Source organism: Thermodesulfobacteriota bacterium (assembly GCA_026415035.1).
Classification (GTDB): domain Bacteria; phylum Desulfobacterota; class BSN033; order BSN033; family UBA1163; genus RBG-16-49-23.
On the sequence record JAOAHX010000005.1, the window covers coordinates 56,505 to 114,175 of the forward strand.

General features: G+C 57.0%; 54 protein-coding genes (2 of these 54 cut by a window edge). 32 read left to right on the plus strand and 22 right to left on the minus strand.

Features of this window, described 5'->3' with window-relative positions; genetic code table 11:
• The 13 genes from N3G78_04750 to ftsH all read right to left on the minus strand — a co-directional run.
• A protein-coding gene (locus N3G78_04750; protein MCX8117227.1) for a cbb3-type cytochrome c oxidase subunit I crosses the window boundary here: on the minus strand, positions 1–971 show its 5' portion. 400 nt of this gene lie to the left of the window's left edge; the window shows 971 of its 1,371 coding nt (coding positions 1–971); the start codon lies at positions 969–971; the stop codon falls past the left edge of the window.
• A 13-nt stretch (positions 972–984) separates the two neighbouring features.
• Positions 985–1,653, minus strand: a complete 669-nt coding sequence (locus tag N3G78_04755; GenBank protein MCX8117228.1) for a cytochrome c — start codon at positions 1,651–1,653, stop codon at positions 985–987.
• Between the two features lie 395 nt (positions 1,654–2,048).
• The gene (locus N3G78_04760; GenBank protein ID MCX8117229.1) at positions 2,049–2,735 is read right to left on the minus strand and encodes a helix-hairpin-helix domain-containing protein; all 687 of its coding nucleotides are present in this window, start codon (positions 2,733–2,735) and stop codon (positions 2,049–2,051) included.
• The gene (gene cimA, locus N3G78_04765; GenBank protein ID MCX8117230.1) at positions 2,728–4,308 is read right to left on the minus strand and encodes a citramalate synthase; all 1,581 of its coding nucleotides are present in this window, start codon (positions 4,306–4,308) and stop codon (positions 2,728–2,730) included. Before cimA ends, N3G78_04760 begins: the two co-directional genes overlap by 8 nt.
• A 148-nt stretch (positions 4,309–4,456) precedes the next feature.
• Positions 4,457–5,695 (minus strand): aspartate kinase, encoded by a 1,239-nt coding sequence (locus tag N3G78_04770; protein MCX8117231.1) that lies wholly within the window; start codon positions 5,693–5,695, stop codon positions 4,457–4,459.
• 67 nt (positions 5,696–5,762) lie between these two features.
• Positions 5,763–6,263: a tRNA (adenosine(37)-N6)-threonylcarbamoyltransferase complex ATPase subunit type 1 TsaE gene (tsaE, locus tag N3G78_04775; protein ID MCX8117232.1), complete on the minus strand. Its 501-nt coding sequence runs from the start codon at positions 6,261–6,263 to the stop codon at positions 5,763–5,765.
• 96 nt (positions 6,264–6,359) lie between these two features.
• The gene (locus N3G78_04780; GenBank protein ID MCX8117233.1) at positions 6,360–6,833 is read right to left on the minus strand and encodes a bifunctional nuclease family protein; all 474 of its coding nucleotides are present in this window, start codon (positions 6,831–6,833) and stop codon (positions 6,360–6,362) included.
• Positions 6,834–6,874: 41 nt separating this feature from the next.
• Positions 6,875–8,008: a Vms1/Ankzf1 family peptidyl-tRNA hydrolase gene (locus tag N3G78_04785; GenBank protein MCX8117234.1), complete on the minus strand. Its 1,134-nt coding sequence runs from the start codon at positions 8,006–8,008 to the stop codon at positions 6,875–6,877.
• Positions 8,009–8,061: 53 nt separating this feature from the next.
• Positions 8,062–9,612 (minus strand): NAD(P)H-hydrate dehydratase, encoded by a 1,551-nt coding sequence (locus N3G78_04790; GenBank protein ID MCX8117235.1) that lies wholly within the window; start codon positions 9,610–9,612, stop codon positions 8,062–8,064.
• Entirely contained in the window at positions 9,609–9,995 is a 387-nt protein-coding gene (gene acpS, locus N3G78_04795) for a holo-ACP synthase (GenBank protein MCX8117236.1), read from the minus strand. The genes N3G78_04790 and acpS overlap by 4 nt, the downstream gene beginning before the upstream one ends.
• A gap of 22 nt (positions 9,996–10,017) precedes the next feature.
• Positions 10,018–10,797, minus strand: coding sequence for a pyridoxine 5'-phosphate synthase (locus tag N3G78_04800; GenBank protein MCX8117237.1), 780 nt, complete (start codon positions 10,795–10,797; stop codon positions 10,018–10,020).
• 51 nt (positions 10,798–10,848) lie between these two features.
• A complete protein-coding gene (gene folP / locus N3G78_04805; GenBank protein MCX8117238.1) occupies positions 10,849–12,051 on the minus strand; it encodes a dihydropteroate synthase in 1,203 nt (400 codons plus the stop codon).
• A gap of 102 nt (positions 12,052–12,153) precedes the next feature.
• Complete coding sequence (ftsH, locus tag N3G78_04810) at positions 12,154–13,947, minus strand: ATP-dependent zinc metalloprotease FtsH (GenBank protein MCX8117239.1); 1,794 nt, start codon at positions 13,945–13,947, stop codon at positions 12,154–12,156.
• 266 nt (positions 13,948–14,213) lie between these two features.
• On the opposite strand from ftsH, the gene N3G78_04815 reads away from it, so the two are divergent.
• From N3G78_04815 to N3G78_04870, 12 genes are all read left to right on the plus strand, one after another.
• Positions 14,214–14,906, plus strand: a complete 693-nt coding sequence (locus N3G78_04815; protein ID MCX8117240.1) for a Crp/Fnr family transcriptional regulator — start codon at positions 14,214–14,216, stop codon at positions 14,904–14,906.
• A 393-nt stretch (positions 14,907–15,299) separates the two neighbouring features.
• Positions 15,300–15,452: a hypothetical protein gene (locus N3G78_04820; GenBank protein ID MCX8117241.1), complete on the plus strand. Its 153-nt coding sequence runs from the start codon at positions 15,300–15,302 to the stop codon at positions 15,450–15,452.
• Between the two features lie 146 nt (positions 15,453–15,598).
• Positions 15,599–16,513, plus strand: coding sequence for a prenyltransferase (locus N3G78_04825; protein MCX8117242.1), 915 nt, complete (start codon positions 15,599–15,601; stop codon positions 16,511–16,513).
• A 22-nt stretch (positions 16,514–16,535) separates the two neighbouring features.
• Positions 16,536–17,675: a hypothetical protein gene (locus tag N3G78_04830; protein ID MCX8117243.1), complete on the plus strand. Its 1,140-nt coding sequence runs from the start codon at positions 16,536–16,538 to the stop codon at positions 17,673–17,675.
• A 53-nt stretch (positions 17,676–17,728) separates the two neighbouring features.
• Positions 17,729–18,784 (plus strand): DUF748 domain-containing protein, encoded by a 1,056-nt coding sequence (locus N3G78_04835; GenBank protein ID MCX8117244.1) that lies wholly within the window; start codon positions 17,729–17,731, stop codon positions 18,782–18,784.
• Positions 18,785–18,820: 36 nt separating this feature from the next.
• Entirely contained in the window at positions 18,821–20,146 is a 1,326-nt protein-coding gene (locus N3G78_04840) for a beta-ketoacyl-[acyl-carrier-protein] synthase family protein (protein ID MCX8117245.1), read from the plus strand.
• Positions 20,147–20,231: 85 nt separating this feature from the next.
• A complete protein-coding gene (locus N3G78_04845; protein ID MCX8117246.1) occupies positions 20,232–22,064 on the plus strand; it encodes a GAF domain-containing sensor histidine kinase in 1,833 nt (610 codons plus the stop codon).
• A 30-nt stretch (positions 22,065–22,094) separates the two neighbouring features.
• Positions 22,095–23,237 carry a threonine synthase gene (gene thrC / locus N3G78_04850; GenBank protein MCX8117247.1) on the plus strand — a complete coding sequence of 381 codons (1,143 nt, stop codon included), beginning with the start codon at positions 22,095–22,097 and terminating at the stop codon, positions 23,235–23,237.
• A gap of 125 nt (positions 23,238–23,362) precedes the next feature.
• Positions 23,363–24,580 (plus strand): NEW3 domain-containing protein, encoded by a 1,218-nt coding sequence (locus N3G78_04855; protein ID MCX8117248.1) that lies wholly within the window; start codon positions 23,363–23,365, stop codon positions 24,578–24,580.
• Between the two features lie 13 nt (positions 24,581–24,593).
• Positions 24,594–25,334: an ABC transporter ATP-binding protein gene (locus N3G78_04860; GenBank protein MCX8117249.1), complete on the plus strand. Its 741-nt coding sequence runs from the start codon at positions 24,594–24,596 to the stop codon at positions 25,332–25,334.
• 1 nt (position 25,335) lies between these two features.
• Positions 25,336–26,301 (plus strand): ABC transporter permease, encoded by a 966-nt coding sequence (locus N3G78_04865; protein ID MCX8117250.1) that lies wholly within the window; start codon positions 25,336–25,338, stop codon positions 26,299–26,301.
• A 49-nt stretch (positions 26,302–26,350) separates the two neighbouring features.
• Positions 26,351–27,703, plus strand: coding sequence for an MFS transporter (locus N3G78_04870; protein ID MCX8117251.1), 1,353 nt, complete (start codon positions 26,351–26,353; stop codon positions 27,701–27,703).
• A gap of 61 nt (positions 27,704–27,764) precedes the next feature.
• On the opposite strand, the gene N3G78_04875 is transcribed toward N3G78_04870, so the two are convergent.
• Both N3G78_04875 and N3G78_04880 read right to left on the minus strand, forming a co-directional pair.
• A complete protein-coding gene (locus N3G78_04875) occupies positions 27,765–28,532 on the minus strand; it encodes a 4Fe-4S binding protein (GenBank protein MCX8117252.1) in 768 nt (255 codons plus the stop codon).
• Between the two features lie 130 nt (positions 28,533–28,662).
• Positions 28,663–29,004 carry a DUF4870 domain-containing protein gene (locus tag N3G78_04880; GenBank protein MCX8117253.1) on the minus strand — a complete coding sequence of 114 codons (342 nt, stop codon included), beginning with the start codon at positions 29,002–29,004 and terminating at the stop codon, positions 28,663–28,665.
• Between the two features lie 114 nt (positions 29,005–29,118).
• On the opposite strand from N3G78_04880, the gene N3G78_04885 reads away from it, so the two are divergent.
• From N3G78_04885 to amrB, 7 genes are all read left to right on the plus strand, one after another.
• On the plus strand, positions 29,119–30,009 hold the full coding sequence (locus tag N3G78_04885; protein ID MCX8117254.1) for a DMT family transporter: 891 nt from the start codon (positions 29,119–29,121) through the stop codon (positions 30,007–30,009).
• A 9-nt stretch (positions 30,010–30,018) separates the two neighbouring features.
• Positions 30,019–31,782, plus strand: a complete 1,764-nt coding sequence (locus tag N3G78_04890; GenBank protein MCX8117255.1) for an ABC transporter ATP-binding protein/permease — start codon at positions 30,019–30,021, stop codon at positions 31,780–31,782.
• 67 nt (positions 31,783–31,849) lie between these two features.
• Entirely contained in the window at positions 31,850–34,000 is a 2,151-nt protein-coding gene (locus N3G78_04895) for an ABC transporter ATP-binding protein/permease (GenBank protein MCX8117256.1), read from the plus strand.
• A 35-nt stretch (positions 34,001–34,035) separates the two neighbouring features.
• Positions 34,036–34,242 carry a hypothetical protein gene (locus N3G78_04900; GenBank protein ID MCX8117257.1) on the plus strand — a complete coding sequence of 69 codons (207 nt, stop codon included), beginning with the start codon at positions 34,036–34,038 and terminating at the stop codon, positions 34,240–34,242.
• Positions 34,243–34,485 carry a hypothetical protein gene (locus N3G78_04905; protein ID MCX8117258.1) on the plus strand — a complete coding sequence of 81 codons (243 nt, stop codon included), beginning with the start codon at positions 34,243–34,245 and terminating at the stop codon, positions 34,483–34,485.
• Positions 34,486–34,580: 95 nt separating this feature from the next.
• Entirely contained in the window at positions 34,581–37,004 is a 2,424-nt protein-coding gene (gene lon / locus N3G78_04910) for an endopeptidase La (GenBank protein ID MCX8117259.1), read from the plus strand.
• A gap of 51 nt (positions 37,005–37,055) precedes the next feature.
• Positions 37,056–38,249, plus strand: a complete 1,194-nt coding sequence (gene amrB, locus N3G78_04915; protein ID MCX8117260.1) for an AmmeMemoRadiSam system protein B — start codon at positions 37,056–37,058, stop codon at positions 38,247–38,249.
• Between the two features lie 59 nt (positions 38,250–38,308).
• On the opposite strand, the gene N3G78_04920 is transcribed toward amrB, so the two are convergent.
• The 5 genes from N3G78_04920 to N3G78_04940 all read right to left on the minus strand — a co-directional run bounded on the left by N3G78_04920 (position 38,309) and on the right by N3G78_04940 (position 42,709).
• Entirely contained in the window at positions 38,309–38,548 is a 240-nt protein-coding gene (locus N3G78_04920) for a hypothetical protein (GenBank protein MCX8117261.1), read from the minus strand.
• A gap of 75 nt (positions 38,549–38,623) precedes the next feature.
• Positions 38,624–39,322 carry a transglutaminase-like domain-containing protein gene (locus N3G78_04925; protein MCX8117262.1) on the minus strand — a complete coding sequence of 233 codons (699 nt, stop codon included), beginning with the start codon at positions 39,320–39,322 and terminating at the stop codon, positions 38,624–38,626.
• 43 nt (positions 39,323–39,365) lie between these two features.
• The gene (locus N3G78_04930) at positions 39,366–40,160 is read right to left on the minus strand and encodes an energy-coupling factor transporter transmembrane protein EcfT (protein ID MCX8117263.1); all 795 of its coding nucleotides are present in this window, start codon (positions 40,158–40,160) and stop codon (positions 39,366–39,368) included.
• A gap of 65 nt (positions 40,161–40,225) precedes the next feature.
• On the minus strand, positions 40,226–41,932 hold the full coding sequence (locus N3G78_04935) for an energy-coupling factor transporter ATPase (protein MCX8117264.1): 1,707 nt from the start codon (positions 41,930–41,932) through the stop codon (positions 40,226–40,228).
• Between the two features lie 30 nt (positions 41,933–41,962).
• Positions 41,963–42,709, minus strand: coding sequence for a QueT transporter family protein (locus tag N3G78_04940; protein MCX8117265.1), 747 nt, complete (start codon positions 42,707–42,709; stop codon positions 41,963–41,965).
• A gap of 156 nt (positions 42,710–42,865) precedes the next feature.
• Here N3G78_04940 and N3G78_04945 point away from each other — a divergent pair, with 156 nt between their 5' ends.
• From N3G78_04945 to N3G78_04960, 4 genes are all read left to right on the plus strand, one after another.
• The gene (locus tag N3G78_04945) at positions 42,866–43,291 is read left to right on the plus strand and encodes a secondary thiamine-phosphate synthase enzyme YjbQ (GenBank protein MCX8117266.1); all 426 of its coding nucleotides are present in this window, start codon (positions 42,866–42,868) and stop codon (positions 43,289–43,291) included.
• A 20-nt stretch (positions 43,292–43,311) separates the two neighbouring features.
• Positions 43,312–44,082, plus strand: a complete 771-nt coding sequence (locus tag N3G78_04950) for a metallophosphoesterase (GenBank protein MCX8117267.1) — start codon at positions 43,312–43,314, stop codon at positions 44,080–44,082.
• Between the two features lie 99 nt (positions 44,083–44,181).
• On the plus strand, positions 44,182–44,829 hold the full coding sequence (locus N3G78_04955) for an HAD family hydrolase (protein ID MCX8117268.1): 648 nt from the start codon (positions 44,182–44,184) through the stop codon (positions 44,827–44,829).
• A gap of 85 nt (positions 44,830–44,914) precedes the next feature.
• A complete protein-coding gene (locus N3G78_04960) occupies positions 44,915–46,315 on the plus strand; it encodes a sigma-54 dependent transcriptional regulator (protein ID MCX8117269.1) in 1,401 nt (466 codons plus the stop codon).
• Between the two features lie 126 nt (positions 46,316–46,441).
• Here the strand turns inward: N3G78_04960 and N3G78_04965 are convergent, their stop codons facing one another.
• Complete coding sequence (locus N3G78_04965; protein MCX8117270.1) at positions 46,442–46,597, minus strand: hypothetical protein; 156 nt, start codon at positions 46,595–46,597, stop codon at positions 46,442–46,444.
• 324 nt (positions 46,598–46,921) lie between these two features.
• Here N3G78_04965 and N3G78_04970 point away from each other — a divergent pair, with 324 nt between their 5' ends.
• The 7 genes from N3G78_04970 (at position 46,922) to N3G78_05000 (ending at position 54,830) form a co-directional block, all read left to right on the plus strand.
• On the plus strand, positions 46,922–47,167 hold the full coding sequence (locus N3G78_04970; GenBank protein MCX8117271.1) for a hypothetical protein: 246 nt from the start codon (positions 46,922–46,924) through the stop codon (positions 47,165–47,167).
• Between the two features lie 105 nt (positions 47,168–47,272).
• Positions 47,273–47,701 carry a response regulator gene (locus N3G78_04975; GenBank protein MCX8117272.1) on the plus strand — a complete coding sequence of 143 codons (429 nt, stop codon included), beginning with the start codon at positions 47,273–47,275 and terminating at the stop codon, positions 47,699–47,701.
• Positions 47,698–48,747: a hypothetical protein gene (locus N3G78_04980; GenBank protein ID MCX8117273.1), complete on the plus strand. Its 1,050-nt coding sequence runs from the start codon at positions 47,698–47,700 to the stop codon at positions 48,745–48,747. The genes N3G78_04975 and N3G78_04980 overlap by 4 nt, the downstream gene beginning before the upstream one ends.
• A gap of 12 nt (positions 48,748–48,759) precedes the next feature.
• A complete protein-coding gene (locus N3G78_04985) occupies positions 48,760–49,587 on the plus strand; it encodes a cytochrome b/b6 domain-containing protein (GenBank protein ID MCX8117274.1) in 828 nt (275 codons plus the stop codon).
• Between the two features lie 441 nt (positions 49,588–50,028).
• The gene (locus tag N3G78_04990) at positions 50,029–51,447 is read left to right on the plus strand and encodes a M48 family metalloprotease (protein ID MCX8117275.1); all 1,419 of its coding nucleotides are present in this window, start codon (positions 50,029–50,031) and stop codon (positions 51,445–51,447) included.
• Positions 51,448–51,493: 46 nt separating this feature from the next.
• Positions 51,494–52,024 carry a DUF2284 domain-containing protein gene (locus N3G78_04995; protein MCX8117276.1) on the plus strand — a complete coding sequence of 177 codons (531 nt, stop codon included), beginning with the start codon at positions 51,494–51,496 and terminating at the stop codon, positions 52,022–52,024.
• Positions 52,025–52,130: 106 nt separating this feature from the next.
• Positions 52,131–54,830, plus strand: coding sequence for a GAF domain-containing protein (locus N3G78_05000; protein MCX8117277.1), 2,700 nt, complete (start codon positions 52,131–52,133; stop codon positions 54,828–54,830).
• Between the two features lie 2 nt (positions 54,831–54,832).
• Here N3G78_05000 and N3G78_05005 read toward each other — a convergent pair whose 3' ends face one another.
• Positions 54,833–55,738: a CopD family protein gene (locus tag N3G78_05005; protein MCX8117278.1), complete on the minus strand. Its 906-nt coding sequence runs from the start codon at positions 55,736–55,738 to the stop codon at positions 54,833–54,835.
• 143 nt (positions 55,739–55,881) lie between these two features.
• On the opposite strand from N3G78_05005, the gene secD reads away from it, so the two are divergent.
• Entirely contained in the window at positions 55,882–57,480 is a 1,599-nt protein-coding gene (secD, locus tag N3G78_05010; protein ID MCX8117279.1) for a protein translocase subunit SecD, read from the plus strand.
• Positions 57,481–57,524: 44 nt separating this feature from the next.
• Positions 57,525–57,671, plus strand: partial view of a protein translocase subunit SecF gene (secF, locus tag N3G78_05015; protein ID MCX8117280.1) — the beginning only. It continues 765 nt past the right edge of the window; 147 of the gene's 912 nt are visible here — the first part of the coding sequence; its start codon is at positions 57,525–57,527; the stop codon falls past the right edge of the window.

Here is a 57,671-nt window from a genome sequence, read left to right on the forward strand (position 1 = left end):
AAGGTGTGAAAAACGCCCCAGAGGCCCGCGCCCACAAAGTTGAAGAAGACATGGGAGACGGTATAAAAGAGGCCCACCCTGTTATCCACCGGTTTGGCTGCCAGTTTCGTCGTCCGGAAGGCGTCCCAGACCATCAACACAAGGGGAACCGGCTCCAGGGCGCTGAAGATCCCGCCAATCCAGAGCCAGTAAGGAGGCGTCCCGATCCAGTAATAATGGTGTCCGAGGCCCAAGATCCCCGTGAACATGACGAGCCCGACCTCAATATACATCCATTTCGCCAGCAGGGTCCGATCGGCCCCGAGGAGTTTGTGAAGGCTGAAGGCCAGGAAGGCCGCGGCGATGAGTTCCCATGCCCCCTCCACCCATAAATGGATCACCCACCACCACCAGAATTGGTCCATGATCATGTTTTTCGTGTAAAAGACGCCGGGGAGATACATGAGGGCCAAGAAGAGATTTCCCGCCAAGAGGACCCCTTGGACATCAGTAAACCGCTTCGTCTTCAAGACCGTCATGGCGTTGTTGAAGAGGAAGAGGAGGACCGAGATGACGATCAGAATATCCGCCCATCTGGGGGCCTCGACATATTCCCGGCCTTCGTTGAGGAGAAGGGTTCCGAAGACCGTGATGTTGGCCTGGGGATAGAAACCCATCACAATATAACCGACCACGACCAGCCCCACAGTCAGGATGGTGGCCCAAAATTGGAACTTGGCCAGGGGGATGCTCCAGAGTTCAGTCTCGGATTCCTCGACGATGACATAGTAAGAGGCCCCCATGAAGCCTAACAGGAGCCAGACTACGAGGGCGTTGATGTGAAGGGTTCGAACGGTGTTGAAATTGAGGAAGAAGAAATCGGGCCAGACAAACTGGAGGGCGGCGATGATGCCGACGAGGACCTGAACCAGGAAGAGGAGAACGGCAGAGATGAAGAAATTGTTGGCGATTTTATGGCTCTCGTATTCCATGGTCATCCTCCTTTTACTGAAGGGTCAAGAGGTAATCGGTCAGTTCTTTCAATTCTTGTTCGCTCAGGTGGGCGAAGCTCGGCATGGCCGAACCCGCTTTTACCGAGGCGGGATTTTTGAGATACTGGGTCAACGGCTCAGCCTTCCATTTGGGTCCGACCCGGGTGAGATCGGGCCCTGCAGTCCCACCGATCCCTGCGATCATATGGCAGGCGGCGCAGTTCTGCTTCTGATAGATAAGCTGACCAGGAGTTGACTCCACCCGCGCCACCGCAGCGGCCAAGACCGGTTTCGGAGGCCATTTATTGGTGTCCACCTGGGAGGTCCACTCCAGGAGGGCGATCAGATGGTCCGCCTCTTTTTCGGTAAGCCCTAATTTGGGCATGGCCGCTTTCGGGTTGATGGCGCGGGGGTCCAGGATGAACTTTTTTAAAAAATCTTTGGGTTTTCGTTTGGCCACAGTGGTCATATCCGGGGCAAAATAGGAACCGTTGCCCATGATCGTATGGCACCCGATGCAGTCATATTTGTGCCAGACCTTTTTCCCCGCATCGATCTCGGCGGTGATGGCCGGTGCCCGTTTTGGAACCTGGATCAGGGTGTCGATCGTGAGGACCACCAAAACGAGAAAGAAAAAGAGGCTCCCAAAGATGAAGAAATTCTTGGCCGCTTTCCTGCTCATATAGACCTCCTTAGGAATGGATAAAAGGGTAGGGCATTCCGCCTTGATTTCAAAAATCCCCCGAGTCGACATAAAAATCCTTGACTTAAGTCAAAAAGGACCACGAGGGTTCTTTTAAGGGTCGGGGGATCGTATTGTGGGTGAAGGAGCGCGATGAATTTGACTTCGTGATTCTCAACGACGAGTCGATGACCGGGAGAGGATTCAGTGAGTCAGGGATATCCGAAATAGGGAGCGGCCCTATGGGTCGGGAAACGGTGGCACGGCAGGAAGATCGGGAGGTTAAGGTTTCCCTTCCGCCTAAGGCCGATACCTTTCCGGTGTGGGAGGGGAGAGGGTTGGATTTGGGAGATTGAGAACGGTTCCTAAGGGCGGTCCTTCGGTTTTAGGATGAGTTATCGAAGGTCAACCGTCAGGTAGGGTTTCAGGTTAATCCACTTTTTCTCGCCGATGCCCTTCACCTCTTTCAACTCCTCGACCGAACGAAATCCCCTTCTTCTCTCCCGGTAGGCGACGATCTCCCGGGCCAGGGACTCCCCGATCCCCGGAAGGAGGCAGAGGTCTTCGGCCGTGGCCCGGTTCAGGTCGAGGGGGAGGCGATACAAGAGAAGTTTTCTGGCCTCCATCCTTCCGATCTCGATCCTGATCGTCCTTCCACTCTTGGCCGCGCCTTCATCCGGAGACAACGAAGGGGAAGGACGAACCGTCACGAGGGTTCCTGATTCCAAAAGGAGCGACGATGAATCCTCATCCAACCAGGCGGGTTCTTTCAACCCCCTTGCCACCTGGATCACTTCCTTGAGCCGGGGAGGGCTGGAAAAGGTGTAGATCCCGGGTCGGTGGACCTCCCCTTCCACTTCAACGACGATCTCGTTCCGATCCTGTTCGGAGGGGAGAAGGGAGGAAGGGTGAAACTTGATATAGAAGAGGCCGAGAAGAAAGGAGGCCAGCCCGAAGAGGATCCACTGATCGGTAAGGGAAAGGGATTTCCTTATGGGCAGATGACGCCAGAGGGGAGGCTGGTCATAGGAGGTTAGGAGGGTTCGAATTCTGAGAAGGGCCTTTCGAAAAAGCCTACCCATTTTCCTCTTTGAGGAGTTTGTAGTCGATGGAATCGACCAGGGCCTGCCAGCTGGCTTCGATGATGTTCTCCGAGACCCCGACCGTCCCCCATTTGGACTCCTGATCACCCGATTCGATCAAGACCCTCGTCCGCGCAGCCGTCCCGTCCTTTGAAGAAAGGATCCGGACTTTAAAGTCGAGAAGCTTCACGTCTTTCAATTCGGGGTAGAACTTCTCAAGGGCCTTTCGCAGGGCATTGTCCAGGGCGTTGACCGGCCCGTTTCCCACCGCCGCCGTATGTTCGATCCTCTCTCCCACCCGGACTCGAATGGTGGCCTCGGAGAAGGGGGGCCTTCCCTCCTCTCTCTTCTCGACGATCACCCGGAACCCGAGGAGCTCAAAGAACTTTTTGTGCCTTCCAAGCCCCTTCTTCATCAAGATCTCGAAGGATCCTTCGGCCCCTTCAAATTGGAAGCCTTCGTGTTCGAGCCGTTTGAGATCGTCCAGGATGGTCCGGACATTGGGATCTTTGCTTTCAAGATCGATCCCGAATTCCGCTGCCTTGTAGAGGATGTTCGATTCTCCGGAGAGGTCGGAGATGAGGACGCGCTGACGATTTCCCACCTTTTCGGGAACGACATGTTCGTAAGTGAGGGGACTCCTCCGGATGGCGCTCACATGGACCCCGCCTTTGTGGGCGAAGGCGCTGTCTCCCACATAGGGCAGGTACTTGGGATGGGGGAGGTTGGCCAGCTCGGAAACGAAACGGGAGACCTCGGTGATCTTCCGAAGCTGCTCATCGGTGATACACTCCATCCCCATCTTCAACTTGAGATTGGGGATGATGGAACAGAGGTTGGCATTCCCGCAGCGTTCGCCATATCCGTTGATCGTTCCCTGGACCTGGCGGATCCCTTCCTGCACAGCGAGGATGGAGTTGGCCACGGCCAGTTCCGAATCGTTATGGACGTGGATCCCCAAAGGGACCGTGATCACCCGGTTCACCTCTCGGATGGCCCTTTGGAGTTCGTCAGGGAGGGTGCCTCCGTTGGTGTCACAGAGGACGATCCAATCGGCTCCCGCCTCCTGGGCGGCCTTCAGGACGGAAAGCGCATAGGAGGGGTTCCTTTTGAATCCGTCGAAAAAATGCTCGGCATCGAATATCACCTCGGGGACGATCCTTTTCAGAAAGCGGACCGACTGGGAGACGATCTCGAGATTCTGCTCGAGGCCGATGTTCAAGGCGTCGAGGACGTGCATGTCCCAGGCCTTTCCGAAGATGGTCACGACCTCCGTGCCCGCTTCGATGAGGGCCTTCAAATTGGCATCATCCTCCGGTGCCACCCCGGCCCTGCAGGTGCTTCCGAAGGCGACCACCTTGGCTCCCGACAGGGGGACCGAACGGATCTCCTTGAAAAACTGGAGGTCTTTCGGATTCGAGCCGGGCCAGCCCCCTTCGATATAATGGACTCCCAGTTCGTCCAGTTTCTGGGCGATCCGGATTTTATCCTCCACGGAGAAGGCGATGTCCTCCGCCTGAGAGCCGTCCCGAAGGGTGGTGTCGTAGATTTTGATCGAGCCTCGCTTTTCCAAAAATCTTCCCCTTTCCTTCGTCCCTTCCCTGTCCCCCCTTTTCACGGCAGAAGGGATTGTTTGGGATCCCCTGTCTTCTTTCCTTCTTGAGGGACCCCTCCCGGATGAGGTGAAACGGGGCCTGAGGAGGTTGGGATTCGGTCCCGGGTTATTTTTCCTCCGTCACGGTAGGTTTGTCCAGTTCAAAGGCGTCGTGAAGGGCCCGGACGGCGAGCTCCGTATATTTGGAATCGATGATGCAGGAGATTTTGATCTCCGAGGTCGAGATCATCTGGATGTTGATCCCTTCCTTGGCCAGGGCGGCGAACATCTGGGCAGCGACGTTGGAGTGGCTTCGCATCCCCACGCCCACGATGGAGACCTTGGCGATGTTCTCATCGGAGAGGACCTCCTTTCCGCCGATCTCCTTGACGCTCTCTTTGACGATCTGAAGGGCCTTGGCAAAGTCCGTTTTGGGAACGGTGAAGGCCACATCGGCGCAGCCCCGTTCGGTGCTGGAGGTCTGGATGATCATGTCGACCACGATGTTGGCCTCGGCGATGGGTTTGAAGAGTTTGGCCGCCACGCCCGGGACATCCGGGACGCGCATGACCTCGATTTTGGCCTCGTTCTTGTTGTAGGTCACTCCGGATACCACGACCCTTTCCATCTCCGCCTCCTCTTTGCAGACGATCGTGCCTGGATTGTCGTTGAAGGACGATCTGACATGAATGGGCACCTCATATTTTTTGGCGAACTCCACCGATCGGATCTGGAGCACCTTTGCGCCCAGGCTCGCCATCTCGAGCATCTCGTCGTAAGAGATCTTGGAAAGCTTTCGGGCCTTGGAGCAGATATTGGGATCGGTCGTATAGACGCCATCCACATCGGTGTAGATCTCGCAGATATCGGCCCGAAGCGCTGCGGCCACGGCCACGGCGGTCGTATCCGAGCCTCCCCGGCCCAAGGTGGTGATGTTCTCCGATTCGTCCACGCCCTGAAACCCCGCCACCACGACGATTCTTCCCTGCCTCAGATCTTCCAAGATCCTCTCCGATTCGATCCCGGTGATGCGGGCTTTTCCGAAGGCGCTGTCCGTGGCGATCTTGATCTGAAATCCGAGGTAGGACTTCGCATCGAAGCCCATGGCCTTGAGGGTAATGGCCAGCAGGGCGATCGAGACCTGTTCTCCTGTGGAGATCAGGACATCGAGCTCCCTCTCATCCGGTTGAGGGGTGATCTGTTGGGCCAGACGGATCAGCCGGTCTGTCTCTCCGGCCATGGCTGAGACGACGACGACCACCTCGTGGCCCTGCTGTTTGGTCCGGATGACTCGTTCCGCCACGTTCCGGATCCGGTCGAGATCTCCGACGGACGTCCCGCCATATTTTTGAACGACCAATGCCATAGCACCTTCCCTCCCTTTAAAAGTTCAGCCTCAAGGCTTCGGAGTTCATCCTAGGGAACCCAGACCTTTATTCGAGAGAGGGTTCCAAACTCCCCCGGGCGATTTGGGAACTCAGGGTTTGGACCAACCCTTCATACCTCTTCCCCTGGGGGATGATCTCGATGAGCCGGGTTTTTGGACCGGCATATTGAATATGGATCTCCAGCCGTTCCTTGGGGAGGAGAAAACAGGCCCTTTCTGCCCATTCGATGGCCGTGATGCCCTGCCCCTCCATATAATCCTCCACCCCCAGGGCCAAGAGGTCCTCCTCCCCCAACCGGAAGAAATCCATATGGTAGAAAGGGATGGGCCCTGAATATTCGTGGATCAGGGTGAAGGACGGGCTGGAGACATAGACCGATTTTTTGACCCCTGCGCCCTCTGCAAGCCCTTTGATCATCAGGGTCTTTCCCGCTCCCAATTCTCCACTCAAGGCGACCACATCTCCCGGTCGCAAGAGACGTCCGATCTGCCTCCCGAGCCGGAGGGTCTCTGAGGGGTTTCGGGAGCGAACGACCACTTTATCCATTCAAAGGAGGTCTCGTTCCTAAACATCGAATCCGAAAGCGATGGCTTCGGCGCTGCCGCTCTTCGCCTTGAGAGGCTCGACCTCCTGAAGGCCGAATCAGGCCTTATATTTGAAGTCCTCTGGGTTGAGGCGTTCGAGCCATTCCTTCAATTGATCGCCCTCTTTTTCGAAGTCGATCGTCCGGGCCTTCTCGATCACCTCTTCGGCCACGAAGATCGGGGCCTCTCCGGCAAGGGCGATGGCGATGGCATCGCTGGGTCTGGAGTCGATCAGGATCTCCTCGCCTTTCCGGAGGAGATGGATCACCGCGTAGTAGGTGTTCTCCTTCAGGTCGTTGACCACGATCTTGATCACCCGGGAGTCGAGGGTTTTGAGGACGTTATGGATTAAATCATGGGTCATGGGCCGATGGGATTGGACCTTCTTCAATTTCATGGCGATCGCGTTCGCCTCGAAAGGGCCGATCCAGATGGGCAACCCGGTCTTTTCCTCAAGGTCCATCAAGAGGACGACGAACCCGTTCGATGTCGAATCAAAGGTCAGGAATTTCACCTTCATCTCGATTAACATACGGGATCTCCTTTCATCCCCCTTTCAGAGGAGATGAACCCTCAGCGAAACCTCAACGAGGCGGCGACGTGTTCGTGTTCCTTAAGCAGCGGGTTGCCTTCCGCCCACTTGACCTCACCGTCCTGACGAAAAACGAACCGGACCATCTCCTCGCCCAAGTCGACCCCTTTGGCCTCTTCTTTGCACAGGGGGCAGACGAAAGTTGTGGAAGAAGGATCTTGGAGGAAGAGGGTCCCGCACCGGAGGCAATGTCCTCCGGGCAAGTGGAAGGCCGCGGAGAGATAGAGGGTCTGGACCCGGCCCTGGTTTATTGCCTCCAAGACACCGTTGAGACCGAAGACCGCCCGGCCTCCCTGGTAGGCCTTCTCCCGGAGCTCCTCCACCTCCTGGAAGACCTTCTCCTTCTCCCGCTGGAAGAGACGTTCGTAGATCCGTCTCAAGATGGTGGACCGCTCCTCCGAAAAGTCCAGGGGGAAGGCATCGGTGATATGCTGTCTGACCCGTTCCGGGAGAAACCCCCTAAAATGGGCCAGGGTCCGATCCTGGCCGATGAGGACCACCCGCTTCCACTTCCCGGTGTCGAAGAGATTGGTTAACTGTTCGGCGACCTCCTTATGGTGTTTATTCCGATGCTCTTGGATGTGACGCTGGTATCTCAGCTGGGCCCATCCCCCCTGGTCGTGCCAGCCTGGGACATAGTTCTCGATCGTGGATTCCGATACCAGCCCTTCGAGGGAGATCTCGAAGAGCCTGGCCGAATCGGTCTCCACCATGACGGCGAGGGTGTCCTGATATTGGGAGGCAAGCCTCACGAGGGGCCTGAGGACGGGGAGCCTGTCGAGATAGAACTCATTGTCAAAGGGCATGAAGGAAGGGTAGACGAGAAAGATATCGGACCCCCTCGACGAGAAGAGGGCCATCCCGTCGATCGCCTCATCATAAGAACGCCGGATCAACCCTTCGACGAACTTCTCGACCCTGGCCAGGTCCTCCTCGAATGCCAAAAGCCCCTCTTTCCCCTTGAGGAGTTCCTTTCCCCTCTTGAGTTGATTTTTGATGAAGAGACGGGTCCGTTCTCGTTGCTGTTCGGAATCCCACCGGGTGTTCAGATAGAGGGAGACAAAGGGAGAAGGCCCCTCTTCGATCCGGGCCAATTTGCGGATTTCGTTTTTCATCTCCATAGGAACCCCGCACCCGAAATCAATCCTAACAGACTTTCCATAGGGAATCAAACCCTTCCTTGGAGGAGGTCGGGGATCTTTCGAATGAGGTCGGTGGCCACGAGAGACTTCTCCCCTAACTCCTGGGCCACCTGGTCTCCGGCTAAACCGTGAAGGTAAACCGATGCCTGAAGGGAGAAGAGGGTGTCATATCCCTGGCAGAGGAGCCCGCCGATCATCCCGGCCAAGACATCGCCCGTTCCGCCGGTGGCCAGGCCCGCATTGCCTGTCGGGTTGATGTAGATTTCTCCCTTGGGAGTGCCGATCAATGTGCGGAACCCTTTGAGGACGAGGTAGCTGTGGGTGGACTGCGAATAATTTCGACAGACCTCCAGGCGTTTCTCCTGAACCTCTTTCCCCGTGGATTGAATCAACCTGGCCATCTCTCCCGGATGGGGGGTCAGGATGAGGGATCGGTTGGGAAGGGGGAGGAACTTGGGTTGGGTGGCGATGGCATTCAACCCATCGGCATCGATCACCAAGGGCAGGGAGATCGCTTTGATGAGCTTCAGGACGAGAGCCTGGGTCTCTTTGAATGTCCCGATGCCAGGCCCGATCACCACCGCCTTCTTGTTTTCACAGAGTTTGAGGATGGGATGGAATGCCCTCTGGCTGAGGGTCTGTTTGGGGGTTTCGGGCATCGGTTCGGTCATGACCTCAGTCAGTTTCGTTTCCATGATGGGATTCAAGCTCTTCGGGATGGCAAGCGTGACCAGACCCGCGCCCATCCTGAGGGCCGCCTCGCAGACCATCGCCGCCGCGCCGGTCTTGCCCACCGACCCTGCGATCACCAAAAGGTGGCCGTAATCGCCCTTATGGGTATCCGGACGTCTTGGTATGGAGAGGACCTCGAAGATCTTCTTCCCCTCCAGGAGGTGGGTGGAGAGGTTTTCTTCCTCCACCAGCCTTTTGGGGAAACCGATGTCGATCACCTTCAGGGTGCCGACATATTCTGTCCCGGGGGAGAGGAGGAGCCCCACCTTCGGCAGTCCGAAGGTGACTGTAAGCGTTGCCCGGACCGCTGTTCCCAACGGCCTTCCGGTGTTGGCGTTCAAACCGGAGGGGACGTCGACCGCCACGATGGGGACTCTTTGACTGTTGAGATGATCGATCACCTCCCGGTAATATCCTCTGACCTCGGCATCGAGGCCTGTCCCGAAAATGGCATCGACCAAGAGGTCGGCATATTCGACGTCCCGTCTCACCTTCTGGTACTCTTTTGAAGAGGGGGCAGGATAGATCTCACCTCCCATCCGGTGGAGGATGGTGTAATTCGTCTCCGCATCCCCCCGGAGGGACTTGGGATCGGCGAGGAGGATCACTTTGACCGCGATCCCCCGATGGACCAAATGCCTGGCGATGACGAACCCATCCCCTCCGTTATTTCCCTTTCCCGCGATGATCACCACCCGCTTTTTCTGGATCTCGGGAAAGGCGTCGAGAATCGCCTCTGTTGCGCCCCTTCCGGCATTCTCCATGAGGAGGATGCCTGGGATCCGGTAGGTTTCGATGGCCTTACGATCGAGTTCCTGCATCTGTTCGGCGGTTGCCACTTTCATCGTTCTCTTCCCTCTAACAAGACCTGGGCCACGGCAAAGGGGCGGTCGTGGGAAAGGGTGAGGTGGGTCCTTTCAACCCGACAGGCATGGAGGATCTCCTTCGCTTTCCCGTGCAGGAGGAGAAAGGGCCTGCCGGAGGGATCGTTCTCCACCTCGATCTCCCTCCAATGGATCCCATGGCGAAGCCCTGAGCCGAGGGCTTTGAGGAAGGCCTCCTTTGCGGCAAACCGGGTTGCGAAGCATTCTGCCGAGTGGGCCCTTCGTTGACACCGATCGATCTCCCGGCCCGTGTAAACCCTCTCCAGGAACCGGTCCCCCCAGCGAAGCAAGACCCTCTCGATCCGTTCAATGTTGACGATGTCGAGGCCTGTTCCGATGATCATCGATATCCACACCGTCTTGGATTCAACGCGGGGAGATGGACCCCGATGGGGGTCGGAACCGTTTCCCCGACTCCGAACCCGTCAGCCCTTCGCGAATGAGGGCGATCATCTCCTTGACGGCCCGTTCCAGCCCCACCAAGACCGCCCGGGCAATGATGCTGTGGCCGATGTTGAGCTCCTCGATCTCCTGGATCTCGGCGATTCTCCGCACATTCGTATAGTTGAGGCCATGGCCTGCAGCGATCCGAAGGTTTTTTTGGGAGGCCACGGCGACGGCATCGAGGATCTTTTTGAGCTCCCGATCGGCCTGGGCCGAATGGGTGGCCTCGCAATAATGGCCGGTGTGGATCTCGATGGCGTCTGCCCCGACCTCTTCACAAGCCCTGATCTGATCGGGGTCCGGGTCGACGAAGAGGCTGACGGTGATCCTTCCTTTTTTCAATCGCTGGATCGTCCTCTTAAGGTCCTTGGAGTGTTTGATGACATCGAGCCCTCCCTCTGTGGTCAGCTCTTCCCTCCGCTCCGGGACGAGGGTCACAAGGTCGGGACGGACCGAAAGGGCGATCCGGACCATCTCCTCGGTGGCGGCCATCTCGAGGTTGAGCTGGGTCTGGATGGTCTCCCTCAGCAGGCGAAGGTCCCGGTCTTGGATGTGCCGCCTGTCCTCCCGCAGATGGCAGACGATGCCATCCGCTCCAGCCAGCTCCACGAGCATGGCCGCTGCCACGGGATCGGGGTAGGCCACTCCCCTGGCCTGTCTCACCGTTGCCACGTGATCGATGTTCACCCCCAGTCTCTTCATAGGTCTCGCCTCCTCTTTCAGCGTTTCCCCCCGTTTACCGATGGTTTCTTCTCACTCCGTTGCCCTTCGGATGGCATCCACGATCACAAGGGTCCTCTTCGCTTCGCGGACATCATGGGCTCGGAGGATGTGTGCGCCCTTCATCGCCCCGATGGCGATGCTCGCCAGGGTGCCTTCGAGGCGTTGATCCGGCGGCGCATCGAGGAGTTTTCCGATGAAGCTCTTCCTCGAGGGTCCGAGCAGAATGGGTTTTCCGAGGATTCGCAGCTCCGGAAGGGATTGGATGAGGAGAAGGTTGTGCTCAAGATTCTTCCCGAAGCCGATGCCGGGATCGACGATGATCTGTTCGGGATCGACGCCAACCGACTCCGCCTTGCGAATGGCCTCTCTAAGAGAGCGGAGGATCTCGGACCAGAGGGAGTGATAATGGACCTCCTTCTGCATCGTCTCCGGCCTTCCCCGGATATGCATCAAAACGATCGGGATTCCTTCCTTTGCCGCCACCTTCGCCAGATCGGGATCGAAGCTCAGGCCACTGATGTCATTGATGATCTCCGCTCCTGCCTCGATGGCCCTCCGGGCCACCTCCGATTTGTAGGTGTCGATGGAGATGGGAACGGGAATCTCCTTGGCTAGCCGTTCGATAACCGGCAACACCCGGCGGAGTTCCTCGTCGGAATCGAGCGGCCGGGAACCCGGTCGGGTCGATTCTCCCCCGATGTCGAGGATATCGGCCCCCTCCTCCACCAACCGGAGCCCGTGGGCGATCGCCTTTTCACGATCGAAATAGAGGCCCCCGTCCGAAAAAGAATCGGGGGTCACGTTCAAGATTCCCATGAGGAGGGTTTTTTCTCCGAGGTGAAAGGTTTTCTTCCGACAGCGGAGGACGAAACGATCTTTCGTCACATTGACAAGGGTCTCTCTCAGGGTTTGGGCAAGCCCTTGGAGATGGGGATAGGCCTCCAATTTGACAATCAGTTTCTCGATCTGTCGGTGCGTCCCCATCAACAGCCCATCCAGGGATGGGCCGTTGCAGTCGAGGGCCCTTTTGTCCACCGCCATGTCTCCGCCGAGGCAGAGCATCTCCTGCTTGAGGAGGTTGGCGGTGCGGGGATCGATCCCTTCGATTTTGAAGTTGAAGTGGAGGGCCTTCCCCCTCATCCGCTCGATCCCAGTCGGATCGGCTCCCACCTTCTCGATCTGGCGGACGGCCTCTTCGAGATTGAAGATCGGGAGGGATCGGACGAGTATCATCCTTTGCGAACCATCGCCTCTCTCCCCCTGACAAGGGGCATCGATCGGGAAGGGGGCTTGCGAAGGGCAGGGATCTTTCCCTGCCCAAGGGTCCTCAAGGGTTCATACCGCTTCCCCACGGATGATCCGGTCGATCTGGGTTCCATCGAGGACCTCTTTTTCAAGAAGGGTATTGGCCAGGCGATGGAGCAACTCGATATTGGACTGGAGGATCTCCTTGGCCCTTTGGTAACTCTGCATGACGATCGCCCTGACCTCGGCATCGATCAATTGGGCGGTCTCTTCGCTGTAGTCCCGGTGCTGCGTGATCTCCCGGCCGAGGAAGATCTGCTCCTCCCTCTGTCCGAAAGAGAGAGGGCCGAGTTTTTCGCTCATCCCCCACTCACAGACCATCTTTCTGGCCAGCTCGGTGGAGCGTTCGATATCGTTTCCGGCGCCTGTGGTGAGCCGATTTAAGACCAACTCCTCGGCAGCCCTTCCTCCCATCATCACGGCGATGTTGTTGAGGAGATAATCCTTGGGATAGGTATGCTTCTCGTCGATGGGGAGCTGCTGGGTGATCCCGAGGGCCCTGCCCCTCGGGATGATGGTGACTTTGTGGATGGGATCGGTTCCCGGAATCATCTTGGCCACCAGGGTATGGCCCGCCTCGTGGATGGCGGTGATTCTCCTTTCCTCATAGGGGATGATCATCGATTTTCTTTCCACGCCCATCAGGACCTTGTCCTTGGCCTGTTCGAAGTCGGACATGTCCACTCTTTCTTTTCCGAGGCGTGCCGCCAACAGGGCCGCTTCGTTGACAAGGTTCTCGAGATCGGCACCGGTGAACCCCGGGGTCCCTCGGGCAAGGAGGGAGAGATCGACATCGTCGGCGAGCGGGGTCCGTTTGGTATGGACTTTCAGAATCTCTTCCCTTCCTTTCACGTCCGGAACCGGGACCACCACCTGCCGGTCAAATCTCCCCGGTCGGAGGAGGGCCGGATCGAGCACGTCCGGCCGGTTGGTGGCCGCGATCAGGATGACCCCTTCGTTCGATTCGAAGCCGTCCATCTCCACGAGCAACTGGTTGAGGGTCTGCTCCCGTTCGTCATGGCCTCCGCCCAGTCCGGCACCCCTGTGTCTTCCCACCGCATCGATCTCATCGATGAAGATGATGCAGGGCGCATTCCTCTTGCCCTGGAGGAAGAGATCCCGAACCCTTGAGGCGCCCACCCCCACGAACATCTCCACGAAGTCTGAGCCACTGATGCTGAAGAAGGGGACGTCGGCCTCGCCCGCAATGGCCCTCGCCAGGAGGGTCTTTCCCGTGCCCGGAGCCCCGATGAGAAGGACCCCTTTGGGGATCCTTCCGCCCAGCTTCGTAAATCGCTTCGGATCCCTCAGGAAGGCGATGATCTCTTCGAGCTCATCCTTGGCCTCATCAATGCCCGCCACGTCGTCGAAGGTCACTTTATGCTGGTCCTTGGTGAGGATCTTTGGCTTGCTCTTCCCGAAGGAGAAGGCCTTTCCCCCGCCAATCTGCATCTGTCTCATAAAGAAGAGCCAGACCCCGATGAGGATCAACATCGGAAACCAAGAGATGAGCAGGTTCTGCCAGAGTGGGGTCTCCTCTTCCTTTTTCGCTCGGATGGTGATCCTCTTCTCTCTCAAGATCTTGATCATTTCCGGATCCTCTGGGGCATAGGTTCTGTAGCGCTTTCCCTCGAGGTCCTTCCAGGTGATGCTTCTTCCTTTCGTCTCCACATCGAGGACGCGGTTGCCCTCGACGGCGTTGATAAAGTCGCTGTAACTCTTTTCGATTTCGGTCAGGCGGGGTTTGGTGAAGAGATTGAAGAGGAGGATCATGATGATGAGGATGATCGCCCAGAAGAGAAGGTTTTTTAAGAGGGAATTCAATCTCTTCTCCTCCTTGGAGTTCCGCTTCAGACTAACACAAATCCTCTGTCAATTCAATATGGTGAACAGTCTTATGCCCCAATGACGAGGAAGGGAGGTGAGGGCGAGGGGCATTAAAATTTTTCTTTGAAAACAAAATGTTGGATGAAATTTGGGGACGGGCTCTTCGGTCGGTCTCCTCCCCGCGCCTTGCAACTTACGAAGAAACCCTATAAATTAAATCGGGTTCTTGAACAGGGATCTTTTTCCTTAGCCCAGGAGGGAGCATGGCGGTCGATCTTTTGAAGAAGTGCCCTCTCTTTGCTGGATTGACGGATGAGGGATTGCAGAAGGTCAGGGGCATTGCGGTCTTTAAGCGATCAAAAAAAAAGGAAATTCTCTTTGCAGAAGGTGAGGAGGCTAAGGGATTTTATGTCGTCCTCCGCGGAAGGGTGAAGGTTTATAAAATTTCTCCAGAGGGGAAGGAGCAGATCCTTCATGTCGTCCAAGCCCCGGACTCTTTTGCCGAAGCCGCCCTCTTTCAGGAAGGGACTTACCCTGCCTTTGCCGAATCGATGGAGGAATGTCAGCTCCTTTTTATTCCCAAGCGGGATTTCCTTCAGATGATCCAGGAGAATCCGCAGCTCAGCATCAATATGATCGTCTCCCTCTCCCAATATCTCAGGCGATTTGCCTCCCTCATCGAGGAGCTCTCGCTCAAGGAGGTCTCCTCCCGTTTAGCCAAATATCTCCTCGACCTCTCGGTTAAGGGGATGAGGGAAGGGAAGGCCCCTAACGAGGTGGAGCTCGATCTTACCAAGACCCAACTTGCCCTGAAGCTCGGCACGATCAGTGAAACCCTTTCGAGAACCTTTTCGAAACTGAAGGCAAAAGGGGTGATCGGAGTCGAAAAGAACCGAATTCGTATCCTGAAAAGGGATGTCCTCGAAGAGATCTCCTCTGGTTTGAGGGTATATTAGCCTTCCTTTCATAACCCCCTAAAAATCGGCACATAAATGGACAAAATGGCAAATCTCATTTCTCTATAATTTCAATAAATTGTTAGTTGGGCCGACCCTTTCAGACATTTTATACCATTCCCGAGTGGCAAAGCTCCGAGGGCCAATAAAATTTCTCATTTTTTTCAAATGGTTATGAATTTTGTGGGGAAAATGTTGGGTTGGGCATGGTTGTTGCTTTTGAGTAGGCCAATCCCATTTGATCCGAGAGGTGAGAGATGAATCCAATCTTTTTCGAATTAGCCTCTGCCAATTTTGTAACAATCTGCATCCTTCTTTTAGGGGCCATCGGAGTAATCCGCATTGCCAAGACTTACCTGGAAGCCTAAGAAGAGGATCGAGAAGGAGGGCGCGATGGAAGCCAATCACGTAGTTACGCTTCCGAGGATCAAAGAGGAACCGCAGAGGATCGAGATCAACCCCAAAAGGGTGGCCGAATGGACGTTGATCTTCACCAATGCCTTCTATATCGCCTATTTTTTCGGTCGATTGTTGAAGATCATCTAATTGGTAATCGGGCTCATCGAGGGCTTCAATCCCCAGCCTCCTTTAACCCCTAACCTGGAGGGCGGCCTTCTTCGTTGGAAGAGGGTCGCCCTTCCTTTTTTTATTCCCCAGTTGAATTTTGAGGACGTTTATTCTAATTGTTAATCATGAGGGGGACCTCCTTTTTCACCGCCTGGTGGAGACTTTCGAGAATCCCGTTCCTCTCGGTCGGGGTCTTTCCATTGATTTTGGGCTTTGCCCTTGCCCGGCGCTCAGGATATGAGGCCCCGCTGGGGCTCTATCTGCTTTCCATCGTTGCCACCGTCCTCATCATGTGGATGACTTACTATTTGGGGGAGTGGAATGATCTGGGGGGAGATCGGATCAACCGAACCTTCAACCGATTTTCGGGTGGGTCGAGGGTCCTCGTCGAAGGGGTCCTCCCTCCCTGGATTTCGCTTCTCTTCGGGTACCTCTGCCTCGGGGGGAGTATCCTCCTCGGTCTCTATCTCCGCTGGAGATATCAAACAGGTCCTTGGACGCTTCTTCTGGGAGGGGTCGGCATTTTTTCGGGATTTTTCTATTCCGGAAAGCCCCTTCGGTTCGCCTATCGTGGATTGGGGGAGGTTCTTATCGGGTTCTGTTACGGTTGGCTTCCGATTGCCACCGGATTCTACCTCTGCGCAGGATTTATCAGCGACCGAGTCTTCTGGCTCTCCCTCCCTATTGGACTGACGGTCTTCAATGTGATTTTGATCAACGAGTTCCCTGACGAAGAGGCCGATCGCCACATCGGGAAGAGAAACCTGGTCGTTCGATTCGGCAAGGAGAGGATGGGTGACCTCTATATGGCCCTCTCCATCTTGGCGGGACTCTTCTTCATCAAGATGGTGAGGATTTCAGGAAAAGGCCCATGGCTTTGGGCCCTTATCGCCTTTCCTGGGCTTCTCATCCTCTACAATCTTTGGATGGTCTGGAAGGAGGCCTATCGAGAACCGAAGAGGTTGGAATCCCTCTGCCGAAATACCCTCGCGGTCAATCTCTCGATGACGCTCATTCTCACGCTTCTCCAGGGGCTATAGCCACTGGGATGGGGAGACGATCTTGGAAGAACTCCAAAAGGTGATCCAGAAAGTCGAAGCCGACCTTCAGGAGGGAAGGTCAGAGGGGGAAGTCCTCCATCACCTCCTTTCCTTTGTGGGTGAAGATCTTAATAAGTCAGAACAGGCGATTGAAGCCTTAGGAAAGATGGGCCATCCCCAGGCAGGGCGCCTCCTTCGGCGATGGTCGGAGGCCACCCCCGATAAAAAGATCCAAAAGATGATCAAAAGGTCGATTTACCGGCTAAAAAGTAAAGGGATCGCCGTCGAGGAGCCTTCTCTGAAGGGAGAACGACCGATTTTTCGGCTCCCGCCTTCGGAACCCCCTGTGGGTTTTGGGGGCCCTTTCGATTCTTTGGGACAGCGATTTCTCTTGCTCTCCGTTCCCCGCCCGGGTCGGGGGATTTTGGTGGTGCAGGGGCTTCTGAGTGATACTGAGGGATGGATAGACTGTTCTGTTGGAGAGATGGGGAGGAAGCACTTTAAAGAGCTTCTGGAAAAGATCCAGAAGAGTCTTCCTTTCCCCCTGGTGGAGATGGAGGCCTCCTATGTGGCCTTTCTCTTCGACGAGGCCTACCGACTCTCCCTCCACCAAGGGAAGACACCTCCCCAGGATTATCTGGAACGGAGGAGGGAGGTCGAGGCCGTTAAGAAAACCTACTCCCGACCCATTATCTATTCCCTGCTTCCGGAGGAAGAGATCGAGAGGGAGGAGGGGATCTTCGAAAAGGGGGCTGAACTCCACCAGATCGATCTCTTTTCCTCCTGGATCCTCAACGAGGAAGTGACCCAACCCTATGTCGAAGAGGTGCGAATGGCGGAAGAGTCGAGATTGGTTCTCCAGCCCTTCCAGAAAGAGGCCCGACTCCACGAGATCTACCAGAGGGCCCTCTCAGAAATCTTTTCCGACGAGGTGCGGTCTCGGTACCGAAATAGGATGGAGGAGATGGCCTACTACCTTTTCCAGGCAGGGAAGAGGGAAGAGGCAAAGCTCTCCCTTTCCGTCGCCCTCTCCCTCAAAAGGCCGTTCAATCCGATTCGACCCAACCCGTTCCTCTTTCACCTGGTGGTGAAATCCATTTTAACTTACTTGTCTGAACGTCAGAAAAGAGAGAGGGAATTTTCATTGATCACTCGACCCTAAACTCCCTCCCCCCAGGCCCCGGAAGGAGGGAGCGAAGATAGACATCAGACTCGATGAAAAAATGGTTGATCCTCACCGGGCTCCTCCTCGTCCTGCTCGCAGGGGCCTACTTCGGTCTTTCCTCCCATGCGGTAAAAGCCCTCCAGCCTCAACTTCAGAAGGCCTTCGGTCAAGGGGTGACGATCGGCCAGATCAGGGCCAAGGGGACTTTCCTTTCTGTTTATGGACTTCAATGGAAGAACCTTCCGTCCGATCCGCCCTTTTTGAAGGTCGAGGAGATGAGGGTCTATCCCTCGCCCTTTGCCCTATTGAAACGGGACGCCCCTTTTCGAAAAATCGTCCTCATCAAACCGGCCCTCACCGTCTTCAGGACCCGCGAGGGGCATTGGGTAGGGCCTTGGGGGAGGAAGAGGGAAGGGGTGGTGGCCCATCGAGGCGGAGAGGATATCGAAAAGAAGGAGGGGTCAGGGAAAGATGGATCATTCCTAACCGGGTTGATCCGGATCGAGAGGGGCTGCCTCGAGATCGAGGATCGAGGCCTTGGAGAGGTTTCCCAGAGGATCCTTTTATACGATGTGGATGCGGATCTCAGGCCCACCGGATACCCCTCGACCCGATCTTCTGTCGAATTGAAAGGAAGAGGAGGGATAGGAGGTCCGGGAGGGGAGATCTCCATAAAAGGGTGGATCGATCTCTCGACGTCGGAGATGGACCTTGCGGTGACCCTGAGGGAGATTGAATTGAAATGTTTCGAACCCTATTACCGGAAGAGGGTATCTTCAGAGATCGATTCCGGAAGATTGAGTGGAGCGATTCGCATCGCCGTCCATGGGGGCATGCTCGACCTCAACGGAGGGCTGGAACTGGTCGGGCTGAAGTTTAGACGGAAGGAAGGGACTTTTTTCTACATCCCCACGAAGACCCTCCAAGACCGCTTGGAGGCGAAAGGGGGCCGCCTCGCCCTTCCCTTTAAATTGCGTGCCGATCTGAAGGATCCCCAGCTCCATCTTCAAACCCTTCTCCTCTGGCAGATTGGGCTTGCCCTGGCCGAGGCCCTTGGATTTCCGGTGAAAAAGATGGAGGGGGTTGACCTCCCTCGAATCAATTGATATATATGGCGCAACTTCAATCCCATGGAGAAGGAGATGAGATCGACGGACAGAAGGGTCGTCATCACGGGGATAGGGCCAGTGACACCAGTGGGGATCGGAAAGGAGGCCTATTGGGAGAGCCTCATCCAGGGGAGATCCGCGTTTAAGCGGATCGAGTTTCCCGGATATGACATGAGTCAATATCGGTGCCGGATCGGGGCCCCGATCGAAGGGTTCGATCTAAGCCATTTCGTGACCCAAACGAAACACGCCAAGTATTTTGGGAAGACCACCCAGTATGCGATCGCGGCCACCAAACTTGCCCTCGAAGATGCGGGCATCGAGATCGAGAGAAACGAAGGTGAGGGGAAGACCTCCGGGGATTCGAGGAACGAGTATCGGTTGAGAGGGATCGACCCCTTCAGGGTGGGCGTCATCCTCGGCGTGAGCGTCGAGTCGATGGAGCTTTTAGAAGCCTATCATAGCCGTTTTTTGAACCGAGGGGTGAGGGGCATCTCACCTTTTGCCCTTCCCAATATTTATTTGAGCGCCATCACCTCCCACGTGGCCCAGTACTTTTCCATCCGGGGCACCTCCTTTGCCCTCTCCACGGCGTGCGCCTCGGCCACCCATGCGATGGCCAACAGTTACTTCCAGATCCGCTTGGGCAGGGAAGACCTGGTGGTGACCGGCGGATCGGATGCCTGTTTGACCCCCTATGTCTTCGGAGGGTTCGATGTCCTTCGGGCGATGTCGACCCGCAACGACGAACCCCAGAAGGCCTGTCGGCCTTTCGACAAGGAGAGGGATGGATTTGTGATGGCCGAGGGAGCCGGGGTCCTGATCTTCGAAGAGCTCGAACATGCCCGTCAGCGTGGGGCTCGAATCTATGCCGAGGTCGTGGGCGTCGGGATGACCGCGGATGCCTACCACCTCACAGAGCCCGCTCCGGATGGGAGAGCCTTGGGAAGGGCCATTCGAGAGGCCCTCGACATGGCCGGCATCCGTCCGGAAGAGGTCGATTACATCAACCCCCACGGGACCTCGACGCCGCTCAACGATAAGGTGGAGACCAAGGTGATCAAGGACGTGTTCGGCGAGAAGGCCTATGGGATTCCCATCAGTTCCACGAAATCGATCACGGGCCATCTCCTGGGAGCGGCCGGAGGGGTGGAGGCGATCGCCGTGGTTATGAGCATCGAGAGGGGGATGATCCATCCCACCCTCAATCTGGATGTCCCGGATCCGGAGTGCGATCTCGATTATGTGCCTCACCACCCTCGCCGAAAAGAGGTGAGGGTCGGACTCTCGATTTCAGCGGGCTTTGGAGGGGTCAACAGCACCCTCCTGCTCAAAAAGATCGAGATTCCTTCTCTATGAATCTCCTCGCCCTGGCCCGCCCGGACGGGTTGACACCCCGTCGGGAAAACGTATAATATTTTTAAGCCGAAACAAAGGGAAATCGATGAATCCTCCTCTCGACCAGGAGTTGATCCGTTCGATCCTCTCCGAACTTCAGGCCAAGGGGTGCCGCCTCTCCCCGGAAGAAGCGACGGGGGTCGTCGATCTCATCAAGGAGAGGATCCTCTTCCACTACGTAGACCAGGTCATCCATCAAGCGGATACGATCCTCGAAATCAACCCCTCCCTTTCCGAGCGGGAGATCCTTCAGACCCTTGCCCGGAATGTGGTCGAATTCCTCGGCGCCGAGGCCGCAACCATCCGGATCTACAACCCGAGCAAGAAAGAGATGGTCTCCTTCGGTTCTTATCCGGCAGAAGGGGACGACCGGGAGGTGGTGATCCCCTTCGATGATACGATCGCAGGGGAGGTCGTCCGGAGCAAGAAGAGCTACTTCGTGCCCAGCATCGCCAAAGAGGAGAAGTACAAGGGAAAGGAGAAGGTGGAGAAGAAAGGGATCCACTCGATGCTCGCCGTTCCCATCTCCATTCCCCGCTTCTCCTTGAAGGACGTGGACACGGAGGGATGTATCCAGATCTATTTCAAGGAAGAGGGGAAGGTCTTCACCCCTTTGGAGACGAGAATCGCCGAGACCCTGGCCAAACGGGTGAGCTACGTGATCGCCCGGAAGCGGATCATGGATCTCCAGAAGATGAGCACGACGAAGGACCGGATCGTGGAGCAGATCTTCCTCAAACTGGGCAAACGGGGCGGGGTGAAGATGAAGGAGGTCTTCAATCTGGTCATTCCCGAGTTGGCCGACTTCATGAGGATTCAGCGCTGCTCTCTCTTTTCGGTCATGGAGGATCGGACCCAGGTGGTGCTGGAGGCCGGATTCCCCGAGGCCCAACACGGGATCGGGAAGGTCTTTTCGGTGAAGGAATCGCCCTATATCCGCACCATTGTGGAGCAGACCGGTCCCTTCGGCGATTTTGAGTACGAAAAGATTCATCCCAACTATCTCCACATCCTCCATCCCCAGAAGAGCTCGCTGCTTCCCCCGGATTTGAAACGCTTTCTCGAAAGCCAACAAATCCATTCTGTCCTCTACATTCCCCTGCGGGTCGATGGGAAGGTCGAATATTTTCTCGCCTTCGATGCCCAGGCCCAGCACCCGGGCTTCACAGAAGAAGAGATCGAGATCTTCGCCCTCTTTGGAAAGGAGCTGATGAAAGGCCTCCGGCTGGAGAAGATGGACGATATCCTCCACGATTTCAAGAATCCCGCCATCGCCCTGGCGGGGTTCGCCAAAAGGATCCAGAAGATCCTGGCCGACGGTGATTACCCCGCGAAGAAGGAGAAGGTGGACCAGGCCCTCGAGATCGTGCTGAAAGAGAGTTCAAGGATTCAGGAGCTGGCCCTGACCCTCCACGGTGAAGGAAGGGAGGAGGTGGTCGACCTCTCGGAAAGGTTGGAGCGGAGGGCCCTGATCAACGAAGAGGCCATCGCGGAACTGAAGAAGGGCAATGTCCGATTCCCGGAAAGATCCCTGACGACCCCCTTGTGGATCCGGTGCTATCCCCTTCACCTGGAAAGGGTCCTCGACAATCTCCTCAACAATGCCTCCAACGCCATCCCTGAGGAAGGCGGGGAACTTTCGATTCGGTCCTATCGAGAGGGCGATTGGGCCGTGGCGGAGATTTCGAATACCGGTCAGATCTCCGAGGAGGATCGAGACCGATTGCTCATGGGGGAGGGCAGGGGAAGGGGCCTCCACATCACCACACGCCTCGTCAAAAAGATGGGAGGGAAGATGGAGATGGAGACCGGTGCTGGCCGGACGACCTTTCGCGTCAAATTTCCCTTGGCGAGGCAGCCCTCGATCGGATCGGACTGACCCTTTCTGACTCCCAGGGGAGGAACGGGGATGGCGTTGGCTGGGGGGGGAGAGATGGAGCAATTTCATTGTCCGCTCTGCGGCCGGTCCTATCCGGTCGATTCCACCCGCTGGCGATGCGACTGTGGCTCACCCCTTGACCTCCGGTTCTCGCCTCGATTTCCCGAAAAAAAGATCGTTCATAGAGGGGCCACCCTCTGGAGGTATCGGGAGGCGCTTCCCATCCTGGAGGACCGATCGATTCTCTCCTTCGGGGAGGGGTTCACCCCCCTGGAGGAGATGGAGTTTCACGGCCAAAGGGTCTGGGTAAAGATCGACTATCTCTTTCCGACGGGCTCTTACAAAGATCGAGGGGCCACCGTGCTTCTCAGCAAGGTGAACGAGCTGGGGGTCCGGCGGGTCGTGGAAGATTCTTCGGGAAATGCGGGTTCCTCCATCGCTGCCTATAGCGCAAAGGCCGGGATCGAGTGTCACATCTACACCCCCCGGACGACCTCGGAAGGAAAGTTAAGCCAGATCCGGATGTATGGAGCCAGGTTACACAGGATCGAGGGGTCGAGGGAGGAGACGGCGCGCATGGCCATGGCGGTGGCCAAGAGGATCTACTATGCCAGCCACTGCTGGAACCCCTATTTCCTCCATGGAACGAAGACCTTTGCCTTCGAGGTTTGGGAACAGATGGGATGGCGATCGCCCGACACGCTCGTCCTTCCCGTTGGCCACGGGACGCTCCTGTTGGGGGCCTACATCGGGTTTAAGGAGCTGAAAGAGGCGGGGAGGGTGAAAGGGCTTCCCAAGTTGGTGGGCATTCAGGCCGAAGCCTGCTCACCCCTTTATCAGGCCTATGTAAGGGGGCTTGAAGGGATCCCCGAGATTGTAAAGGGAGAGACCCTTGCCGAAGGAATCGCCATCGCCGAACCTGTGAGGGCGCGACAGATTTTGGAGGTCCTGCGGGAGACCGGCGGAGAGATCCTGACGGTGACCGAGACCGAGATCCTACGGGCCTGGAAAGAGATGGGGCGAAGAGGCCATTTCATCGAGCCCACCTCCGCGGCTACCATCGCCGGCCTAAAAAGATATTTAAGGAAGAGAGGGAAGAACGAGCGAATCGTCTCGAGCCTCACGGGCACGGGGTTGAAAGCGGTCGATACGCTCCGGAAGTTTCGGCTCTGAGGATCACGGCAAGGCCTCGAAACAGGCCCATCCCTTCCCTTGACAGCCCCCCCTTCAATGGTTAAATTATCGGCACCTGTGTCCCCTTTTCAAATCGACCGAGTCCATTGTGAGGAGGGAAGTCTATGGGTCGTAGGGTCCGATATGTGAGCCAATCGCTGTTCATCCTTGCCTTGGCCGCCCTTTTCCTATCCGGGGGATTTCTTATGGCCTCTGAGGAGAAGGAGAAGAAGGATACGAGGCCGGAGCGGGGGATTGCGGTCTACCCGGAGTATTCGACGGTCTCGGTGGGCAGGGGTGAGACGGTTCGGATGGATTTGACCTTGGAGAACAAGGGCCGAAACGACGAGACGATCGATGTGAGGATCTCTTCGGTCCCGAAAGGTTGGCGGGCCACGATGAAGGGAGGCGGATTCCATGTCTCCGGAATGTACGTCGCCAACGGGAAGTCGCGAAACCTGACCCTGACCTTGGAGCCTGACAAGACCGTGGGGCCTGGGTCGTACACTTTCCAGTTTGATGCCCAGACCTCGGACGGGAAGTTCACCTCCTCGCATAAATTGACGGTCAATGTGTTGGAAAGGGTCCCCGGGGCAGAGGAGCTTCAGATCACGACCTCTTATCCGGTCTTGCGAGGGCAGCCGGACGCCCTGTTCGAGTTTTCCCTCGAGGTGACGAACAAGAGCGACAGCGATCGGACGGTCAACCTTTCCGCCATCGGTCCCGAGAAGTGGGAGATCAATTTCAAGCCCTCCTGGGAGACCAAGCAGATTTCGAGCCTCGTGATGAAGGGGGGACAGAGCCAGACGGTGAAGGTGGAGGTTTCCCCTCAGCGGGATTCGAAGGCCGGGGAGTATCCGATCCTGGTCAGGGTGAGCGCGGGGGAGCAGAAGGCCGAGGCGAGGTTGATGGTCGTCCTGACGGGGACTTACAAACTGGATGCAGGCACGCCCACGGGGATCCTTTCGCTCGAGACGATGGTGGGCAAGCCCGCGACGGTCTCCCTCTTTGTAAAGAATACGGGATCGGCCATCAATCGAAATATCAGCTTCTCCTCCTTCAAACCCGAAAACTGGGAGGTGAAGTTCAATCCCGAAAAGATCGAGGCCTTGGAGCCGAATCAGTTGAAGCAGGTGGAGGTGACGATCACCCCAGCCAAAGAGGCCCTGGTGGGCGATTATTCGGTGGGGTTGATGGTGGATGGCGAGAGGGGAAGTAGCAAGACCGTGGAGCTTCGGACGACGGTGAGGGCCTCGACGACCTGGGGGTGGGTCGGCATCGGCATCATCGTCTTTGTGATCGCGGGGTTGTGTGCCCTGTTCATCTGGTTGGGGAGGCGTTGAGGTGGAGCGACCGATTGTCGTGGAGACCGAGGACCTGACCAAGCGGTATGGGACGAAGACCGCGGTGGACCGGCTCAACCTCCGGATCGAGGAGGGAGAGATCTTCGGCTTTCTCGGTCCGAACGGGGCGGGCAAGACGACGTCGATCCTGATGTTTCTCGGTCTGACGGAGCCGACCTCCGGAAAGGTGAGGGTTTTGGGGTTCGATCCGACCCGGGAGCCCTTTAAGGTGAAGGAGCAGGTGGGCTATCTGCCGGAGAACGTCGGTTTTTACGATGACATGGACGCGAGGCAGAACCTTCGCTACATTGCGAGGTTGAACCGCATCCCAGAGGAGGTGGCCGAGAAGCGGATCGACTATTGGTTGGAGGTGGTTGGGCTCTCCGGAGAGGCGTCGAAGAAGGTGGGCGCCTATTCGAAGGGGATGAGGCAGCGTCTGGGCATCGCCGAGGTCTTGATCAAGGAGCCGAGATTGGTCTTTCTCGATGAGCCCACGATCGGGCTGGATCCGGACGGGACGAACCGGATGCTCGACCTGATCCAATCCCTGAGCCGGCAGAAGAGGATCACGATCTTTCTCTCCTCCCATCTGCTCGATCAGGTCCAGAGGATCTGCGACCGGGTGGGGATCATGATCAAGGGGAGCCTGGTGGCGATGGGACCGATCGAGGAGCTGGCCAAAAGGAAGTTGGGGCTCGATCAGCAGGATTATACGCTGGAAGAGATCTACATGAAGTACTTCAGGGAGGCTTGATTTGCACGGCGTATTGACCATCTTCAGGAAGGAGCTCGGGGACCATTTCAACAGTTTGAGATTCATCCTCATCACCGGGCTGATCGTGATGGTGGGCGTCATCGTCACCTCCATGGTGGGGATGGCCATACAGGAGGAGTTGAAGGGGATGGCCAAGCCGACGCTCCTCTTCTTGCTCCTTTTCACCTCCACCGGGAAGCTCTTCTCCTTCGTCCAGTTCATCGGGTTTTTCGGCCCCCTTTTGGGCATCTTTTTGGGATTCGACTCGATCAACCGGGAGCGGGTTTCGAGAACCCTCTCGAAACTGGTCTCCCAGCCCATCTACCGCGATTCGATCATCAACGCCAAGTTTCTCGCCGGGGTCGTGGTCATCGCCGTCGTCCTTTTGGCCACGGTGTTGCTCATCTCTGGGTTAGGCATCCGATTGATCGGGGTGATCCCCGGGGTGGAAGAGGTCTCTCGATTAGGCCTCTATGTGCTGGTGAGCCTTCTTTATATCTCCTTCTGGCTGGGGATCTCGATCCTCTTTTCGGTCCTCTTCCGCAGCACGGCCACCTCGGCCCTGGCCGCGCTGGCCCTCTGGATCTTCTTCTCCTTCTTCGTGGGTCTGGGGGCGGGTGTCCTGGCCGATGCGGTGGCTCCGGTGAAACAGACCGCCTCCGGCGTGGACGCCGAGGTTTTGCTCCGCCACGAAAAGATCCAGCGCTACATCTCCATGTTCTCTCCCATGACCCTCTATAGCGAGGCCACCGTCACCCTGTTGGATCCGATGCGAAAGACGACCAGGGCCCTGATTCTGATGGGCCCCCTGGAAAGGCTCTCGATGAGCCGCTTTCAGAACCCCTTGCCCCTGCTCGAAAGCATTCTCATCGTCATCCCCCACCTCATCTCCATCGTGGCGATCACCTTTCTCTGCTTCGGCATCTGCTACTACGCCTTCATGAGACAGGAGATCCGAACGGTCTAATCTCGATCGAAGGTGGATTGATGGGGAACGGGGGGCGAAACAGGAAGCCATGACATCGTCCGATCCCCATCCCTCCCCGAGCCTCTTTCCCCCTGTCAAGAAACGGGAGATCTTCGGCTGGGCCATGTACGACTTCGGCAACTCGGCCTTTGCCACCACCATCCTCTCGGTCATCTTCAACCACTATTTTGCGACCGTGGTGGCAGGCGGGGAGAAGGGGGTAGACCTCTTGGGATTTCGTCTCCACGGGGCCTCGTTCTTCACCTTCTCCGTCTCCCTCAGCATGCTCATTTCGGCCATCCTCGCCCCTTTCTTAGGAGCGGTGGCCGATACCTCGGCCTCGAAGAAGCGTTTTCTTATGGTCTTCTGTTATCTCGGCGTCCTCTTCACCGGCCTTCTCTTTTTTGTGGGGGAGGGAGATCACTGGAAGGGGGCCATCTTCTTCATCCTCGCCAACCTCGGATTTGCCGGGGGCAATGTCTACTACAATGCCTTTCTCCCCGAGATTTCGACCGACCGCAATATCGGAAGGATCTCCGGGCTCGGTTGGGCCCTGGGATATATCGGTGGGGGAGCACTTCTGGCGCTCAACCTCATGATGCTTCAATATCCGGAGACGATTGGTTTCCCCAAAGGCACCTTTACGGTTCAGGACTGTTTCCTCTCGGTCGCCCTCTGGTGGTTTGTCTTCTCTCTGCCCCTCTTTCTCCTCCTCCGGGAGAGGGCCGAGAAGACCCCCCTCGATCCCGGGAAGAACTATTTCACCCTGGGATACCTTCGTCTCCGGCATACCTTTAAGAGGATCCGGACCTTCAGGGAGCTGACGAAATTTCTGGCCGCCTTCTTGATCTACAACGAAGGAATCGAAACGGTGATCGTGATGGCGTCGATCTTTGGGGCAGAGGTGATCCGGATGGAGACCGGAGAGATCATCCTCTTCTTTCTCCTGGTCCAGGGCATCGCCTTCCTCGGATCTCTCTTGTTCGGATTCTTGGCCGATGCCCTCGGCAACAAGAGGACGATCATGATCTCCTTGGCCATCTGGTCCTTGATCGTGGTCTGGGCGTTCCAACTGGGGATCTTCTGGGACCCAAAGACCGAATACTGGATTCTTGGGATCCTCACCGGGATCGTTTTAGGTGGAAGTCAGGCCTCCTCACGGTCCCTACAAGGACTATTCACTCCGGATGCCAACAGCGCAGAATTCTATGGATTTTTTGCTGTATCCGGGAAATTCGCCTCGGTCTTCGGACCCCTGATCTATGGGATATTGATCGCCCTGACCGGAGACGTTCAGTCCGGGATCCTCTCGGTGCTCGCCTTCTTCGTGGCAGGGGGGATCCTCCTCTGGCAGGTGGACGAGAAGAAGGGGATGGAAGAGAGAGAACACCCTATCCTTTGATCGTGGGCGACCTCCCCCATCCTCACCACTCAACCCAACCCCGTTTTCCCTCCCCCCTGGATCAATGAGGGTGGGCGAATCTCCTGGCCTGGGTTTCCGATTCGGGTTTGATTTCACCCCGGATCCCGATCTTTACCTTTTTCAACGGGATCTCTTTTCCAGAGGCCAGGATGGCATCCTCCGTGGCCTTGACCAGGCCGAAACAGCACGGGACCTCCATAAAGGGAACGGTCACGCTTTTGATCCGGTTCGCCTTGAAGATGGCGGTCAGCTTTTCCCGGTAAAACTGGATATCGTCCAGTTTTGGACACCCCACCACCACCGCCTTCCCCTTGAGAAAATCATTGTGAAAATCGGGGTAGGCAAAGGGAACGCAGTCGGCAGCGACGAGGAGTTCGGCCTCCTGAAAGTAGGGGGCATCGACCGGAACCAGTTTCAATTGAACCGGCCACTGGGAGAGCTGCGAGACCGAGGGAGACCTGGCCTCCGATTCGGCGCTCCGGGGAGGGGCCTGAAATTGAAGAACCCTTGAAGAGGGACACCCTGAAAATTCAGGTTGGGGGTGGGGTCCTGGGGAAACCTCCTTGTGTCGATGGAGGTGGTCCTCCACGGCCTTCTCATCGAACTCCTCGGCCTCTCGTTCGATGATCCGGATGGCATCCTCAGGGCAATGGCCGAGGCATGCGCCCAGACCATCGCAGAACTTGTCGGAGAGAAGCCTCGCCTTCCCATCGACGATCTGAAGGGCCCCTTCGGCACAGTTGGGGATACAGAGACCGCACCCCGTGCATTTTTCTTCATCGATTTGGACAATTTTGCGGATCGCCATGGTTCAGTCCTCCTTTGGATATCGTTTTACTTTAAGGATAAGAGAGGTTAAGACCTTCTGCCTTGATTTAGGTCAAAAGGCCAAACCTTGGAGCGGAAGGAAAGAGGGGAAGAAGCGGATCGGAGGAGGGCTATAGGTTGCTCTGTTTTTCGGCGAAATCGCCCACGATGGGCAGTTTATATTTTTCTCCCTGGAAGGCTTTGAACATCAAGAAGAGCCAGAGGAGGAGCGTCAGAATCGAAAGTAGGAGGGACAAAATCCACCCGATGAAGGGGATCACGCTGAGGATGATCATCGCGACGAAAAGGGGAAGAAAGACCGCCAGGGATTGGGCCGCATGGAACCTTACGAACCTGCTTTCTCGCTCGAGGGCTAAAAAGAGGATTCCCGTCACCCACCCCAAGACATAGCTGAGCAAGGCCTCGATGTTCTCGTCGATTCCAAGGGATGTTTTCTTCGGTTGAGGCTCCATCATTACCCTCCTTGTGGCGTTCTATTTACCAAATCCTCGGTCACCCGTCAAGTGAAAAAAAATTTTTTTTATGCTAAGGATGAGCAGGATTTCGATCATGGGGGAGAAGAGAGGGTGTCCTGGCAGGCCTTCACGGCCGTGGTGATTTGGGGGTTCTCGTTCATTGCCACGAAGGTGGCCTTGAGGGAGCTCCATCCCTTCACTCTCTTGACGCTTCGTTACGGGATCGGCGCTCTGGTCCTCCTCGGGGTTCAATTAAGCCGGGATAGGGACTTTTTGAAGCGATATGCCCGGCGGGACTGGGGTCATCTCTTCCTCCTCGCCGCCACGGGCGTTTCAGGCCTCGGCCTGCTTCAGGCCTACGGGCTTCTCCATACGACGGCGATGCATACCGGGTGGATCATCGCCATCAATCCCATTCTGATCCTGATCCTGGCCCGTTTCTTCCTCGGTGAAGGGATCACCTTCCGCAAGGTCGTGGGGATCGTCTTGGGCTTTTTCGGAGTCTTTCTCATCATCTCCAAAGGGGTTTTTTCCCTCGACCTCCTTCGGTTCGCCTCCACATACGGCGACCTCTTGATCCTTGCCAGCGCCTTGGCCTGGAGCGGCTTCACCGTCGCAGGCAAAGGGTTTATTTCGAGGTTCCCTCCCTTGGCCACGGTAACCACGCTCATGCTCGTGGGATGCCTGCTCGTGCTTCCCCCGAGCCTTCTCAAGGGGGATTGGGGGAACCTGTTTTCCCTTTCAGGGACGACCTGGGCGGGCCTCCTCTTTTTAGGCATCTTCTGTTCGGGATTGGGCTATCTCCTCTGGTATGCCGCCCTTGAGAAGAAGGACTCGGGCGCGGTCGGTATGTATCTCTATTTGGAACCTTTTGCCACCCTCATCGGGGCCTCTCTCTATCTGGCCGAGCCCCTGGAATGGATGACCTTGGCCGGGGGGACCCTGGTTCTGGGGGGAGTGGCCCTGGCCACAGGGACTCGAGATCGGACAAGGAAGGATTAAATCCTCCGGATGAAGGACAAAGGAATCCGATCTTTCAACACCCTGAAAGAAGACCTTTTCAAGAACCGGTGGCCCATCCTGATCGGCCTTTTCGCCCTGATCGTCGTCGATCTCCTACAGCTCCTCATCCCGAGGGTCGTAAAATGGGCCATCGACGATCTTGCCTCAGGCCAGGGGGATTCATCCCGGTTGCTCCTTTACGGCGGGCAGATCCTGGTTCTGGCCCTCGGCATCGGGGGGTTCCGTTATCTCTGGCGCTATCTTCTCCTGGGCGCTTCGCGTCGGGTCGAGATGGCCTTGAGGGAACGATTTTTCAGCCATCTCCAGACGCTCTCTCCCTCCTACTTCTCCAGGACGAAGATCGGGGACCTGATGGCCCACGCCCTTAACGACATCGAGGCGGTCCGGATGGCGATGGCCCTGGGTCTCGTCTTTCTGGTCGACACGATCGTCCTGGGCATCCTCTCCCTCTTCTTCATGGTCTACATCCATCCCCTGCTGACTTTCTATGCCGTCTTGCCCATGCCCTTGATCGCTGCCGTCGCCCTCTTCTTCAGCCGCACCATCCATCGACGCTACGAGGTGCTCCAGCGAGCCTTCTCTCAACTCACTGAGACGGTAAGGGAGGCGATCGCGGGGATCCGGGTGATCCGGGCCTATGTCCTGGAGGAGGTCGAAAGAGAGAAGCTCTCCCAGGTGGGCATGGATTATATCCAGAAGAACGTCTCCCTCACCCGGACCTGGGGGATCTTCTTTCCCCTCCTCCTCTTCCTTTCCAATCTCTCCCTGGCCCTGGTTCTCTATTTAGGAGGGAGGTTGACGATCCTCTTCTCCATTTCAGCCGGGGATTTCGTCGCCTTCATGAGCTACCTTGGGATGCTCAGCTGGCCCATGATGGCCATCGGGTGGGCGATCAACATGATTCAGCGGGGAGCGGCCTCGATGGGCCGGATCAACCGAATCCTCGCTGAGACCCCGGAGATCTCCGATGCCCCCCAGGCCACCTTCTTAGGCCCCTTGAGGGGAGGGATCGAGGTCAGGGGCCTCACCGTCTCGCCGAAAAACGGTGGGCCCCCGATCCTCGAGGATGTCCATCTCAACCTCCGTCCGGGGGAGAAGGTGGCGATCGTCGGAAGGACGGGATCGGGCAAGACCGTTCTCTGTCAGCTTCTGGTGAGGATGTTGGAGTCGCCGGAGGGGACGATCTTCTACGACGGGCATGAGATTCATCAGATTCCCCTGAAGGTTCTGCGGTCATCGATCGGCTATGTCCCTCAAGAGACCTTCCTCTTCTCCGACACGGTCCGGGAGAACATCGCCTTCGGCAGACCCGAGGCCACGTTGAAGGAGATCGAAGAGGCTGCCCGTTTGGCCCAGATCCATGACGAGATCAAAGAATTTCCCGCAGGTCTCGACACCGTGATTGGAGAGAAAGGGATCACCCTTTCGGGAGGGCAGAGGCAGCGGATCGCCATCGCCAGGGCGGTCCTGATGAATGCCCCCATCTTCATCCTCGACGATGCCCTCTCTTCCGTGGACCTCCAGACCGAGGAGAAGATCCTTGAAGGCCTGGAGACCTTTCTCAAAGGGAGGACGACCCTCCTCATCACCCATCGGATTGCGCCCCTTCGAAAAGCGGACCGAATCATCGTCCTGGAGAAAGGGAGGGTGGCCGAGATGGGAGATCACGTGACGCTCCTCTCCCGAGGGGGGCTTTACGCGAAACTCTATTGGGAGAGGACGATGGAAGAGGAGATGGAGAGGGATCGATGAAGGATCTCGTGGCCGGGATGGGGTTCATTTTCTCTTTTCGACTCCGAAGCTCATAGACGGAGGTCCCATGTACACCGATTTTGGCTATATGGAGGAGGGCAAGCTCGGAAGGCCTTACGACTGGAGGCTTTTGGCCAGGCTTTGGACCTTTCTCAGACGTTACTGGGGATTGATGGGGTTTTCCCTCCTCATCGTCTTGGTGATGGCAGGCCTCGATCTCCTCGTGCCTTACCTTACCAAGGAGGCCATCGATCGATACATCCTTCCCCATGCGAGGGTGGCCGACCTTCGAGGGGTGGATCGGGCAGAGAGGGAGCGCTTTCTTAAACGGTTTGGAGAGGTTCTCATCCCGATGAAAGAAGAGGAAAGGTTTCTCCTTCCTTCCGAGGTCTTGAGATCGATGGACCGGAAAGAGGCCTCCCGCTATCAGAAGGCTGGCCTCCTTTCTGAGGGTCGCTACTACCTCTTCATCCCTCAAGGGGAGGAGGAGGCCATCATTGGAAAATATCCCGAAATCTTCAGCCGAACAGGGCCCTATGTTTACCTCCCTCTGGAGCGGGCAAGGGAGTTGGCGTGGCCCGATCGGATCGTCCTGAGGGGAAGGGATATCGCGGGCGTGTTCCACCTCGCCCTACTCACGGTTCTGGTCCTGGCCATCCACTTCGGCCTCAATTTCCTTCAGGTCTATACCATCGAGTTGGCGGGTCAGAGGATGATGCATGACCTCCGGATGAGGGTCTTTACCCACCTTCAGGAGTTACCCCTCTCCTTCTTCGATCGGAATCCTGTCGGAAGGCTGGTGACCCGCCTCACCAATGACGTTCAAAACGTTCATGAAATGTTCACCTCGGTGTTCGTCAATCTGTTCCGGGATGTCATCCTCCTTTTCGGGATCATGATCCTGCTCCTCTACCTCGATCGGGGTTTGGCCCTGGTCTCCTTTGCGGTCCTCCCCCTGATCTTCCTCACCACCCTCCTCTTCAGCCGGCTGGCGCGTGAGGCCTTCCGGGAGATCCGCTTCAAGGTGGCCCAGATGAACAGTTTTCTGCAGGAGCATCTGGCCGGGATCGCAGTCGTCCAGCACTTCCGACGGGAGGAGGAGGATCGGAGGCGGTTCGGAAAGATCAACGAGGCCCACTACCTGGCCAACATGAGGCAGATCACCCTCTATGCCTTCTTTGTGCCATTGATCGAAATCCTCAGCACAGGGGCCACCGGCCTCCTCATCTGGTATGGCGGGGGCAAGGTGATCCAGGAGGCCCTGAGCCTGGGCGTCCTGGTGGCCTTCCTCTCTTATATCCGGATGTTCTTCCAGCCCATCCGGGACCTCTCCGAAAAGTATAATATCATGCAGTCTGCCATGGCCTCTCTCGAGCGGATCTTCGGGTTGCTCGACGAGAAGGGAGGGCCTTCCCTGGTGCGGTCGCCCATCCGAAGGAAGGTGTTGGGGCAGATCGAGTTTCAAGAGGTCTCCTTCTCTTATAACGGGAAGGATCGGGTTCTCCACCAGGTCTCTTTCGCCGTCAAGCCTGGCGAGACGGTCGCCATCGTCGGCGCCACCGGTTCCGGAAAGACCACCCTCTTCTCCCTGTTAGAGCGATTTTACGAGCCGGAAGAGGGGAGGATCCTTCTGGACGGGATCGACCTCCGAGAATGGGATCTCCGTGATCTTCGGTCCCAGTTTGGCCTCGTGATGCAGGACACCTTTCTTTTCGCCGGCGAGATCGAAGAGAATATCACAATGGGGAAGGTTTGGGCCGATCGAGATCAGGTGAGGGAGGTGGCCCGCCTCGTCAATGCCCATTCCTTCATCGAGCGCCTCCCGCAGGGATATCGGACGCGGGTGGGCGAGGGGGGGGAGGTCCTTTCGTCGGGCCAGAGACAGCTCCTGGCCTTCGCCAGGGCGCTCTACGTCGACCCCAGGGTCCTGCTCCTCGATGAAGCGACCTCCCATGTCGATCCGGAGACGGAACGACTGATCCAAGACGGATTGGTCCGGTTACTCCGGGGGAGGACCGCCCTCATCATCGCGCACCGGCTCTCCACCATCCAACACGCCGACCGGATCGTCGTCCTCCACAAAGGGAAGGTGAGAGAAATCGGTACCCACGCAGAATTGATCGCCCAAAAAGGGTATTATTTCCGCCTCTACCAGGTCCAGTTTGGCATAAGGGGTCTCCCATCGGTCTCTCTCGATCTTGAGGCCAGCCCCGGTTGACAAAAGAAATTGGCGTATCCTATAAAGAATACGAGATGAAAAAGGAGCAAGAGAAGGGGCCGGGTCAAGAGAAGGAGGCGAAGGGCAGAGAGATCGATTTGAACCTCCTCTTCCCCGGGAGGGATTACGATCTGAATCGTCTCTTCCCCGATGAGGGGATGAGGAGACTCCTGGTCGAGCTTAAGAGGAACCGGAGGGAGATCGATCGGTTCATCAAAGGGCTCCGGCTGGAGGAGGAATAGATGAGGTGTCCCCACTGCCAGGGATCCCTTCCCCACCTTCATTGCGAGGCCTGTGGAGGGGACATCCCTGAGAGGAGCCGATTCTGCTGCTGGTGTGGGAGACCGGTGACGGAAGCGGTCGATGAGGAGGGCCCGCAAGAGAGGGTTTTGTGCAGCGATGGAACCTGCATCGGCATCATCAACGAGGACGGAATCTGCAACATCTGCGGAAAGCCCTTATCGACCCCTGGAGAGGGGCCTTAACATCACCCCCCGGCGTTTGACAGGGTGAGGATGAGTGATTATGTTTTTTTTAAGGCGTCCAAGCCTTCGGTATTTGAACCAAGCGGGAGGAAAGGATGATCTTTTTGCCTAAAAGCGGGGCGGACAAAGAGGAGAAAGGGAAGGAGGAACGGATTAATGTCCCTTCAGAGCTCCCCATCCTTCCCCTCCGGGGGACCGTTCTCTATCCCGACCTGATCCTGCCCATCATGGTGGGTCGAAAGCGATCGATCAAGTTGATCGACGATGCCATGGACTCCAACCGGATCATCGGCATCGTCACCCAGAAGCGGTCCGAGATCGAGGATCCGAAGGAGAACGATCTCTACTCGGTCGGCGTGGCCGCCCTGATTTTGAGGATGATCCGAGAATTGGACGGAAGTCAGCGGGTGATCGTCCAGGGGATCTCCAGGGTCAGGGTGAAGGAATACACCCAGCGCGACCCCTACTACAAAGCCCGGATCGAGGTGCTCGAGGAGTCCTACGCGCCCAGCGTGGAGATCGAGGCCTTGATGATGAATCTGAAGAACCTCTTTCAGAGGGCCGTTGAGTTGGCTCCCTATTTAACGGCCGAGCTCGGCGCGATGGTGAATAATATCAAATCCCCTCCCATCCTTGCCGATCTGATCGCCTCCAATCTCAACGTCTCCACCCACGAGAAACAGGGGATCTTGGAGACGGTCGACGTCCGAGAGCGGTTGGCCAAGGTCCACCTCATCCTGAACAAAGAGGTCCAGGTGCTGGAGTTGGGGAACAAGATCCAATCCCAGGTGAAGGAGGATATGGATCGGACCCAGAGGGAGTATTATCTCCGCGAGCAATTGAAGGCGATCAAGAAGGAGCTGGGCGAGCTCGATGATCATACCAGCGAGATCAAGGAGCTGAGGGAGAAGATCAAGAAGGCCAAGATGCCGCCCGAGGTCGTGGCCGCGGCGGAGAAGGAGCTGGACCGTCTCTCGAAGATTCCACCGGCCTCGGCCGAGTATACGGTCTCGCGAACCTATCTCGACTGGCTGGTCGAACTCCCCTGGTCCGTTTCGACCGAGGACAACCTCGATATCCAGAATGCCCAGCGGACGCTCGATGAGGACCATTATGATCTCGAAAAGGTGAAGAAGAGGATCCTCGAATACCTGGCCGTCCGAAAACTGAAGGCCGACATGAAAGGGCCGATCCTCTGTTTTGTCGGTCCTCCGGGCGTTGGGAAGACCTCCCTTGGGAGGTCGATCGCCAGGGCAATGGGGAGGAAGTTCATCCGGATCTCCCTTGGGGGGGTGAGGGACGAGGCGGAGATCCGGGGCCACCGCCGAACCTATGTCGGCGCCCTGCCCGGCCGGATCATCCAGGGGATCAAAAAGGCCGGTTCCAACAACCCGGTTTTCATGCTTGACGAGGTGGACAAGATCGGGATGGACTTCCGGGGAGATCCCTCCTCCGCCCTTCTCGAGGTCCTCGACCCCGAACAGAACTACTCCTTCTCCGACCATTACATCGACCTGCCCTTCGATCTCTCCAAGGTGATGTTCATCACCACGGCCAACGTCCTCGATACGATCCCCCCGCCGCTGAGGGATCGCATGGAGACGTTGGAGCTTCCCGGCTACAGCGAAGAGCAGAAGATGATGATCGCCAAGCAATTCCTCATCCCGAAGCAGATCACCGAACACGGGTTGACGGCCGAACACATCGAATTTCAGGAGTCCGCCATCCAGACGATCATCAGCTCCTATACCCGGGAGGCGGGAGTGAGAAATTTGGAGCGGGAGATCGCGGCCATTTGCCGGAGCGTGGCCAAGGACGTGGCCTCGGGAAATAGCCATGAAAAGGTGGTGGTCACCCAGGAGAACCTCCACAAGTTCCTCGGCCCTGTCAAATTCTTCCCCGAAGTGGCGGAACGGACCTCCGAACCGGGAGTGGCCACGGGGCTGGCCTGGACGCCCACCGGGGGGGATATCATCTTCGTCGAGGCCACGAAGATGCGGGGGGAGAAAGGCCTGACCCTGACCGGGCAGTTGGGCGATGTGATGAAGGAATCCGCCCAGGCGGCCCTGGCCTATGTCCGGTCGAAGGCGAAGGAACTCGGGATCGAAGAAGACTTCTTCACCAAGCATGACATCCACATCCACGTGCCGGCGGGAGCTATCCCAAAGGACGGACCCTCCGCCGGGATCACGATGTTCGTCGCCCTCACCTCCCTCCTCACCAACAAACCCGTCCGCAGCGACGTGGCGATGACGGGCGAGATCACCCTAAGGGGCCTCGTCCTTCCGGTCGGGGGCATCAAGGAGAAGGTCCTTGCGGGGATGAGGGCGGGGATCAAGACGATCATCCTGCCGAAGAAGAACGAGAAGGACCTCGAAGAAATTCCCGAACATATCCGGAATCAGATGAATTTCAAGTTCATCCAGAAAATGGACGAGGCGATCGAGTTGGCCCTCAAGCAACCCGAACCGACCGAGGTCCCCAAGACCGACCATGGGGCCTTAACGGTCACGGCATGAATGGGTGAGGAATTTCCAAGACTGAGGAAGGTTAATGTCTTTCCCGTCCAGATGTCCGGGGAGACGCTGGTTTGCCTGCAAGACCCCTTCCACATCAGCGACAAAACCCTCTTCCTTCCGCCTTCCCTATTTTTCGTGGTCTCCCTCTTTGACGGTCGGCATTCCATCCTCGACATCCAAGCCGAATACCTGAGAAGGTTCGGGGAACTCCTCTATAGGGAGAAGATCGAGGAGCTCATCCATCAGCTCGACGAGACGCTCTTTCTCGAGGGCGAGCGGTTTGAACAGGTCCAGAGGCAGATCGAGCAGGCCTTCAGGGAGGCCCCGGTCCGGGAGGCGATCTTTGCCGGAAAGAGTTATGAGAGGGACCCGGGGAGGCTGAAGGCCCAGCTCTCCTCCTACTTCACCGATCCCGATGGCCCCGGCCCGCTCTCGAAGGGCGAGGAGAAGCGAAAGGTGAAGGGGGTGATCGCTCCCCATATCGATTTTCAACGGGGGGGGACCTGTTATGCCTTCGCCCATCGCGAGCTCTGGAACAGTCCCCTTCCAGATTGTTTCGTCCTCTTCGGAACGGCTCACGGGCCGATGGATCAGCCCTTTGCGCTGACCCGCAAAACCTTTCTCACCCCCCTCGGCCCTCTCGAAGTGGATCGTGAGCTGATCGAGGCCATCCAGTCCCGCTATCCCGAGGACTTGTTCCGAAACGAGGGGGCCCATCGAACGGAACACTCCATCGAATTTCAATGCGTCTTTCTCCGGTACCTCTTTCCTGAACCCACCCCCTTAAGGATCGTGCCCATCCTGAGCGGGTCGGTCCACGAGGCGATCGAGAAAGGAATCTCGCCTTGGGAACTGATGCCGGTTCGGAAATTCCTTGAGGCGTTGAGCGAGTCGGTCGCCTCCCTTAAACGCGAGGTCTGTTATCTTGCCAGCGCCGACCTGGCCCATGTGGGACCTCAATTCGGAGATCCCGAAGGGATCGGGGAGGGGGGGCTCTACCTCCTCGAAAGGGCAGACCTGGAGATGCTCGGCCAGGCGGAAAGGATGGAGGCAGAGGGTTTCTACTCTACCGTGGCGAGGGAAGGGGACCGGAGGCGGATCTGTGGGCTGCCGGCCATCTATGGGATGCTCAAAGTGATGGAGGCAGAAAAGGGAAGGCTTCTCAAATACGGGCAGGCCTATACGCCGGAGACGAAATCCGTCGTCACCTTTGCCAGCCTGGTCTTCTATGGGGGAGGGGCTTAAGGAATCCCGGATTTCGGAATCGGATCCTGCCGGATGGATTCCCTTTTCCAAGAAGGGGGTTAAGAGGGTTTGGTCCGGATCTTCTCCAGGGAGGGATAGAGCTGGGCCAGTTGGGTTTCGATCTCTGAAGGGAGATCGACCTGGAGGCTGAGGATCCTTTCGCGGATGAGGGCCAAGGCCCCCAACCTTTCGGTCACCTCTTTCGGGGTCACCCGACCCAGTCGCTTCGAAAGCTCCTTGACCTCTTCGTTGAGAAATTCGACCAGCTTGAAGACTTCTGAGAGCCTCTTTTGAGCCATCTCGCGAAGGTCCCTCCTGTCTTTGATGGACTCCCTATATCCGATCTAAGCGGGGATTTCAAGGAGCCAGGGGTCTCACGGGTTGATCACGTCCTCGGTCTCAAAGTCCCGAAGGGGGTGCGAGCCCTCCTCGAACCGTTTGATCCATCGATTGACCCGCTCTTCGCCATAAGCGGCTTTCCATTCCGCAAGGATATGTTCCACGGGGATGTCCTCGTAGATCCCTTCCAGCCTCACATATTCCATAAACTTCTGCTTCTCGAGATTGTAGGGCTGAAAGAGCGAGTCTTCTCGGCCATTGAATTCAAGAGGGACCACCTTGTGTCTCAGACAGAGCTCCCGATTGAAGGCCGGGGTGGCTTTGACCCACTTCCCCTCAAGATAGAACTCCACAAATCCGTGCGAGACGAAGAGGTCCGTCCCGAGGAAATCAAGGAGCTGTTGGGTGGCGAGGTGGTTTCGAACGGTCGCCAGACCGACCCGGGAGGGGATGCCGCAGGCCCTTCCGAGGGCGCAGAGGAGGGACGCCTTGGGCACGCAGAAGCTTCTGCCCCTTTTGAGGACAAAACTGGCCCGGTAATGCTCCGGGAGATAGAAAGGAGAATAGGGGTCGTACCGAATACCGTCCCGGACCGCCAGGTAGAGCTTGACCGCCATCTCCACCGGGTCCTTTGACGACCCGATCACCTCCTTGGCGAATCCGATGACGCTCGGGTGGTGACTGTCGATGATCGCGGTGGGGAGGAGAAAACGGAGGTTTGTCTCTCGTTCCATAACCTCAATATAAATGCTTCGACCCCTTCTTTCAACCTCTCGATTAAATCCGGCCAGGAAGGATCGCTCCGATGCCCAGTCCTATTCTGACCCATAGCGCTCCGAGGCAAGTAACTCCCAGGAGGATCAAGACCCAGTAGTCCCTTCCCTTCATCTGGAGTTCGACATAAAAGGTCCGTTTCGCCCTGGGATCGAACCCTTTCGACTCCAGGGACATCGCCAGGAGGTTGGTGTAGCGGATCGCATAAACGAAGAGGGGAACGGCTTGAGGAATGAACTTCCCGAGACGGCGGAAAAGAGGGCCAGACTCCACATCGAGCCCCCTCGAGATCTGGGCCTGGACGATGGTGGCTCCGGCGCCCACGAAGGTTGGAACGAGCCTGAAGGCAGCCGAAAGGGCAAAGGCTATCGGATAAGGAAGCCCCAACCGGATCAGGCCGTGGGCGATCTCTTCATGGCGTGTGGTGGAAAGAAAGATCAGGCCGATGATCACAAAGGTTGAAAGACGAAGGCCCATGGCGAGGCCATAGAGGAGGGCTTCGACGCTGAGGTCAACCCTTCCAAGGGTCCCAAGCGGGGTGGGACCCTTTACAAAGAAGGGCCAGAGGATTGCACTGAAGAGGAAGAGGAGGAGGAGAAGATACCGAAGGCGATAAACCTGTCCGAGCGATCCTGAGAAGAAGGCGAGCAGGATCAGGCCCAGGCTGATGGGAAGCAAAAAGAGGGGATGGTTGAAGCAGAGGCAGAGGATGGACAGTCCTGTCGCCCCGAACATTTTGGTCCGGGGGTCAAGCCGGTGAAGGGGGGTCTCTTGATCGATGTAAAGAAAGAGATTCATTGCTGCCTTTCCTCAGGGCTTTGACGACCGAGGAAATGGGGTCGCCCCATTCCCCTGGCCGAAACTCATGGAGATGGATCGAGACAGGGACCTTGGGATCGTTTTAGCTCCTCCACGATCCCCTCCACGGTGAGGGCTTGGGTCCCCAACCAGTTGCTCAAACGCGCCACGGGAGGAGGCCGAAGGGAGGCCTGTTTCAATCTGGCCTCATCCGCAAAGACCGACCGAGTCTCTCCATCCAAAAAGACGGAGCCCTCTTTCAGGACGATGGTCCGGGTCGCATACTCTGCCGCCACCCCCATCGAATGGGTAATGACGATGATGGTGTGCCCTTTCAAACGCAGCCCCCTCAACATCTCCATCATGCTCTTTTGGTGGAAGTAATCGAGGCCCGTGGTGGGTTCATCGAGGATGATCACGTCGGGACGGGTGGCCAGAACCGAGGCCACGGCCACGCGCTGTCGATCTCCTTTGGTCAGGCTGAAGGGATTCCGCTCCTCGTATCCCTGGAGCCCGACCGTTCTGAGCGCCTCGGTCACGCGTCTCTCGATGGTCCCCGGGGCCTCGCCCAGGGCCTTCAGCCCAAACCCCACCTCCTCCCGGACGGTCCTGGCGAAGATCTGATGGTCGGGGTTCTGGAAGACATAACCGACCAACCGTGCGAGGTCTCGATGACGGTAGCCGGTCGTTGGGCGGCCCCTGACCCACACCCGACCGGAGGTGGGTTTGAGGAGTCCGTTCAGGTGTTTCGCCAGGGTCGTCTTTCCCGAGCCATTCTGTCCAAGGATGGCTACGAACTCTCCCTCTTCGATGGCGAGATCGATGCCTTTCAAGGCCTCGATCGAATGGCGGGGGTAGGTGAATCTCAATCCCTCGACGATCAAGACCGGGGATCCCTTCGGCCCGGAATGGGGGCTTTGGGAGGGCTGATAAGGTTTAGGGGAGGCGAGGTTGGACCTCTCCATGCAGGCGATGGCCTCTTCGACGGTGAGAGGGGTTTCTGGCCACCCCATCCTTTTGAAGAAGTCGACCGTCGAAAGAGGCCCGATGCCGCAGGCCCTGAGCCTCTCTGGGTCTGAGAGGATCTCCTTAGGGGGTCCCTGGGCCACGAGCTCTCCCTCTCTCATCAGCCACACCTGATCGGCCAGAAGGGCGGTCTCCGGCTCATGGTCGACGACGAGGAGGATCCGATTCTGTCTGCGGAGGGTTTCGGCCAGGGAGAGGACGGCTTCCCGGCCCGCCGGGTCGAGATCCGTGGTCGGCTCGTCCATCACAAGGATCTCAGGTTCCAGGGTGAGGACCGACCCGATGGCGAGGCGCTGTTTTTGGCCACCCGAGAGGGTGGCCGGTTCTCGCCTGCGAAGATTCTCAAGACCGATGAGGGGGAGGGTTCGAGCGATGCGGGCTTCGATTTCCTTCCTGGGGAGGCAGTGATTTTCAGGGCCGAAGGCCAATTCGAGTTCCACGTTGGTGGAGAAGAGCTGGGCCTCGAAGTCCTGGAGGACCAGCCCCACGAAGCGGGACATCTCCGCAACCGATCGGGTGGCAACCTCCCTCCCTTTGACCACCACGCGACCCTGGTAATCTCCCCTGAAAAATCTTGGCACAAGACCATTAAAAGAGGCGCAGAGGGTCGACTTCCCTGCCCCACCGTGGCCCATGAGGACGATGAAGCGCCCTTCGTCGATCTCGGCGCAGATCTTAAGGAGCGAGGGGCGATGGCTCCTCTGATAGGTGAAGGAGAGGTTCTCCACGGAGATGGCAGGCCCCATAGGGTCGTTTTGGCCCTTTCTTCGGAAGAGTTACAAGAGGAGGCCCCCCAGGAGGATCGCGGCCGTAGAGATCCAGCCGATCGCCAGGGCGGGAAGGTCGGAGAGCATCCCTCCGGCGATCCCAAAGATCGAGCCGAGGGTTACCAACCAGGCGCCGAGGGGACCGGCCAGGGGAAGGCCGATCTCTTCTTCCCCCATGACCTCCGGCCAAAAGAGGCCGAGTTGATCCTTGACGACGGGGTAGACCGAGAGGAAGAGGGCCAGGCCGATCAGGCTGCCGAGGGTGTCGTTGATGGTGATGATCTTTGAGAGGACGGCATAGGGGACGAGGCCGAGGGTATCGGCAAACGTGCTGATCACGATCGCACAGGAGGCACTCGAGATATAAGCGATGAGGAGGTAACTCGTCCAGCTCCGCCAGCTCCCCTTTCTCCATTCCCGCGAGGTCTCGGCGAAGGGGACGAGGGTCGTCCAGAGGGTATAGGGAAGATAACCGAGGAGGAAGTTCCCCACAAACCCTCCGATCGAACCGGGGCCGAAGGTCCCTCCGAAGAGATCTCCGAGGAGGTTTCCAAAGGCCGTGCCCCAAGCCCCAGCCGGGCCGAAGAGCAGGCCGAAGACCATCGGAAAGATATTGGCCACCCTCACCTCCGTGAAGCCCGGGATGAGGGGGATGGCGGTCTTGAAGGCGAGGAGGGCGGCCGAATAGATGGCTGCGCAGACCGCTACCAGAAGGATCATCCGGGTGTTGTGCCACATGGTCCATGCCGCTTTCATCGGGCCTTTGCTTCCTCCTTCTTCCCGATTCCGATGGGGTAAAGGATATCAAATCGCTCTGGGAAAATCAATGCGAAATCCCTCGGGATGCGATTGAGATTCTCCTCAAGTTATGATATGAGGAGATGATGTCATCCTCGGAGGGAGGGGAGGAAGATGGGAGAGATCCTTTCCTTGCGAAGTTCGAAACGCACGGAGTTCATCGAGATCACCCGGCAAGTGGCAGAGATCGTCCAGAGGTCGGGCGTCAAGGAGGGGATTTGCTGTCTCTACGTCCCCCACACGACCGCGGCCGTCACCATCAATGAAAATGCCGATCCGAGCGTTCCAAGAGACATCCTGATGGCCCTCAACAAGATCGTCCCCTTCGAAGACCGCTACGAACATACCGAGGGGAATGCGGCAGCCCATATCAAGTCGAGCCTGATCGGTTGCTCCCAAACCCTCTTGATCGAATCAGGCCGGCTGCTGCTCGGGACCTGGCAAGGGATCTTCTTCTGTGAATTCGATGGGCCCCGCAGCCGACAGGTTCATGTCAGGGTCGTGGCCAGTGGCCCGATCGAACGACATGGCCAGGGGTGAATCTTCCGGCGCGGCGAACGATGATCCTCGAAGATCTTTGCGATCAGGTGCGGAGGGTAGTCGAGGGAGAGCCCCGGCTGATTCAGCTCCCCTCCGAAGGGAAGGTCGTCTTCGTGGGAGATACCCATGGGGACCTGGAGGCCTCCGAGAGGGTGATCGATCGTTACCTGAGGGAGCCTTACCGGATCGTCTTCTTAGGAGATTATGTCGATCGGGGAGACGACTCGGAAGGGAATATTCAATTCCTGTTCCGGATGAAACGGGACCATCCCGAGGAGATCTTTCTCCTGGCCGGCAATCACGAAGGGTTTATGACCAAACCCCTCTACCCGGCCGATTTCTGGGAATCCCTCCCGGCGAGGAAGAGGAGGCTCTATGACCAGGTCTTCTCCGCCTTGCCGCTCTGTGCGACCTCCTCCAACGGGGTGATCGCCCTCCACGGCGCCCTTCCGGATTTAAGGGTTCTGGAGGAGCTGAACCGGATCGAATGGGGGGACTCGAACTGGGACAGGATCGTCTGGGGCGATTTCGTCGAGGCCGGAGGGGATTTTCTCGGCCAGCCCTGGGGGAGGCCCCAATTCGGGGGAGACTATTTCTGCCGGCTCATGGAAAGGTACCAAAAGCGGTTGTTGATCCGTTCCCATCAACCCAACGCTCCTACCTTGATGTTTCAAGACCGCTGTATTACGATTTTTACCTCCCGCGCCTATCCCCTGGCGAGGACGATCGTGGTGGCCGACATGGAAAAGGAGATACGGGGGGCAGGCGATGTCAGGATCGAGAGGATCTGACCGCCTTAGGGTTTCTCCCTATCTCAGGGAGGCTTGAGCCTCGATCGGGGCTCGATTTGAACAGGGAGAAGGCGGAGGGTTGAGGAGGGGATTTTTGCCTTGGTACGAATCGTTTCCTTCGATATGGACGGGACGTTAGTGGATCCAGAATTTACCGATTGGGTCTGGCTTCACGGGATCCCCGAACTTTATGCCCGAAAGCATGGCCATAGCTTCTCCGAGGCCAAGGCCCTTGTGGTGGAGGAATATCGGAAGGTGGGCGAGGCTGCGGTGGAGTGGTATGACATTCAATACTGGTTCCGAAGGTTTGAGCTCGAGGAGGATTGGGAGACCTTGATGAGGCGATATGCGGACAAGATCATCGCCTATGAGGACAGCCATCCCACCTTGGAGCGCTTGAAGGGGAGGTATTCCCTCATCCTCTCCTCGAATGCTGGCAGGGAGTTCATTCAGATCGAGATGGAGGTGGCCGGCCTGAAGAACTACTTCGAACATCTCTTTTCCGCCACCTCGGACTTCGGGGTGGTGAAGAAGACCCCTCAGTTTTACCTAAGGATCTGTGAGATCCTCCAGGTCGAGCCCAACGAGATCCTCCATGTCGGCGACCACTACGAATTCGATTATCTCATCCCCCGCTCTGTGGGCATTCAGGCCTACTTTCTGGACCGCGCCGGAAAACAGGACGGAGACTCGGTCCTATCGGATTTGAGAGAACTCGAAAGAAGGCTTCCCCTCCGTTCCCCTTAACCCCCCTCCCCTCCAAAGCGAGATTGAAAGGGCAATCCCCTTTATGGTAGGATTCTGAGCGGAGCGTCAAAAGGAGGAAGAGCGGATGGCATCGAGCCCGAGGATTTTGGTGGTCGATGACGAGGCGATCGTCTGCGAAAGCTGTCAGAGGATCCTCGAAGACGAGGGGTTGGAAGTGGAGACGGCCCTGAGCGGGGCCGAGGCCTTCGCCAAGATGAGGGAGAATCCCTACGATATCGTCATCACCGACCTGAAGATGCCGGGCATCGACGGAATGGAGGTCCTCCGGACGATCAAAAGGGAGTATCCGGATACGATCGTGATCATGATCACCGGCTTTTCGACCGTGGAGACCGCGGTGGAAGCCATGAAATTGGGTGCCTTCGACTACATCCCCAAACCCTTTACCCCCGACGAGGTCTCCGTCGTGGTCAAAAAGGCGATCGAGCAGAAGAAGCTCCTGCTCGAGAATGTTTATCTCCGACAGGAACTCCAGGAAAAATACGGGTTTCATAATATCATCGGGAAAAGCAAAAAGATGCAGGAGATTTACCGGATCATCGCCAAGGTGGCTCCCACCGACAGCACGGTCCTCATCCACGGTCAGAGCGGGACGGGCAAAGAACTGATCGCCAGGGCAATCCACTATAACAGCCCCCGACGAGACAAACAGTTCGTGACCGTCGATTGTGCCGTCCTGGCCGAGAATCTCCTCGAGAGCGAGCTGTTCGGCCATATCCGGGGCTCGTTTACCGGCGCGGTGACGACCAAACCCGGCCTTTTCGAGGTGGCCGATGGAGGAACGCTCTTCCTCGATGAGATCGGCAACATCAGTTTGGCCATCCAAGCAAAACTCCTGAGGGTGCTCCAGGAGAGGGAGTTCACGCCCGTCGGGGGCACCAAATCCAAAAAGGTCGACATTCGCCTCATCGCGGCCACCAATAAAGACCTGGAAAAGATGATCCAGGAGGGGACCTTTCGGGAAGACCTCTATTATCGACTGAACATCGTCCCGATCTTTCTTCCCCCCTTGAAGGAGCGGCAGGAGGATATTCCCGCCTTGGCCATGCATTTTCTCAAAAAGTACTCTGAGGAGATGGGAAAGTCGATCAAGGGGTTTACTCCGGAAGCGATGGAGAGGCTCATGAAATACCCATGGCCTGGCAATGTCCGGGAGCTCGAAAACGTGATCGAACGCACGGTGGTGATGATGGACGAAGAGATGGTTCGAGTAGAGCATCTGATCCTGCCGGGCCAGAAAAGGGCAGAGGAGATCGAGCGCATCCCGATGACGAGCGAAGAGTTGAAGGAGATCAAGAAGCAACTGAGGGAGAAAGCGGTGGAGGAGGTCGAAAGGGCCTTTGTGATCAAGGCCCTCGAGAGGAACCAATGGAATGTGACCAGGGCCGCAGAGGAGGTGGGGATGTTACGGCCCAATTTCCAGGCGCTGATGAGAAAATATGGTTTAAGAGTCCGGGAAGACTAAGGCAATAAATATTCCCGTCGAGACTGTCCCGAAACATAGGCATGATCGGAAGAGCTTGAACCGGTGTCTGATTTCTTTAAATGGCTGATTATGGGTTGGTCATTTGTGGTGGTCGGGATAGCGGCCTTAGGCCTTGTCCTCATTGTTAAGTATGGGGAGATCAAAAAAATTGAGACCGATGATGTAACTCTCTGTTTTATTATTACTTTTTTCTGTTGGCTCATCCCCATCATCGCCTTTTCCATCCTCGCCAGGACGCTCGGCTTTTAAAGTCTTTTTCATCAGGATTTTTAGGCGCAAAGATTGTATATTTTTTTTATTTTTAAAAAAAGATAAAAGATTATGGAAAAATTACCCCATTTTTGTTCAGAATTTCTCAAATTGATGTATAATAATTTTATACATAATGGCGTGGATGGGTATTCCGGGTACCAATTAAATATTTAATAAAATCAAAATGTTAAATCTGAAAGAGAAGTAAATTTAAGGTTGGCATTTGAAATGCAAAAAAATTTTAAAAAACGAGGAGGCCTTTAAGATACCTCCGGCCAACTCGGGATCGAGACGAATAGGCCTTCAAATTGGTAGGAAAGGAAGGGTGGCAAGGTGAAAAGAGTTTTTGGATTACTCTCCCTCATGCTCGTGTTCGGCCTCTCCCTCTTTACGCTTGGAATTGCCCATATAGGGGGAATCAAAGGTGTGGGGCTGATCGGGATGTGGTTCTTTTATACTTTTGGCACGATCATCGTCTTAGCCCAGTTGATTCCGGCGGGCATTGTTCTGTTCGGGTTCATCGCAACCGGCATCTCTTCATATAGGAATAGAGAAGAAAGGCCAGTACCGGTGGTTTAAGCTCCCCCGAAGCTCCTTCCTCCTCTGGAACCAAGGATGGTGGGGGTTGGTCCGGGTCAAATTGGAATGGGCTTTTGAGGGGAGGATCCGATCCAGGGATGAGCGATGAAGTCAAACATGATCCTCATTGCCTATCAGGATGATTTAGGCCTCCGTTCGCTGACCACCTTTTTCCACGGCCTTGGTTATAGGATTGAAACGGCAAGGACCATCAGCGAGATGATCCCAAAAGTCAGAAAAGGGAAGAGCGATGTCCTGCTCTTGGACGACGAGTTGGAAGGGGTGAAGGCCTTCGATCTGGTTCCCCTCTTGAAACATATTCGGCCGAGACTCCAGGTGATCGTCGTCTCTTCCGAGACCTCCCTGGAGAAGGTGAAGCGACTCAGGGAGGCGGGGATCTTCTACCACGCAACGAAGCCGATCGATCTCGAAGAGGTGAGGTCCGCGGTGGGTTGCGCCTTTGAGAAAATCGAAAGGGAAGGCCTGAAAGCAAGAGGTATTCCTTTTTGGGTCCCAGGGAGGGTTCCAGCATGAGGTGGAGATCATTTAAATCTGGAGGGGTCCTGGTGGGGTTTCTCCTTTTTGCCCTTTTCGGGGTGGGCATGGGAATGGCTTGGGGAGAGAACGCCAAGTGTTTAACGTGTCATCGGGATGAGCGATTGGTCAAAACCGATGCGCGAGGCAACAAGATCGCCCTCCATCTCAACGAGGAGGAGTTCAAACGGAGTGTCCATGGAAAGCTCGCCTGCACCGACTGCCACACCCGAATCGTGGACGGGACGCATGCCAAAAAAGGGGTCAAAGAGGCGGATCGAAAGGTGGACTGTGGGGCCTGCCATGAGGCCTCGGAGGCTTTATTCAAGACGAGCGTCCACAGCACGAAGGCCAGCATCGCCTGCAAAGAATGTCACGGATACCATTATATGAGGCCTTTGACAGATCCGAAATCGACCACCTACCGGACCAATCTCGTTCAAACCTGTGGCGCCTGCCATGCTGAGGAGAGCAAGCAATTCGCCGAAAGCGTCCACGGGGTTGGCCTCTCGAGGGGGAGGCCCAACCATCCCACCTGCACCACTTGCCACGGCACCCACGGGATTAAGCCCAGGACCGATCCCGATTCCGCCGTCCATGAGAGAAAGATCGCCATCACCACCTGTCCCCAATGTCATGCCGCTGAACAGATCACGAGGGAGTATCGGTTCACCACGAAGCCGGTCAAATCCTACTACGACAGCTTCCATGGCCTTTCTTATCGCGGGGGCGACACGTTCTCGGCCAACTGTGCCAGCTGCCATGGGGTCCACGATATCCGTCCGTCGAGCGACCCCAAATCCATGGTCCACAAGGATAACCTCCAGAAGACCTGCGGAAGTTGCCATCCCGGGGCTTCTGTCAATTTTGCAAAAGGCAAGATCCATACCCTTCCTGACATCAAGGAAGGCGATTTCGGCGAAAAGGTCCTCGGGTGGGTGAGGGTCGTCTATATTGTCTTGATCGTGACCGTCCTCGGAGGGATGCTCTTCTTCAATTTCACCGACTGGTTGAGAAAGACGATTGACCGAAGACCGAGAGATTAAGGAGTTTGGGCCATGGGAAGAAGATACCTACGCATGACCTTAAATGAAAGGATTCAGCACCTCAATTTGGCCATCAATTTTACGATCTTGGTCATCACCGGCTTCGCCCTGAGATTCCCGGAGGCCTTCTGGGCATCACCCATCACGGATGTCCCTATGGGAATGACCTTTCGGGGTTTCCTCCATCGCCTCTCCGGGGCCGCGATCGTCACCCTTGGAGGGTACCACCTCCTCTATTTGGCCTTCACCGAGAGGGGGAGGAGAATCGCCCTCGATATGATCCCCACTTTCAAGGACCTCCAGGACCTCTGGGAGACCCTGAAGAATAATCTCTTCATCAACCGCCCCCCAAAAGAGATCAAGATGGGCCGGTTCAACTTCAGAGAGAAGTTAGAGTATTTCGGGTTGATCTGGGGGACGATCGTCATGACCGTGACCGGGTTCATCCTCTGGTTCAAGGAGGAGTGGCTCCGGTTCTTCCCCCTTTGGACCTTTGAGGTGGCCCGGGCCATCCACTTCTACGAGGCCATCTTGGCCACCTTCACCATCCTCATCTGGCATTTCTATTCGGTCATCTTAAACCCCGATGTCTATCCGATGAACTGGGCCTGGATCAACGGCTACCTGACTGAACACGAGATGGAACTGGAGCATGGTCTGGAACTGGAGCGGATCAAGGCCGAGGAGAGACGGAGATGGCTCTCCCTTGATGAAGGAGGAAAGGGGGGAGCAAACGTCTACCCCCTCCACCAGGAAAAGAGACAGAAATTTTCGATCAAGACCCTTTACGGCGTCGTCCAACACCTCAATGAGTCGATCAAGAACTGGAAAGGGATGTGAGCCTCGCCCTACATGGGCATGAGAACAGGACGGAGGAGGTGACCTTCAGTGAAATTGAAAGATGGCCTTAAAGGACGTTATGGGCCCTATCCGAAGCGAAAGGGGAGAAGAAGACAGCCTTCCCAAGAGAGTGGCTACCTCAGGAGATGTTACGATTGGCTAAAATGGAGGGCTGAGAAGGTCGGAGGGATCATCCTCCATCGCCCTTGCCTCCAACCTTGATCGAACGCTCACGGGTCGCCTTCGATCCCGTCGGCCAGGAGGATGAATCCCTAAGCTTATTTTTCATTCGACGGCGCTAAGAGACGAATTTCGCCCTATATATCCTCTCACTCCCACCATCCACACCCCACCCAAACGGAGAGGATATATAGGGTTTTTTTATTGTCGTGTCCCAGGGAACGTGTTAAGATTAGGGTCAAACGTTTCCGTCGAGGACCGATGAGCCGTCAACCTCATCTTTATTTCTGCTATCTTCTGATGCTCCTTCTTCCCTTCTTCCATCTCCTTGAAAGCCCCCTGGCCATGACGGTTGAAGCCGAGAAGAAGATGGGGGAGAAGATTCTGCTCGAGCTCGAACCGAGAATCGAGCGGGTCAGGGACCTGACCCTGCAGGCCTATATCGATCGGATTGGCCAGACCTTGGTGGCGCAGGCAGGGCCGACCCCTTTCGAGATTACTTTCTCCATCATCAAGGGGACGGATCCGAATGCCTTTGCCATTCCGGGAGGACACATCTTTTTGACGACCGGCCTCCTGGTCTCCGCGGACAGTGAGCAGGAACTTGCGGGGGTGATCAGTCACGAGATCGCCCACGTGATGGGCCGGCATGTCGCCCAGCTCATCGAGCGATCCAAGCGGTTGAACATCGCCTCCTTGGCCGCCATCATCGCAGGGGCCCTCATAGGCGGAGGGGGGAAGGTCACGGAGGCCGTGGCCGTGACCGCCTTGGCAGCCTCCGAGGCCTTCGCCCTGAAATATACTCGGGACATGGAGGTGGAGGCCGATCAGAATGCGCTCCTCTACCTGAACCGCGCCGGCTACGATCCGAAAGGCCTGGTCTCCTTTATGAATAAGATATACAAGCTGAGCCTTACCCTCGGACCAGGCATCCCTCCCTATCTCTCGACCCATCCCGCCATCGGAGACCGGATCTCTTTGATGGAGAACCTCCTCCAGGCAGGGACCCGGGCCGCAGGCCTTCCTCCTTATCGAGTCTTAGAATCGTATCGGAAGATTCAGGCCAAGGCCTTCGTGGAGGAGCGAGAGCCCCACGTAGCGGTCCAGCATTTTCAATCCCTCATCGATGCCCATCCGGGGGAATCGGATTTTCATTACGGTCTGGGAATGGCTTATCGGAAAACGGGGAGGATGGATAGGGCCATCGAGGCCTTCCAAGCGGGGCTTTCGCTCTCCTCCGAGGACAGATGTCTCTTAAGGGAGTTGGGCATCACTTACTTCTTGTCCGGAAAATTGGACGAGGCCTGCAAAGCCCTGGAGGCGGTCCAGGCCTCTTCTCAGACGAGTGGGGATCGCTTCGAGGATTGGTCCGGGGTGTACTTTCTCGGAAGATGCTACCTTGAGATGGGGAGGCTCGCCCAGGCCCTCGCCTCATTCCAGAAGGTGAGAGGTCGATTCTCCGATTGGCCGGAGGTCTACCATAGCCTCGGCTCCGTTTACGGAAGGATGGGCCAAAAAGGGCTGTCCCATTTCTATTTCGGAAAACATTTTAAACTGAGGCGAGACAGCCGGAGCGCCCTGCTCCATTTTCGAACTGCCCTCGAGGGACTGGAGAGGGGAAGCCCTGAGAGGCAGGAGGCCCTGAGGGAGATTCAGGAATTGAGCGGAACGAAGAAATGATCAAGAGCAGTTCCTTGAAGGGGAGACGATCGTCATCGGAGGAGCCATGGGCGAGGTAGAACGTTATTGCGAAAAGGCCATCGAGAAAGGGATGGACGATGCCAGAGTGATCGATCCGGCCTCGATCGTCACCGCGGAATGGGTCAGGATGAAATGTCAGTTCGGCTGTCCCGGATACGGGAGAAGTCACTGCTGTCCCCCCCATACCCCAACCCCGGAGACCACCCGAAAGGTGATCGATTCCTACCGAACGGCCATTCTCCTCCACCGGAGGATCCCAGACGGGAGAAGGCGACGGGAGGAGACGAGACATTTCAATACAGGGGTCGTTCAGCTCGAAATTGACATTTTTTTGGACGGCTATTATAAAGCCTTCAGCATGACCTCGGGCCCCTGCCGGCTCTGCAAGGAGTGCGACCTCCAACAACCCTGCAAACACGGGATGGAGGCGAGACCCTCAATGGAGGCCTGCGGCATCGATGTCTTCGAGACCGCAAGGAGGAACGGGTTGGAGATCCGGGTCGTCCGCAGTCCCGAGGAGAGACAGGACATCTTCGGTTTGATCCTGGTGGAATAGGAAGTCGGCCCACTTTTAAGGCCATAGGGGACCCTGACCTTTGGCCCCTCGGAAAAGGAGGAAAGCCCCCCATCCCGGAATTTCGAAGAGGGCAGATAGAACCTCTATGAAGAGCGAGAAGAAGGAGAGAACCGAGGAGGCCCTCAGGCTCAACCGCGATCTGTCGATTCTGAACACCATCGGCCAGGATGTGAACGAATCGGTCGATCTTGACGAGATCCTCAACCGGAGCCTCGACAAGGTGGTGGAGTTGACTGACATTCAGTCGGCGGGGATCTACCTCCTCGAAGAGAATACCGGTGAGCTGGTCTTCGCGGCCCACCGAGGATTTTCCAAGGCCTTTGCCAAAGGGGTCAAACGGATCAAATTGGGGGAGGGAGCCACGGGAAAGGTGGCCCTCACCGGAGAGCCCCTCTTCATCGAAGACTACCCCTCCTATCCCGAGGCCCTTTCCTTCGCCCTCGAGGAGGGTTTGAGGTCGCTCGCCCTGATCCCTTTGAAGTCGAGGAGTAAGATCTACGGGACCCTTAACCTCGCCATGAAGGTCCCTTATGCCTTCACCCCCTCGTCGCGGAATCTCTTCCTCTCGATCGGGCAGACCATCAGCGGCGCCATGGAACGGGCCTTCCTCTATGCGGAAAATGTCCGACGCCTCGAGGAGCAAAAGACGCTTTACGCGATCGGGCAGGAGATCGTCTCGAAGCTCGAATTGAAGGTCATCCTCGACAAGATCATCAAGAGCGCGATCGAACTCTTGAAGGCCGATGCCGGGTCGATCGCCCTCTGGGACAATCGGAAACAGGCCTATGTCTATGTCGTCGCCCATGGGTTGACCGAGATCTTAATCGGGAAGGAGGTCTCCCCCTCCTCGAGAGGGATCGGGGCCGAGGTCCTGAAGAGGAAGAGGCCCGTTCTCTATGAGAATTACGACCTCCATCCCAACCGTCTGGTGGAGCTCGATCCCTTTCACCTGAAAGAGGTCTTGGGGGTTCCGTTGATCGTCCGGGAGATGGTCATCGGCGTGATGATCGTCTGCACGAAGGACCCTCGGAAGCATTTTGGGGAAAAGGACATCGAACTGCTCTCCTCCTTCGGCCAGCAGGCCGCGATCGCCATCGGCAACGCCCAGCTCTACGAGGACTCGTTATCGAAGATCCGGCATCTGACCGCCCTCTATGAGATCAGCCGAAAGCTCTCCTCCACCCTCGATCTCGACGAGTTGCTCCAGCGGGCCCTGGAATTGATTCGAGAGAAGTGGGGATATGCCCTCTGCGGCATCTTCCTGCTCGATCGGGAGAAGAGGGAGCTCTATATTCGAAAGGTGATCGGCCGTGACTTTGAAGAGGTCAAGGAGATGCGATTTCGGGTGGGCCTGGATGGCATTGTCGGATGGGTGGCCCAGACCGGGGAACCCCTCTACGTTCCCGACGTCTCCAAGGACACGAGGTATATCCCCGGGTCTCCCGAAGGGAGATCGGAGGCCGCCTTCCCCCTCAAGGTCAGGGATCAGGTGATCGGCGTGCTCGACCTCGAAAGCAGGGAGCTCAACGGATTCGAAGAGGAGGACCTGAAGACCCTCTCCTCCTTCGCCAGCCAGGTGAGCATCTTCATCGAGAACGCGCAGCTCTTCTCCGATCTACGACAGACCCTGAGCGAGTTGAGGCAGGCCCAGGATCAGATCATCCAGGCGGAGAAGCTGAGGGCGATGGGCGAGATGGCCAGCGGCGTGGCCCATGATTTCAATAACGTCCTGGCCGCCATCCTCGGGAACATCCAGCTCTTGCTCCACTCTCTGGAGACCTATGACCCCGAGGAGATCCGAGAACGTCTGAGGACGATCGAGAAGGCGGCCAAGGACGGGGCTGAGACGGTCCGCCGAATCCAGGAGTTCACGGGGAAGCGGCGAGACCGGGAGTTCATCCCCCTCTCCCTCAACGATCTCATCCAAGAGGTGGCCGCCATCACGGAGCCCCGTTGGAAGGACCAACCCCAGAAGAAGGGGATCTTCATCGAACTGGAAAAGGAGTTGGGCGATATCCCTCCGGTTCTGGGCAACCCATCGGAGTTGAGGGAAGTGTTGACCAACATCGTCTTCAATGCGGTCGATGCGATGCCGAAGGGAGGCCGGATCACCATTGCGACCCATCCCCATTCTGAGGATTGGGTCGAGGTCCGGATCTCGGATACAGGAATCGGCATGAGCGAGGAGGTGAAGAAGAGGATCTTCGACCCCTTCTTCACCACCAAAGGGGTGACGAGCTCGGGATTAGGATTGAGCGTCTCCTACGGGATCATCAAACGCCACGGGGGCGAGATCCTGGTCGAGAGCGAACCCGGAAAGGGGACGACCTTCCTCCTCCACCTGCCCGTGGGATATGGAGAGGAGGTGAAGGAGGTTGACCAGGGGGCCAAGAGACCTGCGGGGGCGCTTCGCTCGGCCCGGATCTTGGTGATCGATGATGAGGAGGCGGTTCGGGATGTCCTCTCGAGAATGCTTCAGGCCAAAGGCCACCGGGTCGAGGTGGCCTCGGGAGGAGAGGAGGGGATCGAACGGTTCAAGAAGCAGCCCTTCGACTTGGTCTTCACCGATCTCGGAATGCCCAAGATCTCCGGTTGGGAGGTGGGCAAACGGTTGAAAGAGCTCAACCCGAAGATCCCCGTGATCATGATCACGGGCTGGGGGATGGAGCTCGACCGAAAGAAGATGACCGAGAGCGGCATCGACCTCATCATCTCCAAACCCTTCAGCTTCGACCAGGTCACCCAGCTCATCCACGAGGCTTTGGACCTGAAGGAGAGGATGTGAGCTCACCCCCATCGCCACAGGGCGACGATGAAGGTGATGAGGAAGACGAAGAGCAGGTTCATATAGGCCATGAAATAGAAGGCCTTCTCCGGGGCCGACCTTTCAGGTTTGGCCTTCCCTGGCAGCACCTCTCCCACCAAGGGCATGGCCAGGACCTTCTCCTCCCCGTGGGGAGCCGATTTGAGCGCTTCGGTCAGATCGTTTCCCGCCTGGTGCTTCCGAACATGGTTGCCCTCGACCCAGAGCTTGCTCAGACTCACGTCATAAATCTTTCCTCGGTAGGCGATGTAAGCCGGCCTCTTTTCGGCCCCATCGAAATGAGATAGCTCCTCCAAGGTGTAGGTCGACTTTTTTTCGACTCTCCGATCGGCGGTCCGCCTTCTCAGCTTCGGGCCGATCCAAAAGGTGACCAGGCCGGCCGACAGGACCATCAGGGCGAAGAGAACGATTTTGAGGCTCAGGAGGAGGCCGAACCTGGTCGTGTAAAAGGCCTCCCAGGTCGGTATCCTTGCGATGGTGAGGGGGATGCCGGTGGCGGTCAGCAGGATCATCCCCAGCCATCCGAGGACCAGTTCCCCTTTTGGCAGCCCCTTGGCCGCATAAGCGGGCTTCAAGAGGAGGTGGACATAGAGGATCGTTCCGAACCAGGCGATGGCGGTCAAAAGATGGAGATAACCGAGGGCCAATCGCATCCCCCTTTGAAGCGGTCGAAGGGGCCTGTAAAGGCCCCTGGCTTGGAGGTCTTCCTTAAAAACCTCTCCAGATTTGGTCAAGGTTCCTCCCGTGGGATCCACATGGCACCGCAGACAGTCCCACCCGGTCTGCTCGGCATACTCCGGGGTGGCGAAGGCCTGAAAAGGCAAGAGAAGGGCGAGCAACGCAAGGGTGAGGAAACGGCAGAGGTTCATCGGATGCTATTATACCGGGGGTCTGAGCGATCGGCAAGGCATGGGACCTCTCGGCCTTGAAAAAAGGAGAGCGATAGGCTATTTTCATACAAACCTGGGGCGGCTTCCGTTCCCTGGGTTTCCTTTTGTGAGGGTGTTTTAAGATGGGGAAAAGCTTGAAGTGGCGTCTGATCCTCTACCTGGCCGTCACCCTTTTTGCCCTCCTCCTCTTTCTTCCGAGCGTCGTGCCGGAATTGCCGGATTGGTATTTCAAGGTGATCCCCACGGAAAAGGTCCATCTTGGCCTCGACCTCCAAGGCGGGATGCATCTCGTCCTCGAGGTCGAAGCGGAGAAGGCGGTTGAGAGCTACCTGGAGAGGGTGAAGAATGATTTGAGGGAGGACCTGAGAGACAAAGGGATCCCCGTGGGGAAGATCGAGACCGAGAGGAACGGCCGGCTCCTCTTAGAGGTGGCCGGGGAGAAGGCCAAATGGGAGAAGGTCCTGAGCCAGCGCTACTCGGCGATGCAAGAACTCTCGACCACGGCCCTGGGACAAGGGGTCTGGAAGGTCGTCCTCGTCCTCGACAGCCGCCAGGCCGACCAGATCCGGCGGAATGCCATCGACCAGGCCCTTGAGACGATTCGGAACCGAATCGACCAATTCGGGGTGGCGGAGCCCGAGATCACCCTTCAGGGGACGGACCGCATCCTCATCCAACTGCCTGGCATCCGCGACCCCCAGAGGGCCATCGACCTGATCGGCCGAACCGCCCTTCTCGAGTTCAAGCTGGTGGACGAGGAGGGAGATCTCGAGGAGGCCCTGAAGGGGAATGTGCCCGAAGGCAGCATCGTCCTCTACCAAAGGCAGGTCGACCCCAAGACGGGGGGCGTGAAGAAGGTTCCCTATCTCTTGAAAGAGAAGACCCTGATGACGGGCGAGGTGCTGAAGGACGCCCGCGTGGCCATCGACACCCAATTAAACGAACCCTATGTGGCTTTGGAATTCGACGATGTCGGCGCCAAGCTATTCGAGCAGATCACCGGCGCGAACGTGAAGAAGCGCTTGGCGATCATCTTAGATGACAACGTCTATTCCGCGCCGGTGATCCAGGAGAGGATCTCAGGCGGTCGGGCCCAGATCACCGGGCGATTCGATATGAAGGAGGCGAGCGATTTAGCCATCGTCCTGCGGGCGGGCGCCCTGCCCGCGCCTGTCAAGATCCTCGAACAGCGGAGCGTGGGGCCCTCCTTGGGTCAGGATTCGATCCGGCAGGGGATCCTCTCCGTCGTGATCAGTGCCATTTTAGTGGCCCTCTTCATGATCTTCTACTATCGGCTCTCTGGCGTGATTGCCGATGTCGCCCTGCTCCTCAACATCCTCCTCGTCCTTGGGGCCTTGGCCATCTTCAGGGCGACCCTCACCCTGCCCGGGATTGCGGGACTGGTCCTCTCGATCGGGATGGCCGTGGACGCCAACATCCTGATCCACGAGCGCATCAAGGAAGAGCTGCGTTGGGGAAAGACGATCCGGGCGGCCATCGATGAAGGCTATCGACGGGCCTTTCTCACCATCCTCGATTCGAACCTGACGACCTTGATCGCCGCCCTCTTCCTCTATCAATTCGGGACGGGCCCGGTCAGGGGATTTGCGGTCACCCTTTCGATCGGGATCCTGGCCAACATCTTTACGGCGGTTTATGTGACCCGATGGGTCTTCGATTTTCTGACGTTGAAGGTGAAGGTGAAGCGGTTGAGCATCTAACCCCCCCTGGTGGAATGGGGGTGCAGAGCGGTTGAGCGAAGACGATGGAGTTGATCCGGCCCGGAACCAAGTTCGATTTTATCGGGAAGAAGAGATTTACGATCTGGGTCTCGGCGATCGCCCTTTTGATCAGCCTGGGGTCGATCTTTCTTCACAAAGGATTGAAATATGGCGTCGACTTCGCCGGAGGG

Bases quoted from the DNA above. Each gene is read 5' to 3' on its own strand.
- N3G78_04755 (MCX8117228.1), bottom strand. From the start codon at position 1,653: ATGAGCAGGAAAGCGGCCAAGAATTTCTTCATCTTTGGGAGCCTCTTT.
- N3G78_04760 (MCX8117229.1), bottom strand. From the start codon at position 2,735: ATGGGTAGGCTTTTTCGAAAGGCCCTTCTCAGAATTCGAACCCTCCTA.
- N3G78_04770 (MCX8117231.1), bottom strand. From the start codon at position 5,695: ATGGCATTGGTCGTTCAAAAATATGGCGGGACGTCCGTCGGAGATCTC.
- tsaE (MCX8117232.1), bottom strand. From the start codon at position 6,263: ATGGATAAAGTGGTCGTTCGCTCCCGAAACCCCTCAGAGACCCTCCGG.
- N3G78_04780 (MCX8117233.1), bottom strand. From the start codon at position 6,833: ATGTTAATCGAGATGAAGGTGAAATTCCTGACCTTTGATTCGACATCG.
- N3G78_04785 (MCX8117234.1), bottom strand. From the start codon at position 8,008: ATGAAAAACGAAATCCGCAAATTGGCCCGGATCGAAGAGGGGCCTTCT.
- N3G78_04790 (MCX8117235.1), bottom strand. From the start codon at position 9,612: ATGAAAGTGGCAACCGCCGAACAGATGCAGGAACTCGATCGTAAGGCC.
- acpS (MCX8117236.1), bottom strand. From the start codon at position 9,995: ATGATCATCGGAACAGGCCTCGACATCGTCAACATTGAACGGATCGAG.
- N3G78_04800 (MCX8117237.1), bottom strand. From the start codon at position 10,797: ATGAAGAGACTGGGGGTGAACATCGATCACGTGGCAACGGTGAGACAG.
- folP (MCX8117238.1), bottom strand. From the start codon at position 12,051: ATGATACTCGTCCGATCCCTCCCGATCTTCAATCTCGAAGAGGCCGTC.
- N3G78_04815 (MCX8117240.1), top strand. From the start codon at position 14,214: ATGGCGGTCGATCTTTTGAAGAAGTGCCCTCTCTTTGCTGGATTGACG.
- N3G78_04820 (MCX8117241.1), top strand. From the start codon at position 15,300: ATGGAAGCCAATCACGTAGTTACGCTTCCGAGGATCAAAGAGGAACCG.
- N3G78_04825 (MCX8117242.1), top strand. From the start codon at position 15,599: ATGAGGGGGACCTCCTTTTTCACCGCCTGGTGGAGACTTTCGAGAATC.
- N3G78_04835 (MCX8117244.1), top strand. From the start codon at position 17,729: ATGAAAAAATGGTTGATCCTCACCGGGCTCCTCCTCGTCCTGCTCGCA.
- N3G78_04840 (MCX8117245.1), top strand. From the start codon at position 18,821: ATGAGATCGACGGACAGAAGGGTCGTCATCACGGGGATAGGGCCAGTG.
- N3G78_04845 (MCX8117246.1), top strand. From the start codon at position 20,232: ATGAATCCTCCTCTCGACCAGGAGTTGATCCGTTCGATCCTCTCCGAA.
- thrC (MCX8117247.1), top strand. From the start codon at position 22,095: ATGGCGTTGGCTGGGGGGGGAGAGATGGAGCAATTTCATTGTCCGCTC.
- N3G78_04855 (MCX8117248.1), top strand. From the start codon at position 23,363: ATGGGTCGTAGGGTCCGATATGTGAGCCAATCGCTGTTCATCCTTGCC.
- N3G78_04870 (MCX8117251.1), top strand. From the start codon at position 26,351: ATGACATCGTCCGATCCCCATCCCTCCCCGAGCCTCTTTCCCCCTGTC.
- N3G78_04875 (MCX8117252.1), bottom strand. From the start codon at position 28,532: ATGGCGATCCGCAAAATTGTCCAAATCGATGAAGAAAAATGCACGGGG.
- N3G78_04880 (MCX8117253.1), bottom strand. From the start codon at position 29,004: ATGGAGCCTCAACCGAAGAAAACATCCCTTGGAATCGACGAGAACATC.
- N3G78_04890 (MCX8117255.1), top strand. From the start codon at position 30,019: ATGAAGGACAAAGGAATCCGATCTTTCAACACCCTGAAAGAAGACCTT.
- N3G78_04895 (MCX8117256.1), top strand. From the start codon at position 31,850: ATGTACACCGATTTTGGCTATATGGAGGAGGGCAAGCTCGGAAGGCCT.
- N3G78_04900 (MCX8117257.1), top strand. From the start codon at position 34,036: ATGAAAAAGGAGCAAGAGAAGGGGCCGGGTCAAGAGAAGGAGGCGAAG.
- N3G78_04905 (MCX8117258.1), top strand. From the start codon at position 34,243: ATGAGGTGTCCCCACTGCCAGGGATCCCTTCCCCACCTTCATTGCGAG.
- lon (MCX8117259.1), top strand. From the start codon at position 34,581: ATGATCTTTTTGCCTAAAAGCGGGGCGGACAAAGAGGAGAAAGGGAAG.
- amrB (MCX8117260.1), top strand. From the start codon at position 37,056: ATGTCCGGGGAGACGCTGGTTTGCCTGCAAGACCCCTTCCACATCAGC.
- N3G78_04920 (MCX8117261.1), bottom strand. From the start codon at position 38,548: ATGGCTCAAAAGAGGCTCTCAGAAGTCTTCAAGCTGGTCGAATTTCTC.
- N3G78_04925 (MCX8117262.1), bottom strand. From the start codon at position 39,322: ATGGAACGAGAGACAAACCTCCGTTTTCTCCTCCCCACCGCGATCATC.
- N3G78_04930 (MCX8117263.1), bottom strand. From the start codon at position 40,160: ATGAATCTCTTTCTTTACATCGATCAAGAGACCCCCCTTCACCGGCTT.
- N3G78_04935 (MCX8117264.1), bottom strand. From the start codon at position 41,932: ATGGGGCCTGCCATCTCCGTGGAGAACCTCTCCTTCACCTATCAGAGG.
- N3G78_04940 (MCX8117265.1), bottom strand. From the start codon at position 42,709: ATGAAAGCGGCATGGACCATGTGGCACAACACCCGGATGATCCTTCTG.
- N3G78_04945 (MCX8117266.1), top strand. From the start codon at position 42,866: ATGGGAGAGATCCTTTCCTTGCGAAGTTCGAAACGCACGGAGTTCATC.
- N3G78_04950 (MCX8117267.1), top strand. From the start codon at position 43,312: ATGATCCTCGAAGATCTTTGCGATCAGGTGCGGAGGGTAGTCGAGGGA.
- N3G78_04960 (MCX8117269.1), top strand. From the start codon at position 44,915: ATGGCATCGAGCCCGAGGATTTTGGTGGTCGATGACGAGGCGATCGTC.
- N3G78_04965 (MCX8117270.1), bottom strand. From the start codon at position 46,597: ATGAAAAAGACTTTAAAAGCCGAGCGTCCTGGCGAGGATGGAAAAGGC.
- N3G78_04975 (MCX8117272.1), top strand. From the start codon at position 47,273: ATGAAGTCAAACATGATCCTCATTGCCTATCAGGATGATTTAGGCCTC.
- N3G78_04980 (MCX8117273.1), top strand. From the start codon at position 47,698: ATGAGGTGGAGATCATTTAAATCTGGAGGGGTCCTGGTGGGGTTTCTC.
- N3G78_04985 (MCX8117274.1), top strand. From the start codon at position 48,760: ATGGGAAGAAGATACCTACGCATGACCTTAAATGAAAGGATTCAGCAC.
- N3G78_04990 (MCX8117275.1), top strand. From the start codon at position 50,029: ATGAGCCGTCAACCTCATCTTTATTTCTGCTATCTTCTGATGCTCCTT.
- N3G78_04995 (MCX8117276.1), top strand. From the start codon at position 51,494: ATGGGCGAGGTAGAACGTTATTGCGAAAAGGCCATCGAGAAAGGGATG.
- N3G78_05000 (MCX8117277.1), top strand. From the start codon at position 52,131: ATGAAGAGCGAGAAGAAGGAGAGAACCGAGGAGGCCCTCAGGCTCAAC.
- N3G78_05005 (MCX8117278.1), bottom strand. From the start codon at position 55,738: ATGAACCTCTGCCGTTTCCTCACCCTTGCGTTGCTCGCCCTTCTCTTG.
- secD (MCX8117279.1), top strand. From the start codon at position 55,882: ATGGGGAAAAGCTTGAAGTGGCGTCTGATCCTCTACCTGGCCGTCACC.